Genomic DNA, 55,662 nt, shown 5'->3' on the forward strand with positions numbered 1-55,662 from the left:
CGGCGCGAGCGGCGCGCGTCATGAGTGGTGGTTACAAACGGTGCGCCCCTGTTGGGGGGACGGGGGCGGAGCCCGGGAGGTGGCCCTACCCCCGCCACGGGCGCCGGCCCGGACAGGCGGGTCGGCAGCGTGTCGATGCGCAGGGACCGGCGCAGGCTCCGGGAGAGGGCGTCCACTGCCACCGTCGCCGAGGCGGTGGCGGCGATCAGCACCACGGCCACGTCGAGGCGCAGCTCGGAGATCGCGGCGTCGACGTAGAAGCCCAGCGTCGTGACGCCGAGGATGCCGAAGATCGCGCTCTCGCGCAGGATGAGCTCCCAGCGGTAGAGCAGGTAGGCCAGGAACTGGCCGTAGAGGCGCGGCACCGTCTCGTAGGCGTACAGGTTCAGGCCCCTTGGCGCGTCGGGTCGGTAGGGGATCGCGTCGGCGTGCCGGCCCATCAGGTAGGCGACGATCCCGGCATTGTGCAGCGCCAGCGCGAAGATCGCCGGCAGCATCGAGGGGCCCAGCAGCTGCAGGCAGACGTAAGCCAGCATGTATTCCGGGGTCGAGCGCACCACCACGAGGAGCACGCGGCCGAGCGGCCGTCCGAGCGGCCCGGCGAAGCGCCGCGCGGTGAGCGGGAACAGGACCAGCGCCCCCAGCGCGGTCGCCGCCAGGGCGATCTGCGCCAGGATCAGGGTCTGGATCGTGCCCGGCAGGATCTGGTCCGTGAGGATCGGGCGCAGCCACGACCAGAGCCGCGTCCAGGTCTCGGGATCGGCCAGCGCCGCGCCGCGCAGGGGCGCCGGCACGATGTCGTGGCCGAGAAAGCGCGCGAGGCTCGCCCCGACCGCGGCGTTGCCGATCGCCGGGGGCAGGGCCAGGGGGGCGGCGATGAGCAGGAGCGGCACGGTCCAGCCGCGGATCCAGAGCCGGCGGGTGCCGATCAGCGCGTAGAACACCAGGAGCAGCGCCCCGGCCTCGGCGTAGCGGCCCTGGCGGAAGGCGGATTCGAGATAGAACCCCATGGTCGGCAGGCCGATGAAGCCGAGGACCAGGCTGGAGCGCAGGCCGCATTCGAGCCGGTAGAGCGTGTAGTCGCGCATCCGCCCGGCGACCTCGGGCAGGCGGGCATACAGGAAGGCCGAGACCGTGCGCGTGCCTATGGGCAGCACCCGGAGCGCCGCGAGGTCGGCCTCCTCGATGATCTCGGCATAGACCTTGGCGCAGATGCCCGCGTAGGGCAGCGCGATGGCGAGCACGCCGGTGGTGGCCGAGAGCCCGAAGACCTGCATCAGCAGCAGCGCCCAGAACAGCTCGTGCACGGCGCGCAGGCCCGCGCAGGCGAGCCGGATTGTGCGGGAGCGGGCGAACGGGATCGCCAGCAGCAGGCCGCTCCCGGCCCCGAGCCCGACGCCCAGCACCGCGAAGGCCACCGTGTAGACGACGCTCCAGCCCTCGACCGACAGGAAGTCCGGCCGGACCAGGCCCTCGAGCAGGCGCGCGAGGTCGGCGAACGGGTGCAGGGTGGTGACGTGCAGGTCCGCGACGAGCAGGCCGGCCAGCGCGGCTGCCAGGAACCAGCGGCTCACCGCCGCGTAGCCGGGCCGCGGGCGGGCGAGCCGCATCACGCGGCCTCGTAATAGGGGCTCAGCCGTGCCGGATCGAGGCTTTGAGCTGGCGCGTCGAGGGCGATCCGGCCGGCCTCCAGCACCACGATCCGGTCGGTGTGGGCGAGCGCCAGCGTCACGTCGTGGAGCGCCAGGATCAGGGTCTCGTGGCTCTGCGCCATCTCGGTGAGGATCCGGGCGCCCTGCTGTCGGTCCAGCGCCGAGACCGGCTCGTCGCCCACCAGGATCGGGCGGCCGTTATAGAGGGCCCGGGCCACCGAGACGCGCTGCTGCTGGCCGCCGGACAGTGCGCCGGCCTTCGCCCAGAGTTTTTCTGCCAAGCCGACCCGGTCGAGGATGCGTTCCACGCCGGCGATATCGGCTTTCGCCGGGCTGACCAGGGTGCGCAAGTTGTGCACGGTCGAGCGCCGGTCGAGCCGGCCCATATAGACGTTGTGGAACACCGAGAGCGTCCGAACCAGGGCCGCGGCCTGGGGCACCAGCGCGACCCGCTCGGGCGCCTGCGCCTGGATCAGCCCGATCAGGGTCGATTTGCCGGCGCCCGAGCGGCCCATCAGGGCGACCCGCTCGCCGGCCCGCACGGTCAGGTCGATGCCCGACAGGACCGGGTGGCCGCCATAGGAGGCCGCGGCGTTCTCCAGGACGATCTCCGGGACGATCTTCGCCTGGGCCTCGGCCGCCACCGTCTCAGTCCAGCAGGCCGGTAGAGCGGCCGACCTCGACCAGGGGCTCGTAGGCGGCGTTGGTCACCGGGATGAACTTCGAGCGCCCGAACGGCTCCAGGATCGCCGGGTCGGTGATGCCGACGAGGGCGCCCTTGAGCTTCTCGGTGAAGCCGGCGCCGTAGGTCCGGTCCACGTCGCCGCGCACGGTCCATTGATAGTCCGGGAAGGTCGGGCTCTCCCAGATCACCGAGACGGCCTTCGGGTCGACCTTGCCGGCCTTCGTGTCGAGGTCCCAGACCGCGTAGTCGACGGCGCCGACCGCGAAGGCGCCGGACTGGACCAGCTGGATCGTGCGGCTGTGGTCGCCCGAGAACCCGACCCGGGAAAACACCTGTTCCGGATTCTTGCCCGGGAAGGCCTGGCGGATGAAGTATTCCGGCATCAGACGCCCCGAGGTCGAGGCCCGGGCGCCGAACGTGAAGGTCTTGCCTGCGATCGCCTTGGGGAAGTCCTTGGTCGGCTCCAGCCCGGCCCCGGCATGAGCGATCAGGTAGGTCTTGAACGCCGCGTCCTCGGCCCCCTGCGCGATCGCCTGGGAGCCCGGCACGGCCCGGCGCGCCTGGACCCCGGTAAAGCCGCCGAACCAGGCGAGCTGCACCTGACCGTTGGTGAAGGCGGTGACCGCCGCCGGGTAACTCTTCACCGGGATGTAGCGCACCGGCACGCCGAGCTTGCCTTCGAGATACGTTGCGACCTTGCCGAAGCGCTCGACGAGGCGGCTCTCGTCCTGGTCTGGGATGCCGGTGAAGACCAGGGGCGGGACCGGCTTCTCTTGAGCCTGCGCGGCCGTGCCGAGCGCGAGGGCAAGGCATCCCAGGGCGAACCGCCCGACCCGTCCCAACCCCGGCATGGATCCTCCCTCGCATCACGCCTGACTTGGGCGCGCCGAATCTGGATTCTCCCTAGCGCATCGTCCTGAATACCGGAACCGGGGCAATGCTCCAGCTGTCGCGCCCGACACCTGCGGGCCCCAGCCGCCCGGCCCCGTGCCTGCACGCAGGTCGCGCAGGCACGGGATCCCCAAAAACTCAGCGATAATGGCGGCGCATCATGGGGTGGCGATGGTGCCGGCGCATCATGTGATGGCGGCTCCTCATCACGCCCCGGGAGGACATCCGGGCGCCGCGGTGCATGCCGCCGAAGTTGCTGTTGCCGGTGGCGGCGGCGTTCCGGTCGAGGCCGTCGCCCGGGGCGGCGAGGCTGGGACTGGCCGCGCCGAGGACGAGGCCGAGGGCGAGCGTCGCGCCGAGGAGGATCTTGTTCATGGGGGGATAGGACTTTCCGCGACCCTGCGCCGCTCCGACCGAACGAACCGGTTCCGCGCATGTTCCGGGAGAATCCCGCCCTTCAGGCGGCCGACGTCTCCACGATCGCGAACAGGGCCGGCTGGGCGGCGTTGGCGTCCGGCACTGGAACCGCCTGGATGCGGGGCGGCAGCGGCCCCCCGAGCAGATCCAGAAACTCCCCCGAGGCGCCGATCTCGATCTCGGCCGCCTTGGCCCGAGCCTCCAGGCGCGACAGGGCGTTCATCGCGGGGCCGAGCACGGTGTATTCGGCCCGCACCCCGTCGTCGAACACCCCGACCAGGAGGTCGCCCGCATGCAGGGCGACCACCACCCGCAGGGTGAACAGCCCCTCCCCGGCCCGCGCCGCGTTGAGGGTGGCGATCCGGTCGTGGATCGACAGGGCGCAGGTGAGCGCCGCCCGGGCCTGGGCGCGAGGGCGGCCGACCACGAACTGCACCAGCACCGCGTCGCCGACATACTTGTCCACCAGGCCGCCCTGCTCCGCCACCGCGGCCTGGGCGGCGGCCCGGACGGCCAGCAGGGCCGTCACCATCGCCTCGGGCGGGTGCTCCCGGCTCAGCCGCGAGAAGCCGCGGATGTCGAGCACCATCAGGCAGGCGTGGCGCCGGTGGATGCCCATGGCGCCGTCGGCATCCTCGGCGGCGAGGTCGAGGGCGACCGTGTCGGGCACGAACCGGGCGAGCTGGGCGCGCTCGTGCTCCATGCGCAGCGCCCGGGTCACCGCCTCCCGCAGCCGGGTCATGCCGTCGATCACCAGGAGGCCGGCCGCCACGAAGGTGGCGAGCCCGGTGATCTGCGCGGTCGGGAAAGAATCCGGCCCCGGGAACAGCTCCGGCCAGGCCAGCCCGACCAGGAACGCCGCGGTCCAGCAGGCCGTCACCACCGCGCAGAACAGCAGGGTCTGGGCCACCCGCATGCTCAGGCCGGTCTGGAGCAGGAGCAGGAAGGCGGGCAGGCGGCTCACCGCGTCGGCGCCGAGACCGGCCCCGCCGCCGGCCAGCATGTGCTCGATGATCACGTAGACGGCGAGCCCGGCATTGAGCAGGGTCCCGGCCCAGCTGTAGACGGCCGCCACCGGGCCGCCGCCCCGCTCCCCCAGGCCGAACCAGACCGTGCCGACGCCGTAGAGGCCGAGGATGAACCAGTGGCTGAGGGCGTGCAGCGAGCCGTCATAGGCCTGGGCCGCCATCAGCAGCACCAGCACGATCACGATCCGCAGCCCGAGCAGGCGCAGACCGCCACCCGCCTGCATGGCGCGCAGCACGGCGGGGTCGTCCTGGCCCGCCTCCGCCTTGCACACGGCGCGACTCCCGGCGGTCCGGGAGGCGGGGAGCGACGGTGTCCGGGCGCCGCCCGAGGCCATCACGCGCTGCGCTAGAGGCGCCGGGCCGCGCTGAAGCGATTGAGGAAGCGCGGCTCCTTTTCGGGGGCGATCCGGATCGCCAGGTGCAGGGTGCCGTCGGCCTCCGCGCGCCGGTCTAGGATCTCGGCGTTCTCGTAGAGCCAGTTGAGCGCGGCCCCGTCCTCGGGGGGCAGCGACACCGCGAAGCTCGCCCGGTGGCGGCCGATCCGTGCCTCGATCCGGGCGGTGAGCGCAGCGAGCCCCTCCCCGGTCAGCGCCGAGACCAGCACCGGCGCGTCGCTGTCGCGGTCGTTGCGGGCCTTGGCCTGGCCGCTGAGGTTCATCAGCCGGGTGCGCTCGTCGTCATCCAGGAGGTCGGCCTTGTTCCAGACCTCGATGATCCGCTCGGCCGTGGTCTCGATGCCGAGCTCGCGCAGCACGTCGCCGACATCCTCGGCCTGGGCCTCGGAGTCGACATGGCTGACGTCGCGCACATGCAGGAGCACGTCGGCCTCGATCGCGTCCTCCAGGGTCGCCCGGAACGCGGCGATCAGGGCGGTCGGCAGGTCGGAGATGAAGCCCACTGTGTCCGAGAGGATCACATTCTCGCCATGCGGCAGCTTGGTCGCCCGGGCGGTCGGGTCGAGGGTGGCGAACAGCATGTCCTTGGCGGTGACCTCGGCCCGGGTCAGGGTGTTGAATAGGCTGGACTTTCCGGCATTGGTGTAGCCCACCAGGGCGACGATCGGGTACGGCACCCGGGCCCGGCTCTGCCGGTGCAGGCCGCGGGTCCGCACCACCGCGTCGAGGTCGCGCTCGATCCGGGTCATGCGCTCCTGGATCATGCGCCGGTCGGCCTCGATCTGGGTCTCGCCGGGGCCGCCCAGGAAGCCGAAGCCGCCGCGCTGCCGCTCCAGGTGGGTCCAGGACCGGACCAGCCGCGACTTCTGGTAGGCGAGGTGCGCGTGCTCGACCTGGAGCGTGCCCTCCCGGGTCGAGGCGCGCCGACCGAAGATCTCCAGGATCAGGCCGGTGCGGTCGATGACCTTGGCGCCCCATTCCTTCTCGAGGTTGCGCTGCTGCACCGGCGAGAGGGCGCAATCCATCACCACCAGGCCGATCTCGCGGGCGCGGATGAGCCCTGCGATCTCCTCGACCCGGCCCTTGCCGAGATAGGTGGAGGGGCGGATCCGCGGCAGGCTGATGGCGAGGCTCTCAACCACGTCGAGCTCGATCGCGGCGGCGAGGCCGGTGGCCTCGTCGAGGCGCGCCTCCACCGAGCGGGTCGGCTGAACAGGCCCGTGGCCCGGCCCCCCGGGTCCGGGAGCGCCGCGCGCCAGATAGGGCCCGATCACCAAGGTGTGGGTCGCCGCGGCGATCTCGCCCTCGGGCGCGGCCTGTGCCTGGAGCCGGGCCTCGCCGGACGTCAGCGTCTCGCTCATGCAACCTTTAACGCCGCCGGAGGCTCGGCGGCTTCGTTCGAGAAGTCGGATTCGTCAGAATGGGGATGCGGGCGACGTCAGCCAAGATGCCGGACTGGCGGGGCGGCAGATATCCATGACGGCAGCGCGGGCACGCCCGGCGGTCGCCTCGACATCGGGGCCCGCTCGGCCCGATGCCTCGGCCTTACGCCGGGCGCACCGTGTTCAGAGCGTTCCGCCGAAGCTGAGCATCCCGCCGACGGCGGTGGTGCCCAAAGCCGTCGATCTCGCGGAGGCGATCGCAGAGACCGTGAGATTGTTGCCCAGCTTGTACTTCAGGCCGGTCTTGGCCTCGCCCCGCGCCTGAGTCAGGACAGCGCCATATTGGAAATCGCCGATGTCGTCCGCGTGGGCCGTGGAGGTCATCGTCGGCTTGCGCACCGCCCGCTCGATCTCGATGCCGGAGACCCATTGCAGATCCGGGGTCAGCGGCACCGCAACATCCACGCCGGCATAGGCGAAGGTGCTCCGATAGGCCACGTCGCCATACTGGATGGGGAAGCTGACATTGGCTTCCGTGTAGCCCTGGCGGGTGACGCGGCTGATCCGGACGCCGCCATGCCAGCCCACCACCAGATCCGAGAACAGGGGAAGGTCCTGGCCGACTTCGATCGCCCCCGCCACCCCGGCGATCTGCGCGCCGCCGATGCCCGCCTCGGTGCCGGACAACTGCCCGCGGTGGATGTCGGCGTGATAGCGGCTGAAGGCGAAGGCGGAGCGCACGAACACCCCACCGCCGGCGTAGGGCTGATGGCAGTTCAGGAAGGCACCGGCCCCGAAGGAACTCCGGTTGTCGTTGAAGGCCGGCGACGGCAGGGCTCGGTAGGGTGCGTAGCTGAGGGTGCCTCCGACCGTCAGGGTGTCGGTCAGGCCGTAACCCAGGGGCAAGGTGGACAGCGTATCCGTGTTCCTGCCGTCGGCGACGAATCCGGTGCTGGCGCCCCAGCCGATCTGACCCTTGGGCACGACGAAGTTCTGCTGCAGGTAGGTGAGCGATTGCCGCTGCAGCTCCAGAGCGGAAAAGGTCTCGTACCGCAGACGCGCGATCGTCCGCCGGGTGTTGGTCACGTCGACGATCTGGGCTTGGACCTCTGACGCGGCTGCGGGTGTGGCGGGATTGGCGTTCATCGCTTGCGCGGTGGCTTGTGTCGTCGATGGCGCGGCCTGGAAAGACGCTTGAGCTGGGGTCGCATTCTGGGCCGCTTGGGTGGTCGGGCTCTGAGCCGTCGATGTCGGCGTCGCGGGCTGGGTTGCCGCGGCCGGGCTCTGTGCGGCTTGTGTCGATGTCGCGTTCCGGCCTGTGGCGGCTGCGGACGGGCTCTGTATCGCGGAGGCCGGCACCGAACGCTGAGTCGGCGAGGGCGGGGTTTGACTTTGGAGCGTGGATGTCAGCGTCGCGGTCTGGGTGACGGCCGCCGGGGTCGGATACGTGATCTTCCACAGGACGGCATGGGGATCGCCCGAATCCGTTTCCGAGTAACCGGCGGCGATCCGGCCGTCGGCCGACAGGGCCCGCACCCAGGACGTCCCGCTGTTGTCGGACCGGAGGGTGCCGAGATCGCGCTTGTCGGACCAGCCCGATCCCGACCACAGGGCCGCATGCGTGTAGCCGGAATCCGTGCTGCTGCTGCCCGCCGCGACCGTGCCGTCCGCCGACAGCGCCCGGACGACCGAGGTCCCCCGGTTGTCCGTCCGCAGCGTCCCCAGATCCGTCTTGATGGCCCAGTTCGCCCCGGACCAGAGCGTGGCGTGGGGGTAGACGTCCACCTTTCTGTCGGTCGCAGAATAGCCTCCGACCACGGACCCGTCGGATGAGAGCGCGTAGGCCCACGAGGTCCCGGAATTGTCCGACCTCAGGGTGCCGAGATCGGTCTTCGTGATCCAGCTCCGGCCCGACCAGATGGCGGCGTGGGTCGTCCCGGAATCGACGCTCGATTCGCCGGCCGCGACGGCGCCGTCGCTGGACAGCGCATAGATGCCGGACGTGCCCGACTTGTCGGTCGGCAGGGTGCCGAGATCGGTCTTGGTCGCCCAGTTCGTGCCCGACCAGAGGGTCGCGTGCAGGGTCTCGTCGGCGTTCTCGGCGATGCCGCCGATGACGCTTCCGTCTTTGGAGATGGCGTAGGCCTTGGCCGCCCCGGTGTTGTCGGACCTCAGCGTGCCGAGATCCCGCTTGACCGACAGGTCGGTCCCCGACCATGCGGCGGCACGCATGTTGACACCGTTGGCGTCCGTATAGGCATCGCCGACCGCGACGCTGCCGTCGCCCGAGAGCGCCCAGATCTCCGACGCCCAGCTGTTGTCGGCCTTGAGCGTGCCGAGATCCTTCCGGCTGACCCCGGCGTCGGAGGCCGGGGATGCGGCGACCGTCGTGCCGGAGGCCAGGGACGGGGATGTCGAGGACGAGGCTTTCGCGGCGTCCTGAACGGTGATGCTGGTGTCTTTGTCGAGGACGCGATGCAGTTCGTCGGAGGTGAGGGAAACGACGCCGCCGTGCCGCGGGGAAAGAGTGTTGATGTCGGCGTTCTGGACGGGGGTGAAGGTCTTGAAATCCGTCGTCTTGACCAGATCGAAGGTTCCTCTCTTCCAGTCATGCATGTACTTGTCGTATATGATGATGTAGCCGCTGCCGTCGTTCAGCCTGAAGGCTTGCGGGCCTTCGACAGCTTCGGTGGTCTTCTGCACATTGCCCTTGGACGGTATGAGGTATCCCCAGGTCAGGTGATCGGATACCGCGTGCTTGATGACCCTGAGCTGGGCTGTGCTGCCCTGAAGTCTCGTCTCCGCCTTCATCAAGAGATGGTATTTGCCATCCTGCTCGGTGATGTCGGAATTGATGTAGCCCACGCCGTCGCGGGCATAGAAGAGTTGCCTCGGCTTCTCGACCAATCCCGTGAAGTCACGATTGGCGTGGGCGTAATACGGTTTGTAGGGGGCGTCCGTGCCAATCGTCAGATAGACCATGTTCTGCTCGGTCAGGGGATTGTAGGCCACCTGTGGCGCTCAGATCGCATGGACACCGGAGAACATTCCGGGGAACTGTGTCTCGAAATTGATGTTCGAAGATTTCCAATGGATGAGGTCGGACGACTGCATCAGGACGATGCTACGATTGCTGCCCCGCCCCTTGCTGCTCCGCATATCGGTCGCGGTGATGTAGAAGTTTCCGTCCTGATTGCGGGTGATATAGGGATTCCGCAAGCCGCCAGACTCGGTCAGGTCTCCGTTGATGACAGGATTGCCGTTGTTCAACTTATTGAAACGCCGCCCATCCAGGCTGTAGGCAAATGAGATTTTTCCTGAGACGCGCTGTTGCCGGTGAAATACGCGAGCAGATATCCGTCGTAGGGTGGATATTCGCCGGCCGCAAAGCCGGGACGGAGCGTCGATTGATAGATAAAAACAGTCGTTACGACTTTCGTCATGAAACAGCTCATGTTCCCCCCAATTGTGTTTGTTATTTTTGTTTGTTTGTTGTCGACTTATGATTCAATGCCGGTTTGGGTTCAGATCCCCTCCATTCCGACTCCGCGAAGCAATGCTTCGACTGTCGCGCAGCAAGCCGAAGGTCATAACGGCAGAGCTCCGCGCACACTTCAGTAAAATTTGTTGATCTCAGGTCATGGCGTGACCTTGAGCGAAGAGTGATGGTCTGCCTCTCGAAAGTGGATGCGCGCTATTTTTCTTTTTCTATGCAACGACGGTGGTCGCGGTCGAACTATATTTTCGTGCCGATGGGGCTGACAACGGCGCGATGATATGTCTGACAAATTATGTAATTAGCAATCGAGCCGAGGAGATAAAAATTAAACTTTGCAATCTGTTCGATCGAGAATTTGATTTAGCGAATTATTTGCAAAATATTTTGTGCATAAAATTGATATGGCCGATGGGATGTCGTTCCCGCGCGTCCGGGCGGACCTGCGGTGGCAGTCCAACGCTTCGTCCGCGTAGGTCCGTGCGCGATCGCGGGGTTCAGCTGCGAAACCGCTCTGGCGCTCGGCCGTCCCGCAGCCCCCGGGGTGTCGGGCACAGACCGGCCGTGCGCCGGCCACGCTGCCAGAGACGTTGTGCCGCCCGGGAGGAATGGTTCTGTAAAGGAGCCAGAGGCTCAGGCAGCGTTCCTGCCGGCGCGGGCGGAGCGAAGCTGTCCGCAGCGCCAGCGGCCTGTCCGCCTGTTCGGGAGGCGGCACAGGCTTAGCAGGGGCATAACGGCATCGCCGCTGTGCGCGCGCACCCACGCGACGATCCCGCTATCCTGCGGGACCGGGCCGGGGGGGGCGGACCGGGCGGCACTCGGGCGTGCCCCGTCTGCCGGATCGCGGCATGCGGCCTACGCCCTCTTGCCGTCGCGATTCCGCGAGCCTCTCACGCCTTCTCGGCGGTCTCGTCCGGCTCGAACAGCTGGACCGGGTGGCCCGGCATGATTGTCGAGATCGCGTGCTTGTAGACGAGCTGCGAGTGCCCGTCCCGGCGCAGCAGCACGCAGAAATTGTCGAACCACGTGACCACGCCCTGCAGCTTGACGCCGTTGACGAGGAAGATGGTCAGCGGGATCTTGTTCTTGCGGACATGATTGAGGAACGTGTCCTGAAGGTTCTGTGCGCGTTCGCCCGCCATCTTCTTTGCCTTCTTGTTGTCCCGGCGCGAAAGGCCCGGGTTGGGTATACGCAACGGTGGGTCGTCACGTGCGGGATTGTCCGATCATCCCGCCCGGCTCGAGTCTACACCATGACGGGGTGAAAACCCCGGGGCAAGCAAGGCTCGTTCCGGCTGATCCGTGACGGATCGGCGCCAGTCTCACGGTGCTCCGCCGCCCAGAGGCCGGCTTCCTGCAGCCGAAACCCCTTCCGAATCCCTACGGACCGATGCCCAGGGACTTCAGCTTGCGGTGGAGCGCCGAGCGTTCCATGCCGATGAACTCGGCCGTGCGCGAGATGTTGCCCGAGAACCGTGCGATCTGCGCCACGAGATACTCGCGTTCGAAGATCTCGCGGGCCTCGCGCAAAGCCAGGCTCATCAGCTTCTCCCCGCCCGCGCCCCCCGGGGTGGTCGGCACCAGGGCGCCGATCTCGGAGGGCAGCATCTCGGAGGTGACCTCCTGCTCGGGGTCGGCCTGGGTCAGGATCATCAGCCGCTCGACGTTGTTCTTGAGCTGGCGGACGTTGCCCGGCCAATTGTGCGACTGGAGCACCGCCATCGCGTCCTCGGCGATCACGCGCTTGGGCAGGCCGGTCTGGGACGAGATGTTGTCCATGAAGAACTGGATCAGCTCGGGCACGTCCTCCCGGCGCTCGGACAGGGCCGGCACCCGGATCGGCACCACCGAGAGCCGGTGGAACAGGTCCTCGCGGAAGCGGCCCGCGGCGATTTCCTCTTGGAGATCCCGGGAGGACGAGGAGATGATCCGGACATCCACGTGGACCCGCGTCGTGCCGCCGACCCGCTGGAAGTTCTGGTCGACGAGGACGCGCAGAATCCGGTTCTGGGTCTCGCGGGGCATGTCGGCAACCTCGTCGAGGTAGAGGGTGCCGCCATGGGCCTCCTCCAGGGCGCCGACCCGCCGGCCGGATTCGCCCTCGACCCCGAACAGCTCCGACTCCATCGTCTCGGGCAGGATCGCGGCCGCGTTGAGCAGCACGAACGGCCCGTTCGATCGCGCCGAGGCCTTGTGCAGGCTGCGCGCGGCGAGTTCCTTGCCGGAGCCGAGCGCCCCGGTGATCATCACCCGGGCGTTGGTCGGCGCGACCCGGTCGATGGTCTGGCGCAGCTGGTTGATCGCGAGCGAGCCGCCGACGATGCGGTTGGGATTGCCCGAGCGCGCCGTCAGGTCGCGGACCTCGCGCCGGAGCCGGGAGGCTTCCAGCGCCCGCTCGGCCACCAGGATCAGCCGGTCGGCCTTGAACGGCTTCTCGATGAAGTCGTAGGCCCCCGCCTTGATGGCCGAGACCGCGGTCTCGATGTTGCCGTGGCCGGAGATCATCACCACCGGCAGGTCGGGATTAGCCGCCTTGATCAGGTCGAGCACCTGCAGGACGTCGAGGCGCGAGCCCTGCAGCCAGATGTCCAGGAACACCAGGTGGGGCCGGCGCGCCTCGATGGCGGCGAGCGCCTCGTCGGAGCCGCCGGCCGTGCGGCAGCGGTGGCCCTCGTCGTCGAGGATGCCCGCCACGAGGTCGCGGATGTCGGCCTCGTCGTCGACAATCAGGATATCGGCGCTCATGCGTGCATCTCCGCGGTCCGGGGGGCCGTCGGTGCGGCGCCCTTCTCCTCTGTCGGGGTGGAACGGGTCTCGGGGCCGGACGGCTCGGGCCCGTGCTCGCGCGGGACCCGCATCTGAACCTGCCCGCCCCGGCCGGCGGGGTTGTCGTTCAACGCGATCCCGCCGCCGTGCTCCTCAAGCACCTTGCTGACGATAGCAAGCCCCAGCCCCGTGCCACCTTCGCGTGTGGTCATGTAGGGCTCGAGCAGCCGCTGGCGCCCCTCGACCGGAAAACCCTTGCCGTTGTCGGTCACCGTGATCACCGCGAAGCCGTCCTCGACCGCCAGGCTCAGGGCGATCTTGCCCTTGCCGAGCTCGGCCGGCGGCACCTCGGCCACCGCCTCGACGGCGTTCTTCAAGATGTTGGTGATCACCTGGCTGAGCAGCCGGATGTCGAAGGCCGCCACGATCTTCTCCGCGCTGCCCGCGCCGCCTTGCGCCGAGAACGCGAAGTCGATGTCCGGGTGCGCCACGCGCATCATGAACAAATTCTGCTTGGCGATCTCGGTGAGGTCGTTGGGCGCGATGGCCGGTTTGGGCATCCGCGCGAAAGCCGAGAACTCGTCGACCATGCGCTTGATCTCGTCCACCTGGCGCACGATCGTGGCCGTGCACTGGTCGAACACCTCCTTGTCGGCGGTGATGACCTTGCCGTACTTGCGCCGGATGCGCTCGGCCGAGAGCTGGATCGGGGTCAGGGGGTTCTTGATCTCGTGGGCTATGCGGCGGGCGACGTCGCCCCAGGCGGAGCTGCGCTGCGCCTGGACGAGGTCGGTGATGTCGTCAAGGGTCACCACCGAGCCGCGGGAGGCCGCTTGCGCCTGCTCGCTCGTGACCCGCACGGTCACGGTGCGCTCGCCGCGGGAGCGGGTGAGCTGGAGCTGCTGCTGCTGGAGGGCGCGCGGGCGGCTCTCGCTCTCGGCGAGCACCGGGGCGAGTTCCGGCACCGCCCGGGCCAGCGGCTGGCCGATCAGGGCGTTGCTCTCCACGTCGAGCATCCGCTCGGCGGCCGGGTTGGCGATGGTGACGAAGCCCGCCGCGTCGAGGCCGATCACCCCGGGCGAGACTCCCGACAGCACGGCCTCCGTGAACCGGCGGCGGGTGTCGATCAGGTCGTTGGCGGCGATCAGCCCGGTATGCTGGCGGCGCAGCTCCTGCGTCATCTTGTTGAACGCCTCGCCGAGATGGGCCAGGTCGCCGCTGGTCTTCTTGGTCGGGACCTGGGCGTAGAAATTGCCGGCCGCGACCTGGTCGGCGGCGTTGATCAGCCGACGGATCGGCGCCACGAACCGGTTGGCGAAGTTCATCCCGAACCACACCGCCGACAAGAGCGCGATCAGGGCGATCAGCAGGAACACCGACGCGAAGGTGATCTGGATCGAGCGCCGGAGCGAATCGTAGGTCAGGTACTCGGCCGCCGCCGCCCGCGACACGCCGGGGAAGTCGATGGCGAGCTGGCTGACCTCCCGCTGCACCATCAGCACGGCGTCGTCATAGGCCGGCATCCGCAGGAGCGCGGCGAAGACCCGGCCCTCGGAGGGCAGCAGGCAGATCGGGTCGGTCGAGGTCGCCGCCTCCTCGAAGGCCGCCGCCGAGGGCAGGCGCACCTGCTTGAGCACGTCGATCTTGGCCCGGGCGACCACGTCGGTCGGCCCGCGCATGATCTGCGCCACCGGCAGCCCGAGATTGGTCGCCCGCGTGGTCAGGAAGTTCTCGAACCAGGCCCGGTCCCGGTCGAAGTTCGGGCGCGCCCGGGTGAGGTCGTCCACCAGGATGCGGATCTCGCGGGCGAGCGACTGGCACTGGTTCTCCTGGTAGGCGTCGGCCACCTCGACGGATTTGAGCACCACGTCGCGGACCCGGTCGGTGAAGCCGAGCGACAGGCCCCGGTCGATGGTCACCGATGCCACCACGGCCAGCAGCACGGTGGGCAGGATCGCGATCAGCGAGAACAGGCCGACGATGCGCGAGTGCAGCCGGGCCACCGCCGCGTTGGCCTTGCGGGCATGCAGGAAGACCCGCGCCTCCCAGGCGATCACGAAGGCGAGGCCGAGCACCAGGGCGGCGTTGATGCCAAGCAGCGTCACGCCGTAGGCCGGCGTCGGCGTCACTCGGATCACCCCGGCCAGGATCAGGAAGGTCGCGAGCGCCGAGATCAGCGCGGTGACCACCACGGCGGCGCCGATCCAGCCCGGCCCGCGCGGCCCGGGTTTCAGCGAGTCCGCGAGCGGCGTGCTGGGCTCCGGAGGCGTTTCCGACGGGGATGCGTCCTGAGGGACGTCCTGCGGGGCTTCCGGGTTGGCGTCCGCGCTCGCCTGGGCCGCCCCCGCGCTTGCCGTCTCGGCAGGCGGCTTTGCAGCCCCTTCGGGATCCGGCGCAGGGCCTTCGACAGGCGATGAGCGTCGCAGAAACGGCATGACTGGTGCAGGGCCACAACAGTGTGGCGGAATTAATACGAGTCGCGGCGCCGGAGGGGCGGCCGGTGATCCATTCGGCGCCGGTGTCTTGTGCCGGCTCAGCGTGAGCGGGGCTTCCGCTCAAGCGGCTCCGGATGATTGTTCGTTACCGGCACCGCGAACCAGGGGGGCTGCCCTGCAAGCTCAGCCTTAAGATGCCGCGGGTTGGCAATCGCGTCGCATAGGTTCGGACGTAAACGAGGCCGCAAGGACGGGCGCATCAAGATTACGGCGACGTTGGTCACGGGTGCGGCCGTCGCCGCTTCGGCGGTGGGCTGCTTCGCGCCGATCGTTGCCTTCGTCACGTCGACCTGTAGCCGTCATAACCCCGCTGATGCCCGCGGCGGCTGCGGGCTTCGTCTCCTGGTTCACCCATCGGCAGGATCGGCGCGACGCTTCGGAGCGCGGGCGCTAGGATTTCGGCACGGCCCTCAAGGCGGGTGCTTCAGATCAGCGCATCGTCGGCCAAACTTCGGTCGGACGAGACTGGTTTTCGAGCCGTCGCGACGGTGACGACGATCCTCATCCCTTGACCCCTCGGTCAGGGCCTCGTACCCCCGGTGGTGGAGGCGAACGGGGTCTGGTGGCCCCCCTGGTCTTCAAAACCAGTGGTACGCCAACAGCGTACGGTGGGTTCGATTCCCATCCGCTTCCGCCATACCCCGCTGCCGACCGGACCCCGCTGCCGACCGGCGCGGTGGCCGGCTCGCTCCGGCCGACGATCCACAATCCTCCGCTCCGCCCCCGATTGCACAGACAGCGGATGTCACGTCCGCCACGTCCGAGCGCGCATCACCATCGCGGAGAAGGGACACGGCTGATGCCGGCGCGTCGCAGGGCGCGTTGACACCGGGCCGGCTTGCGCGCGTCGCGCCCGAGTGGTCCGATCCGGTTTGAGGCGCTCGCAGAAGTTCGCCCGCCGATCCGGAGGAGACCCGCCATGCTGTCACGCCGGCAAACGCTCGCCCTGGCCCTTGCCAACGGCTTCGCCCTGACCGACCGGGCGGTCCTGGCAGCGGAACAGACCACCGCGCCGACCGTCAGGAGTCCGGTCTCGTTCGCGGTCCCACCGGGAGCGTGCGACTGCCACGTCCACGTCATTCCCGATCCGGCCCGGTTTCCCTTCTGGGCGGGGCGCGGCTACACCCCGCCGGTGGATCCGCCCGAGCGTCTGCTCGCCCTCCAGCACGCGCTCAAGCTCGATCGGGTGGTGATCGTGACGCCCAGCGTCTACGGCACCGACAACGCGGCCACCCTCGACGGAATGCGCCTGCTCGGCCCCCAGCGCGCCCGCGGCGTTGCGGTGATCGGCCCCGGGACCGGCCCGGCCGAGCTCGACGCGCTGGCCCTGGCCGGCATCCGCGGCATCCGGGTCAACCTGGAGCAGGCCGGCGTGTTCGATCCGGCAGCCTCGGCCAAGGCGCTGGAGAGCGCCGTCCAGCAGATCGGGCCGCGGCCCTGGCACCTCCAGGTCTATGCCCGCCTGTCGGTGATCGGTCCGCTGAAGCCGCAGCTGGCCGCCCTGCCGGTGCCGGTGGTGTTCGACCACTTCGCGGGCGCGCAGGCGGCCCTCGGCCCCGACCAGCCGGGCTTCGGCGCGGTCCTCGACCTCGTGCGCGGCGGCCAGGCCTGGGTGAAGCTGTCGGGCGCCTATCGCGCCTCGACTCAAGCGCCCGACTATCCCGACGTGGCGCCGCTCGCCCGGGCCCTGGTGGCGGCGAACCCGGAGCGGCTGGTCTGGGGCAGCGACTGGCCGCACCCGGACAGCACGCCGAAGCCGGGCCGCAAGCCCACGGATCTCGCGCCCGCGCAGGCTATCGATGACGGCCGCCTGCTCGACCTGCTCGCCACCTGGGTGCCCGAGCGCGCCACCCGTGACAGGATCCTTGTCGAGAATCCCAGGCGGTTGTACGACTTCTAAGCGAAATATCTGCGCTGCGGGCTCGCCCGGGCGCTGGCGGCGATCCCGAACGGGATCGCCCGCCGCGCCGCGTTCCCCCGGGAGATCGTCCATGCAGGGTCTGGCACGTCTCGGCCTGCCGGCCGCCGCGGACCGCGCGCCCGGCCGATCACGCCCCGCCCGCGGGGTGCTCTGCCTGCTGACGGCCGCGGCGATCCTGGGGGCCGGTATTGCCGCGGCGCGGCCCCCCGGCACCGCCGTCGATCCCGATCTGGTGCGGGTGATCCGCTTCATGGCGCTGATGAAGGGCGGGTTCGCGCTTGCGGCCTTCGCCGGCTGCGTCTGGCGTCTCGCCCGGCCGGCCGGTCCGTGGCGCACGCCGATCTACGTCGTCGCGCCGCCGCTCATGGCCGCGGGTGCGATCGGGCTCTGGTCCCTCCAGAGCCTCCCGATCGCGGCGGCTGGCCTACATCTCGGCCTGCTCGCGGTGTTGGCGGCCGCGCTGACCGACCCGGATTTTTTCCCCGACCTAGCGCGCCTCGGCCGGAGGCGCCGATGATCCGTCGGCCGATCATCGGCGAAAATCCCGCCCGGCGCCGGGGCGGAACGGCCGATCGCCCGGCCCGTTTCCCCGGGACCCGCTCGATGCGCCGGGCGCTGCCGCGTCGAACCGCCCAGACCCGTTCGCCATGATCGACACGTTGCTTCCGTTCCTCCCGTCCGGCGCACAGGCGGCCCTGCGCAGGCTGGCCGCCCGCTGGCCGTCGCGCCCCGCCCGCGCGGAGCCGGTGATCCGGCTCGACCACGATCCGCGCCCCGGCCCCATGACGCCGCTGCTTCCGCCGGCCGCGCTCAACGACAACCCGCTGCAGGCCGTCCACGAGGCGGTAGAGCGGGACCTGCGCGCCAGCGGCCATCTGCGCTGAGACCGTCTTGGGGTTTGAACGCCATCAACGCGAGCATTTGAGGAGCTGCTTGCGATCCATCGCAGCCGTGCCGTTTACCCTGAGAGCGCCTCAGAAGCAGCCATTCGTAGTCTGTCTACCAAACAGTCGTTGATGTAGCTACGTGATCCCTGCATAGGGCATGTAACTCAATTCATCAGTTGATATTCCGCTCAAACGAATGGTTAATATGGGCAATGTTCGCGTTAGCTGCAGGCGCCGGAAGATCTGCATCAGTATTGATTGTATTTTGACAAATGATTTCGTTCGGAGTTACCGCACATCTATGCTGAATTTTATGAATGATATTTAAGGTTGTTTGGGCATCATTAAAGGCCAAATAGGGGTGTGGGCGGCCAGCGATTATAACTTCGATGCGGCCCTGCTCTTGCGCAGACCGGCTGAAGCCTACCCAACTCGGAAATCCCTGACCCAACCCAGGCGCCTAGTTCGGCATGGGCGCTTCCCACAAGCGGCCATTCGTCGGTGCTCCGGCAACCTCGGTGACAGGTTGATAGCGGGCGTTGAGCGGACAGGCGTTCTTCGTGCGCCTACTTCTCTGTTTCTCCAAGGACTTCGCCAGTTTTTGGATCGAGATCAAATTCCGTTAATTTGCCATTCTTGATGCCCTCGCCGTCCCAGTGACCATCGTCGGCGTCAATTCTGATAATCGATGTATATCCCGATGACATGAGCTTTTCCTTGACCTTTTCTACCGGCATCCAGTCAGATCCCGGTTGCCCGGCGAGGGCTATACTGTGCTGGCCTATGCCAGTGGCCAAAGCGCAGGCAAATATCAAGGCTTTGAACATCAGCTTGACCCCCAAATTTGCGTATGAGTCGCGATCTACGTAGTCGATTATTGATTCAGATAGCACTAAAATGGACATTTTTGATCTTGTATATCTGCGGCTACTCGCCGCCACGCAGGAAGGATGATTTGTGATTGTAAAACGTAGCGACCATTCAACAGTCGTATATCAAGCTGTTCGCCGGGCGAGCGCGCACAAGTGACTTTGCATTAGGGTTTAAGAAGTCCGCTAAGGGTTGTGCACGGGCGCGACAACAGTGTCTGCGGTTGCTGACTACCATCCGAAAGCGGACCGACCGAAATCCACCCAAAGCAGCCCGTCAAACGGCCAAGCTGGTCGAGTTCAGACCCAAGGCGCGCTGCGCGGTCCTCAGCGCTTGGCGGCGCCCGCCGGGGCGGGCCGCGCGGCCGCCCCGGCCTCAACCCAGCGACAGGCCGTGGTCGTTGGGAGACCGGCGCATTCGTAGCTCCGGTCGCCCAGCGTCACCCGGTCGACCAGGCCGGTGATCTCGCTGCGGGTCACCAGGGTGCAGCCGAGATGGTCCGCCTTGGGATCGGCCAGCAGGGCGGCCGCCGCGGCGGCGCCGTCGTGCAGCAGCATCCGGTAATTGGCCAGGGACAGGCAGCCGATCACCTGCCCGGGGGCCTTCCGGTCCGGGCCGGAGGCCTTGTCGGGGCCGGGGCGGGCCGGCGCCTTGGCGGTCGGCTGGCCCAGCGCGGGCGCGGCGCAGAGGCCGAGGGCGAGAACGGCGACGCGAAGTGGCATGCGTGTCATCGGCCGCCCCTCGGGCAAGATGCGGCACGGGGAAATCCGGCTCTGCGGATTCGCCGTGCGGGAAACGGGCGCCGGACCGGCGGATCGGCCGGCCAATCTAGCACGCGGACCGGGCGGTGTCGTACCCGCGCCGTCGCCGCGCCCGTGCTGCGCGCACGCGGTTGCGGCCGGCCGCGAAACCGACGATGAAGCCCGCGATGGAATCGCCGGCGCCGGACATCCGGGGCGCCGCGGCGGGACGTGAGGAGAGGTCATGGCGACGGCGATCGATAGCGACCAGAAGCTCCACCTGGTCTTCGGTGGTGAGTTGCAGGACCTCGACGGCGTCCGGTTCCGGGACATCAAGGGCCTCGACATCGTCGGCATCTTCCCGGACTACGCGTCCGCACAGGCCGCCTGGCGGGCCAAGGCGCAGGCCACCGTCGACAGCGCGCAGACCCGCTATTTCGTGGTCCACCTGCACCGGCTGCTGGAGCCGCCGGTCGCCTGAGGCCGGCAAGAACCTGCCGTTCCGGGCGCGCGCCTGTGCGGTGCGCGCGTGAAGGCATTGTGACACCTTCGGCCCGCTGCTAAGAGCCTCGCCCGTCATCAGATCCATCCGGCCCGCGTGGGGCCGGTATTCGGAGCGCGGCGCGAAGCTCGGCCGCGAGTGGGCGGACGTCATGAAATCCTCGATCAAGATCATCGCCGGCAACGCGAGCCGGCCCTTGGCCGAGGCGATTGCCGCCTATCTCGAATTGCCGCTGGCCAAGTGCATGGTCCGGCGCTTCGCCGACATGGAGATCTTCGTCGAGCTCCAGGAGAACGTGCGCGGCGAGGACGTGTTCATCGTCCAGTCGACCTCGTTCCCGGCCAACGACCACCTGATGGAATTGCTGATCATGATCGACGCCGCGCGTCGGTCCTCGGCCCGGCGCATCACGGCGGTGATCCCTTATTTCGGCTACGCACGGCAGGACCGGCGCACCTCGGGCCGGACCCCGATCTCGGCCAAGCTGGTGGCGAACCTGATCACCGAGGCCGGGGCCGACCGCGTCCTGACCCTCGACCTCCATGCCGGACAGATCCAGGGCTTCTTCGACATCCCCACCGACAACCTGTTCGCCGCCCCCGTGATGGTGCGCGACATCAAGGAGCGGCTGCCGAGCGCCGACCGCATGGTGGTCTCCCCCGATGTCGGCGGCGTCGTGCGCGCCCGCGCCATCGCCAAGCGGATCGACTGCCCGCTCGCCATCGTCGACAAGCGCCGCGAGCGGCCGGGCGAATCCGAGGTGATGAACATCATCGGCGAGGTCGAGGGCCGCTCCTGCATCCTGGTGGACGACATCGTGGATTCCGGCGGCACCCTGGTCAACGCCGCCGAGGCGCTGCTCAAGGCCGGCGCCAAGGACGTCTCCGCCTACATCACCCACGGCGTGCTCTCGGGGGGCGCGGTCTCGCGCATCGCCGCCTCGCGGATGAAGGAGCTGGTGATCACCGATTCGATCCAGCCGACCCAGGCCGTCAAGCTCGCCCGCAACATCCGGGTGGCGACCATCGCGCCGCTGCTGGGCGAGGCGATCGGCCGAACCGCCACGGAATCCAGCGTCTCCAGCCTGTTCGACTGACCGCGGCGGGTGAAGAATTCGCCGCAGTGCCTGCCGCGCAGTCGGCGCTATCTCGCCCGCGCGGACGCATCGCCGATCCGGGAGGGGCGGGCACTGGGCCGGACGACACTCATCGGCATCCACGGGCTCGCCAACAAGCCGCCCCGGGATGAGAAGGCGGCCTGGTGGCGGGCGGCGATCCTGGAGGGCTTCGCCCGCAATCTCGGAGGCTCGGCGCCCGAGGTGCCGTTCAGTTTCGTCTACTGGGCGGATCTGCGTTACCCGGAACCGCTGGCCGGCGGGCTCAACCGCGAACCCTACAGCACCGATCCCGGCACCGGCCCGTTCCCGTCCCCGGCGGACGATCCCGATCGCGCCGCGCCGACCCTCACCGACCGGATCTATCGCGGCCTCGCGCATCTCGAGGAGGCCACCGGGCTCACCCCGGTCGACGGCCTGATCCTGGAATACCGCCTCGACGACCTCTGGGGCTATCACGCGGACGCCGCGTTCCGCGATGCCGCCCGCGCGCGCCTGCGCGAGACCCTGGCCGAGGCGGCGGATCGCGCCGTGCTGATCGCCGCGCATTCGATGGGTGGTCTGATCGCCTACGACGTGCTCCGGGCCGCCGAGCGGGACGGCACCCCCCTGCCCCGCTGCACCCTGGTCACCCTCGGCTCCCCGCTGGGGCTCGCCGAACTGAAGCTGAGGCTGAAAGCCGAGCACGGCGACCTGTGCGTGCCGGAAGCCGTCACGGCCTGGACCAACCTGATGGACCGCCAGGACATCGCCACGGTGGGCGACGACCTGGCCGAGGTCTACCCGCCGAACGCCGCAGGGGTGCGGATCCGGGACGTGCCAGTGATCAACGCCTACCGCCGGCCGGACGGCACCGAGAACCGGCACAAATCCTACGGCTACCTGCGCACTCCGGAATTTTCCAAGGTCGTGGCGGATTTCCTGGCGGCCGAGGCCTGAAAGTCCAGGTTTCAAAAGGTCGAGACCTTTTGCGGGTCCAGGGCGGAGCCCTGGTTTAGTATCCATCGGGGCTCCGCCCCCTGCCCCGCCAAAGGGCCGAGCCCTTTGGGAACCCGATCTTCGCGTCGCTCAAGCGGCCTTCACCTCGCTCGCGACCACCGCGAAGCCGCGCCCTGCCTCGCCGGCGCGGGCCGCCTCGATGGTGTCGTTCAAGGCCAGCAGGTTGGTCTGCGCGGCGATGCCCGAGATGAGGGCGACCACGTTGCCGATCCGCTCGGTGCCGTCGGCGAGCGCCCGCACAGTCGCCTTGCTCCGGCGGGTGGTCTCGGCCGCACGCCAAGCCGCGCTCCACAGGATCGCGGCGGTGTCGTCGGCATAGATGCCGGTGCCGATCACCCAGCCCCAGGGCGCGAAGCCGCGCACGGAGGAGCGTTTCGGGACCGGCGCCTCGGACCCGGCCTTGGGCCAGGAATAGTCGACGAAGCCCTGACCCTGCTTGTTGGCGAGGTCGACGAAGTCCCGGAACAGGTACTTGCCGGTGGGATCCTGCACCCCGGAGAGGTCCTTGCCCTCGAGGTCCGGCTTCATCGGGTGGGCGACCATGCGGGGCTGCATGTCGTTGATCCAGAAGTATTCCTGGCCGTCGTAGCGCAGGGTCTTCACGGCCCGGATCGCCGCGCCCTGGGCATCGGCCCGCGACAGCCGCCCGGCCCGCGCCTTGCCCTCGAATTAGGCCGCGACGCCGTAGGCCACGTCCGTCAGGTGGCGAGTCTTGGCCATGCGGTCCTGCTCGACCTGGGATTTCGGGTTGAGCAGGCCGATGCCCGAGACCACGGCGACGCCGACCAGCGCGGTGGCCGTGATGGTGTGGAGCGTCGCCCCAATGCCGATTTTCTTGACACCGCCCCCCGGCGGACATTTTCGAGAGAGGCCAGGTGCAACGTTACCGTTACCGCGCCGTGAAGACGGCGTCGGGCCTTGCGCTTGTTGGCTCGAGGCTGTCCACTTCCCGTCAATAGAGCTCGGATCCGGACACGAAGCCGGCGGGCCAAGGGAGGAACGACATGGTGCGAGCGTCGCGGGCGGTTGCGAGTCCGGGGATCTGCCGCCGCCTCGTCCGGGCGGGACCGGCCGCCCTGCTGCTGGCCGGGCTGGCGCTCGCCGCCCCGTTCTCCGCCCCGGCCCGGGCGGACGACGCCAATGTCCGGATCAGCCGGCAGCCCGGCTTCGTCTACCTGCCGGCGGTGCTGGCCGAGCAGCACAAGCTGATCGAGAAGCAGGCCAAGGCGGCCGGCCTGGGCGACGTCACGGTCGAGTGGGTCAACCTGACCAGCGGGGCGGCCGGCAACGACGCGCTCCTGTCGGGCAACATCGACATCGTCGACAGCGGCTCCACCAACATGCTGCTGCTCAACGACCGGACCCGCGGCGACGTGAAGGGCCTGTGCGGCGTCGGCAGCACGCCGATGCTGCTGCTCACCCGCAATCCGGCCGTTAAGACGCTCAGTGACTTCTCCGGCAAGGACAAGATCGCCCTGCCCTCCGTGAAGGTCTCGACCCAGGCGGTGCTCCTGCAGATCGCCGCCAAGAAGGCGTTCGGGCCGGACGGGGCGTCCCGGCTCGACCCGCTCACCGTCCAGCTCGGCCATCCCGACGCGGTGGCGGCGCTCGCCAGCCCGCAGAACGAGGTCAACAGCCATTTCTCGCTGCCGCCGTTCCAGCAGCGCGAGCTGCAGGACCCGGCGATCCACGCGGTGCTCAACTCCTACGAACTGGTCGGCGAGCCGGTGAGCAACGCGATCTTCTACGCCCGCACCGGCTGGTTCACCCGCAACCCGAAGCTTTCCGCCGCCATCGTGGCCGCCATCGACGAGGCGAATGCCGAGATCGCCAAGGACCCGCTCCAGGCGGCCAAGGACTACATCGCGGCCACCAACGACAAGACGCCCCCCGAGACGCTGGTGGCGATCATGAAGGAGCCGGGGACCACCTTCTCCACCACCCCGTACGGGATCATGCTCCAGGCCCGGCACTTCTACGCGATGAAGACCATCAAGGCCGAGCCGAAGGACTGGAAGGACACGTTCTTCCCGATCGTGCACGGGCTGCCGGGGAAGTAAGCGCTGTCGGTCTCCCCGCGCGGCCGTTGTTCCCTGCTTGAGGCCACGATATATCGGGAAGTGGGATCAGCGGGAGCCACCGCCGATCCCTGGCAATTACCCGTTAGGGTTTAGCCAACTCCAGAACAGCGGGTGGACGGCGAGTCGGAGTTGGAAGCTCCACTCGCCGTTTGCTTGTCTGGAGACTGCCAGAGAGAGGACCATTCTCTGCACTCCCGGCCGCAACCGGCCGCGTGCGGCCTTCGCGGGTGAGTCGGTCACGCTCACATCGTGTTTGTAGCTGGGCTCTTGGCGCCGGTTAATCGGCACCGGGGCCTCTGAACCGCCGAACCCGCGATTGCGCCCCACCCCGGGCGGCCCTATAGTGAGCCATCCCCATTCGACAGCGTGAGACGGGACTTCCGGATCTGCATCCGGAGCCCGCGGCCCGGTGCCCGGCCCCCGTCCCGCCAGGCCGGAGCACGAGAGCACATGTCCCAGGGTCCGCTGATGCCGAAGGCCTTCGCCGTCTGGCTGGTCGAGAACACCTCCCTGGCCTTCGAGCAGATCGCCGACTTCTGCAAGCTGCACCCGCTCGAGGTGAAGGGCATCGCCGACGGCGAGGTCGCGGCCGGCATCAAGGGGCTCGATCCGGTCTCCACCGGCCAGCTCACCCGCGACGAGATCGAGAAGGCCCAGAAGGCGCCGCACTACAAGCTCAAGCCGGCCGTCTCGAAGGTCAAGCTGCCGGAGGTGAAGCGCACCACCAAGGGCCCGCGCTACACCCCCCTCTCCCGCCGCCAGGACCGGCCCAACGCCATCCTGTGGCTGCTGCGCAACCACCCCGAGCTGAAGGATGCGCAGATCATCCGCCTAGTGGGCACCACCAAGTCGACGATTCAGCAGATCCGCGAGCGCACCCATTGGAATTCCGGATCGCTCCAGCCGATGGACCCGGTGACCCTGGGCCTGACCACCCAGATCAACCTGGATTTCGAGGTCCAGCGCGCCGCGGCCGCCCGCCCGGCTGCCCTGGCCGCCGAGTCCGGCGCCTCGCTCCTGCCCACCGAGGTCTCGACGGCGCCCGAGCCCGAGGAGACGGCTGAGCATGGCGGCCGCGAGGAGCGGATCGACGCCGATTCGGTCTTCGCCAAGCTCAAGGGCCGGCATCAGGACGAGGACGACGAGGACTAGGTCCGCCGGTTCTCACGGCGCGCCGCGTCCCGGCTCAGCGCGCCGCGTCGAAGGCCGCCAGGAAGGCCGTCAGGTTCTCCGGCAGGGCGGGGCACAGGTAGCCACCCTCCTGGACGATCACGGTGGGCAGCCCGGCCCGTGCGATCCGCTGCGCCGCCGCGGCGAAGCCCGCCCGGGTCACCGTGAGCACGCCGATCGGGTCGTCCGCGGCGGCGTCGAGGCCCAGGGCCACCACCAGCCCCCGCGGCTTGAATGCCGCGATCGTCGCCAGCCCGGCCTCGATGGCGGCGAGCCACGGTGCGTCGCCGGAGCCCGGCGGCAGCGGCAGGTTGCGGTTGAGGCCGGTGCCCGCCCCCGTCCCGGTCTCGTCGGCATAGCCGGCGTAGAACGGGAAGTAGTCCGACGGGTCGGCGTGGACCGAGACCGTGAGCACGTCGCCGCTTGCGTAGAAGATGCCCTGCGTGCCGTTGCCGTGGTGGACGTCGATGTCGAGGATCGCCACCGGACCGCCTCCGGCCGCGAGCATCCGCTGCGCCGCGATCCCGCTGTTGTTGAGGAAGCAGAAGCCGCCGGCGGACTCCGCGTAGGCGTGGTGGCCGGGTGGGCGGCACAGGGCGTAGGCGTGGCCCGTCTCCAAGGCCGCGTCCGCAGCCGCGACGGCGCATTGCGCCGCGCCGTAGACCGCCGCCCAGGTCCCGGCCCGGATCGGCGTCGAGGTGTCGGCGGTGTAGAGGCCGACCGGCCCGAGCAGGCCGGTGGGCGTCCGGTGCATCTGTGGCCGGGCGAAGCTGCCGGTGAGGATCTCGTCGGCGATGCCCGGAATCTCCGCCCGGCGCGCCCAGGCGTCGGCCAGGAACGCGACGTAGCCGGCATCATGCACGGCCCGGATCGGGTCGAGGCCGTGGTCGGCGGGCTCCGCGAGGGCATGCCCGCCGTCCCGGGCCGCCGCGTGCAGGATGGCGTAGCGCGAGGCCTGCTCGGGATGCGGGATCGGGGTGCCGCGCCGCAGGTAGCGTTCGGGATCGTGCCGGGCGGAGTCGGCGGTGTGGAAGACGCGCATGGGCGCAAGTTAGGCGTGCTGGCGCCGCGCGTCACCCGCCTGTGGGGCGAGGCTGAAAGGTCGGGTTTCCAAAGGGCTCAGCCCTTTGGCGGGGTTCGGGGGCGGAGCCCCTGAGAAACCTTCATGACACCAGGGCTCTGCCCTGGACCCGCAAAAGGTCATGGACCTTTTGAAACCGGGATTTTCACCGCTGAGCCGTGATCCGCGCCCGCTCCCGCGGCGTCATCCGTGGCGCCTGCGGGCGGGGACTTCGTCCACGAACCGGCCCGCCAGGACGGGCGTCTCGGCGGCGATCTCGCGCAGCAGGGTCGGCACCCGGGCCCAGGGTTCGGTGACGGTGTGCGAGCCCGGCCTGACGGCGCCCCGCTCCTGCCCGCCAGCCACGCGGATATCCGACCAGCGCGCGCAGAACGCCTCCACGCAGGCCGGGTCGAAATGGCGGCCGCTCTCGGCCTGGATGCACGCCAGGGCCGCCTCGAAGGGCATCGCCTCCTTGTAGGGCCGCTGCGTGGTCAGGGCGTCGAATACGTCCGCCACCGCGACGATCCGGGCCGCCAGGGGGATTCCGGTTCCGGAGAGCCCCTTCGGATAGCCGCTGCCGTCCCATTTCTCGTGATGCGCCTCGGCGATCTCGGCGGCCAGCCGGATCAGCTCCGAGGTGCTGCCGCCCAGGATGCGCTGGCCGATGGTCGCGTGCGTCTTGATCAGGGCGAACTCGTCCGGGTCGAGCCGGCCCGGCTTCAGCAGGATGCCGTCCGGGATCGCCACCTTGCCGACATCGTGCAGCGGCGCGGCGAGGTACAGGTTGCGGCAGAACTCCGCCGGCAGGCCGAGCGCCTCGGCCACGATCTGGCTGTAGCGGGCCACCCGCCAGGTGTGGTCGCCGGTGTCGTTGTCCCGGTATTCGACGGCCAGCGACAGGCGGAAGATGATCTCCTCCTCCCGCTCGCGCATGTGCCGCAGGGCGGCCTCGACCTCGCCGTCGAGCCAGGCGGCCTGCTCGGCCAGCCGGCGTACCGCCTTGGCGAGGCGAACCAGGTTGCGCAGCCGCACGGTCTGCTCGACGCCCCGCATGGACTTGTCGAGGAAATCGGTCGCCCCCGCCTCCAGGGCCGCGAGCCGCACCGCGTCGGAGATGTCGCTGGTGACCATCGCGATGGGCACCTGGGCGTAGTGCGGGATGGTGCGCATCCGCTGGATGAACGCGATCCCGTCCATCGTGGGCATGTGGTAATCGACCAGCACCAGATCGAAGGCGTGCATCTGCGCCTCGACCAGGGCGGCGGCCGGGTCGGCGTAGTCGGTCACGCTGACGTCGGGCTTGGCCTCCAGGATCTGGCGCAGCCGCCGACGCATGGTCGCGCTGTCGTCGACCAGAAGCACGTCCATCATGGCGTTTCGCCTTGCTCCGCGGGTGCGGGCCCGGGGCGGGAAGGGCGGGGCATCGGTGCCGCGATCACGGCGGCCGGGCGGCGTCGAGGGCCGCGGGTTTCCGAAGCCGGATCCAGGGGGGTGAACGCGGTCATGATCCGATCCGGTGACGATCGCGGGTGACGGTGCCGTGTTCGATATGAAGGTCTCATCGGCGGTATGATTCGTTTGGAGTATTGCACGTTAAAGGAGAGTAAATAATATCAAGATCGCGTGGAACGATATTTGGAAACGGAACGATAGATCTTACCGTAATTGCTTGGATTTTGGACCGAATTGTTCCTCGATCGATGGCGGGTATAGAGATTGATTTGTTTCAAATACAAATGGAGGCGGTATCGCGCTATATCCATACGGAATTCGTCGCGACAGATTTGAGCCTGTTCTGGTCGCCCGCCCCCTCGATCCGTCAGGGCGGCTCCGGTCGGGACAGTCCTCCGGCGGCGCTGACACGCAAGCGGGGCGGCGATACCGTCCCGCGCCGCCGTCACGGGACGGATGGGCCGGGCCGTGCTGCTTCCGGGAGGGACCTTCGGCGATGATGCGGTTCGATCTCACCGATCTCGGCCTGTTCCGGCACGTGGTCGAGGCCGGCTCGATCACCCACGGGGCGGCGCGGGCGAACCTGGCCCTGGCGGCCGCCTCGACGCGGATCCGGCTGATGGAGGAATCCCTCGGCGCCGCGCTGCTGACCCGGGGGCGGCAGGGGGTCAGCCCGACCCCGGCCGGGCGCACGCTCCTGGCCCATGCCCGGGAGATCCTGGCCGGCGTGGAGCGCCTGCGCGAGGAGATGTCGGTGTTCTCCGGCGGCGCGGTCGGGCAGATCCGGGTTCTGGCGAACACCAACGCGCTCACCGAGTTCCTGCCCGACGCGCTCTCGGCCTTCCTGGCCGGCCATCCCGGGATCGGGGTCGAGATCGAAGAGCGCACCTCCGAGGAGATCGTCGGGCTGGTGGCCGAAGGCGCGGCCGATCTCGGCATCCTGTCCGGCACGGTCGATACCGGCTCGCTCCAGACCTTCCCGTTCCGGGAGGACCGGTTCGTGCTGGTGGCGGCCCGGGACCACCTCCTGGCGGCGCGCGCCGACATCGCCTTCGTGGAGGTGCTCGGACACGACCTCGTCGGCCTCGACCGGCGCAGCGCCATCAGCCGGTTCCTCGTCGCCCAGGCGGTGCGGGAGGGGCGGCCGATGCGCCTGCGGGTGCAATTGCGCGGCTTCGATGCCGTCTGCCGCCTGGTCGAGGCCCGGGTCGGGCTCGCGGTGCTCCCCGAAAGCGCGCCCGCCCGGGCCGCCCAGGGCCTCGCCATCGCGGTGGTGCCGCTCTCGGATGCGTGGGCGCGGCGCGACCTGACCCTGTGCCTGCGCGACCTCGGTGGCCTGCCGCCGTTCATGCGGGCCTTCGTGGCGCAGCTGCGCGCGTGAGCGCGACCCAGATCCGGGCCGGATCGGGGTTCGGAGACGTTGCGGCAATTCAATCAGAAGATGAGATTGTCGAAGGGCTTCGATGTCGCCGCGTAAATGAATGTTTCCTGGCTCTGAAAATACTACGTACGTCCTTTACAGGTGGCGTCGCCGCTGCGATCTGCATGGTTTGGTCTGATTAGATTCTGATACCGGGGACGGGACGACTTTGCGATGACAGCGATGGGTGGCGAGGTGGACAGCTGCGACGTGGCCGTGGTCGGGGCCGGCCTGGCCGGGAGCTGCCTGGCCGGCGCGCTGGCCCGCGCCGGGGCGCGGGTCGCGCTGATCGACGCCCAGGCCGAGCGCGGTGAGGCGCGCCGCGACTTCCGGGCGGAGAAGTTCGGGGCTGAGCAGATGGCCCTGTTCGAGGGGCTCGGCTTCGGCCAGGCGCTCGCCGCCTGCACGACGCGGACCGACGAGGTCGCGGTGGTCCGCTACGGCCGCCTCGCCTACCGGGAGGCCGCCCGCGAATGGGGGGCGCATTATCCCGTGCTGGTCGGGGCGGCCCGGGCCGCCCTGCCCGATGGGCTGCTGATTCCCGGCCGGGTCGCCGATCTGGATCTCGGGCCGGATCGCCAGGCGCTCACCTTAAGTGACGGCCGCCTGATCGAGGCGCGGCTCGTCGTGCTCGCCACCGGGTTGGGCCAGGCGCTGCTCGCCAAGGCCGGCATCACCAAGCGAGCGCTGAGCCCGCGCCACTCCCTGGCGGTCGGCTTCGACATGGCGGCGGCGCGGACCGCCTTCCCGTTCCCCGCGATGACTTACTTCGCCGAGGGGTTCGGTGGGCGCGACGCCTACCTGACCCTGTTCCCGATCGGGGATGGGATGCGCGCCAACCTGTTCTGCTACCGCGATCCCGGCGAGCCCTGGGTCGCGGCCTTGCGCCGGGACCCGGAGGCGACCCTGCGGGCGATGATGCCTCGGCTGGCGCAGCATTGCCCGGACCTGTCCGTGGCCGGGCCCCTCGAGGTCCGGCCGATCGACCTCGCCCGGGCCGACGGGGTGGAGCGCGACGGGCTGGTGCTGATCGGCGACGCCTTCCAGACCGCCTGCCCGATCCCCGGCACCGGAATCGGCAAGCTGCTGACCGATGCCGACCGGCTCGCCCGGGTCCACGTGCCGGCCTGGCTCGCCACCCCCGGCATGGGCCGCGAGAAGATCGCGGCCTTCTATGCCGACCCGGTCAAGCAGGCCTGCGACGCGCGCAGCCTGCGCGCCAGCGTCTATGCCCGCGGCCTCGCCGTGGAGACGGGGGCGCTCTGGCGGGCCCGGCGCCTGCGCAACCGGCTCGCCCGCACGGCGATCCGCATGGCGAAGGACGGGCCGCGGGCCGCCGCGGCTCTGGCGCCCGGCCTCCTGCCGATCGGACTCTAGCGTTCGGCTTCGTCAGGGCTCCGCCCTGACAACAAGCCAAAGGGCTCGCCCTTTGGAAATCCGAACCCGCACCTCGGGTCTTCGTCGCGGCGCGCCCATGGGCTAGCCTCGCGCTGATTCCGCCGGGGGGCGGAGGAGGGTTGGGTATGTCGATCGAGACCGTGGATGCTGCCGGCCGCCGCCGGGGCGCCGATCTGCTGCTGGAGGTGCTGCGCTCGGAGGGGGTGCGCTACATCTTCGGCAATCCCGGCACGACCGAATTGCCGCTGATCGACGCGCTCACAGAAACGCAGGACATCGCCTACATCCTCGCCCTGCAGGAGGCGACCGCGGTGGCGATGGCGGACGGCTATGCGCAGGGCGCGCGCCGGCCGGCCTTCCTCAACCTGCACACCGCCGGCGGCCTCGGCCACGGCATGGGCGCGCTGTGGAATTCCCAGGTCAGCGGCACGCCGCTCGTGGTCACGGCCGGCCAGCAGGACCTGCGCCACGCCCTCTCCGACCCGCTGCTGATGGGCGACCTCGTCGCCATCGCCGACCCGGTGGTGAAATGGGCGCGCGAGGTCACCAGCCCGGACCAGATCCCGGTGCTCCTGCGCCGCGCCTTCCACGATTGCGGGGCCGCCCCGTCCGGCCCGGTCTTCCTGTCCCTGCCGATGGACGTGATGGAGGCGATGACCGCGACCCCGGCGGGCGAGACCTCGACCATCGACCAGCGCGCGGTGGCGGGCTCCCTCGACAAGCTGGCCGAGAAGCTTGCCGCCATCGCGCCCGGCCGCCTGGCCCTGATCGCCGGCGACGAGATCGACGCCTCGGACGCCTCCGCCCAGGCGGTGGCGCTCGCCGACCTGCTGGCGGCGCCGGTCTACGGCTCGTCCTGGCCGGCCCACATCCCCTTCCCCACCGCCCACCCGCTCTGGGCCGGCAACCTGCCAACCCGGGCCGACGCGATCGCCGACATCCTCGGGCGCTACGACGCGGTCTTCGCGCTGGGCGGCAAGTCGCTGATCACCGTGCTCTACTCGGAGGTCTCGGCGGTGCCGCCGGGGACGCAGGTGTTCCAGCTCTCGGCGGATGTCCGCGACCTCGGGCGCACCTACGCCACCAGCCTGTCGACGGTGGGCGACATCCGCGCCTCCCTGGACGCGCTGCTGCCATTGCTCGCCCCGCGCGTAGCCGACCGCGCCGCCGCCTACGCGGAGCTGCGGGCGCAGGCGGAGACGGCGCGGATCGAGCGTCGGGCCAAGCTCGCCGCCGCGGCCGATGCCGCCTTCGACGATCCGGTGATCGCGCCGCTCGTCGCCGCCCGCGAGGTGGCCCGGGCCGTGGGGGCGCAGACCACGATCATTGATGAGGCGCCCGCGACGCTGACACATCTGCGGACCTTCCTCGACAGCGCCTCCACCCACCAATACGCGGCGATGCGCGGCGGCGTGCTCGGCTGGGGCATGCCGGCCGCGGTCGGTTTCTCGCTCGGCATCGACCGGGCGCCCGTGGTCTGCGTCGTTGGCGACGGGGCGGCGATGTACTCGCCTCAGGCGCTCTGGACCGCCGCGCACGAGAAGCTGCCGGTCACCTTCGTGGTAATCAACAACGCCGAGTACAACATCCTCAAGAACTTCATGAAGGGCCAGTCGCACTACGCCTCGGTGCGGGCCAACCGCTTCATCGCCATGGATCTCACCGACCCGCGCGTCGACTACCTGGCGCTCGCCACCTCCATGGGGGTGCCGTCCCGGCGGGTGACCCGGGCCGCCGACATCGCCCCGGCGATCGAGGCCGGGATCCGGTCCGGCGGCGCCAACCTCGTGGAGGTGGTGGTCCGGGCGAGCTGAGTGGGGGCGGACGGGGCGTCGCCGAACGGCCTGGAAGAGCTTCGAGGGAGCCGGCGGACGATTGGAATCGGTCGCCGGGCCTCCAATGTCTGTATGTAGCGACATGCGAGGTTCAGCATGACCGTGCCGACGTTCACCAGCCGCGAATTCAATCGCGAACCCGATCGCATCAAGCGCGACGCGGCGGATGGCCCCGTGATCATCACCGAGCGCGGCCGGCCGATCATGGCCGTCCTTCCCTACGACGCATACGAACGCCTGAAGGCTTCCCCCGGCAACATTCTGGATGCCCTCGACATGGAGGGTGTCGGCGATATCGACATCGACTTCACCCGGCCGGCTACGTTCCCGCGTCCGGCCACCTTCGACTGATGTACCTCCTCGACACCAACGTCCTGTCCGAGCTTCGCAAGCGGAGCAGCGGCAGGATCAATCCTCAGGTCGAGAGATGGGCTACGGAGGTCGATCCCAGCAGCCTGCATGTGTCCGTCATCACGGTCATGGAACTCGATTCGGTATCGCTCAACTTGAGTGCCGCGATCCCTGACAAGCCTCCGCTTTGCGGCTCTGGTTGCATAATCGCGTCTTGCCAGCCTTCGCCGGACGCATCCTGCCGATCGACGCCGCCATCGCGGTGCGCTGCGCCCATCTTCACGTTCCTGATCCCAAGAGCGGGCGCGACGCTTGGATCGCGGCGACCGGCTCGCTCACGACCTGACGATCGTTACCCGCAACAGCGCCGATTTCGCCGCGACTGGCGCGACGCTGCTCAACCCCTGGCGTGAGGGCAGCTCCCTCTGACGGGACGGGTAAGGAGGGGGGGCGGCTCTACTCCAGTCCCGGGACCGGCAGCCCGAAGGCGGCGGCCAGAAGCACCATGTTGAGGCCGAGCACCACGGCCGCCCCGGCGATCGCCAGCGCCTGGGTCAGCGGGCCGTTGGCGAAGGCCCCCATCACGCTGCGGCGGCGGGTGAACACCACCAGGCCCACCATCGGCACCGGCAGGGCGAGCGACAGCACCACTTGGGACAGGACCAGCGCCCGGGTCGGATCGACGCCGATCGCGACCACGACGAAGGCCGGCAGCATGGTCACCAGCCGGCGGACGAGGAGCGGGATATGCCAGCCGGTGAAGCCCTGCATCACCATCTGGCCGGCGAGCGTCCCCACCACCGAGGAGGAGATCCCGGAGGCGAGCAGCGACACCAGGAACGCGGCCCCGGCCGCCGGACCGAGCAGCGGGGTCAGGGTGCGGTAGGCCTGGTCGATCTCGGCGACCGCGCTGTGGCCGGCATGGAAGGCCGCCGCCGCCATGATCACCATCGCGATATTGACGAGGCCGGCCAGCAGCAGCGCGACCACCACCTCGCGGTTCGAGTAGCGCACCAGCAGGCGCCGGTCGGAATCGGTCCGGGGGCTGCCCCGCCCCTGGGTCAGTCCCGAATGCAGGAACAGCGCGTGCGGCATCACGGTGGCGCCGATGATCCCGACCGCGATGGTCAGCGCCTGCGCGTCCGGGATTTTCGGGGTGACGAGGCCTTTGGCGGCCTCCGCCCAGGCCACCGGCGCGATGGCCGGCTCGACCGCGTAGCAGAGGCCGATCGTGCCGACCATGACGCCGATCGCGATCTCCAGCGGCCGGAAGCCTTCGTTCTCCAGCAGCAGGATCGCGTAGGTGACGATCGCGGTGATCGCCATGCCGGCCATCAGCGGCATGCCGGTGAGCAGCGACAGCCCGATCGCGCCGCCCAAAAACTCCGCGAGGTCGGTGGCCATGGCGGCGACCTCGCTGATGCCCCAGGCCGCGAACCGACCGCTCCGGGGAACGGTATCGCGAAAATGCTCGGCGAGGTTCTTGCCGGTGACGATCCCGAGCTTGGCCGAGAGCGCCTGGAACAGCATCGCCGTGAGATTGGCGAGCAGCACCACCCAGAGCAGGCCGTAGCCGTAGCGGGCACCGGCCTGGATGTTGGTGGCGAAATTGCCGGGGTCCATGTAGGCGATCGACGCCGTCACGGCAGGCCCGGCAAACAGCAGGAACCGGAATCGGCCTCCCGGCCGGCCGTCGAGGGTGTCGCGGATCGCCTGTTCGGTGCGCCGGCTCATCCGCCCTGGCGCAGACCCTTTGGGGGTCGATCCGTCGGGCATCCGCTCCCCGGGGATCGTCGCCGCATCCGGCGTTGCCATGCCTCACCCTTTTCTCAAAGATATAGCTTGGGCTATATTCAGAGCAACGGCCACGGGTTTCAAGAGGGCATTTCAGGGGGGGCGCACGTGCGTCGCGGGACTCCCCATGCCGGGGCGGATCTTGCTAGACAGGTCCGGGCGGCGCCGGGGGGCGGCGAAAGAGAGAGCCGATGCAGGAACCGTCCGAGCCGAGCGCCCCCGAGACCGTGCTGGTCGATCCCGAGCGGCATGTGGAGAGCTTCCGTCAGGCCCGCGAGGCACGGCGCTCTGAGCTCGTCGAGGACTATGTCGAGCTTATCGACGACCTGATCGGCGACGGCGGCGAGGCCCGCCAGGTCGACATCGCCGCGCGCCTCGGCGTGGCCCAGCCCACCGTCGCCAAGATGCTCAAGCGCCTGTGCGAGGACGGCTTCGTCCAGCAGCGGCCCTATCGCGGCGTGTTCCTGACCGAGGCCGGCCGCCGGCTCGCCACCCAGGCGCGCGAGCGCCACCGCATCGTCGAGCGCTTCCTGTGCACCCTGGGCGTCAGCCCCGAGACCGCCCGGCGGGATGCCGAGGGGATCGAGCACCATGTCAGCGCCGAGACCCTGGCGGCGTTCCGCGCCTTCGTGGACAGCCGGCAGGAGACGTGATCGGCGACCGGGCGCATTGCGTCCGGGGGACGGAGAATCATCGGATGCGCCATGCGGGCTCGGCCTCCGAAGTCGCACGTGCCGCGGGCGATCGGGGCAGGGTGGGATGAGCCGATCGCGCTTAGCAGGATCGATGAGGGGTGACTGAGGGCACCTGATGCGACGCCCTGTGGCCAGATCCGCCCACGCGAAACGCCTGACGCTTGCCGGCGTGCTGGCCGTGGCCAAGTCGGGCCTCGGCCCCGACATACGCTGTGAAATCATCGCGAGCGTAGCGCGATCAGCGTTCACGGAAACCTGGCTCGCACACCCGGGCCGACCGGTGGATTGGGACTGGGCCGCGCTGTCGGCCGGTTTCCAGAACAACCATCCGAAGTGCTTCAATGCTGCGATCTGGTACGACGAGACGTTGTGTGGGTTGGCGATCGGTGCGGTGAACCAAGACAGGTTCGTTGCCTTGGATTTCCTTGAAGGCAATCCGGATCCGACGCATCCGCTCAAAGGGCGGGTGATTGAGATCGTCCTGACTATGGCGGAAGCCTACCGGCAGCTGATCGTTGTGCCGGAGCTTCGGCTTCATCACGTCGACCCGGACCTTATCCCCTTGTACAAAAGGCAAGGCTTTGCGCTTGCGCCCGATCTGGCAGGCTCTCATCATATGGTCCGGAGGTGATCTCAGTGCCGAAAGCCGCGCCTGTGACGGAACCGCCGGTGACCAGCCGCGAAGTGACCCACGGCCGTCCTCTCAGGCAGGCGCATCGTCGCCTGCCTGACATCGAGCAGGCAGCGGCTGCCTTCATGGCGGCCGATCTCCCCTGGTTGGCCCCAGCGGCGAGGGACGTGCTTGCGGGGACGCCAGAAGTTCACGGTCGGCCGGACGGTCAAGTACCCCCGCCGCCCGCGAAGCGAGTCCGGCGCTGACATTTCGACCGACCGTCCGTCGAGCGCGTCACACGGTCGGCGCCGCCACCTTCTGGCGCAGCCCCAAAATCACCGCGCGCAGCATCTCCGCCCCCGCCTCGCCGGGATCCGGCAGGGTGCCGGAGCGGGAGGCGTAGATTCGCTCGTGCACGAAGGCGAGCTTGGCGATCACCGTCGGGGTCAGCTTGAACGGGTAGAGCGCCGGCTGGCCCATGCTGTGGGACAGGGAGTTGATCGCATAGGTGAGCGGCAGCCACGCCTCGATCAGCCGGTCGAGATCCTGGGTGTCGTAGGGGTCGAAGTCGATCACCGTGGGCGCCGACATCGCGTTGCGCAGGCGCGGGCGCACGTGCAGCTCGAAGGTCGAGGCGGTCTCCACCGTATCGACGATGTGCAGGTAGTGCGCGAAGGTCTCGGCGAAATCCTCCCACGGATGGGCGGTGGCGTAGGCCGAGACGTAGGAATCCTCCCAGTCGGCCGGGGCGCCGTGGGCGTAGTGATCCTGCAGGGCCCGGACGTAGTTCAGGCTCTCGTCGCCGAACAGCGACCGGAACGCGCCCATGGTCGGCCCGTTCATCACCAGCAGGTACCAGAAGTAATGCCCGATCTCGTGCCGGAAATGGCCGAGCAGGGTCCGGTAATGCTCGCCGAACAGGATCCGGCGCCGCTCGCGCTCGACATCGTCGGCCTCGGCGATGTTCATGGTGATCAGGCCGTTGATGTGGCCCGTGAGCACCGGCGTCCCGTACGAAAAGCTCTCCGACGGATCGACCAGGAAATCGAAGGCCAGCCCGTCGGTGTACTGAGCCCGGGTCGCCAGGGGCAGTTCGAGGCGCAGCAGCGAGTAGAACAGCCGGCGCTTGGCCGCCTCGATCTGGCGCCAGCGGGTGAGGTTCCAGGCTTGCGACAGGTCCGGCACCACCCGGTTGTGCCGGCAGGCGGTACAGAAGATGTCGGGACTGTCCTCCGCCACCAGCCAGTTGCAGGCCCCCGAGAGGGCGTTGTTGCAATAGCGGTAGCGCCGGCCGGAATCCGCGTAGGCGTGGAACGTCTGGGCCCCGCCCATCGCCGGATGGGTCGACAGGCCCACGGGCTCCAGGGCCGAGACCTCATGCGCCGCGCAGACATAGCCCAACCGGCGCGCGCAGCTCTCGCAGGCGGTCGCCTCGAAGGTGACCGGCTGGTCGCAGGCTTGGCACTGGAAGAGCTTCATCGCGCGGTCCCGGGTCGGCAACCGACCCACCTCTCGATCAAATAAGCGCGACCGGCAAAGTTCCGGCCAAGGTCGGCGGCGAACCACGGAGGCAGCGGGTGCCGCACGGAAATTGCTTGTGACCCCATCCTTGGCACATAACCATGCTGGGACCCGGGACGATCGACCCGTTGCAGCGCCCAGCATCGGCTACGAGACCGCATTCGATCTTCAGACGGAGCCATCGTGTCGATCAAAGCCGCCCTGCACCATGTCACGCATTACCGCTACGACCGGCCGATCAGCCTCGGTCCCCAGGTGGTGCGCCTGCGCCCGGCCCCGCACGCGCGCACAAAGGTGCCGGCCTACGCGCTGACGGTGACGCCCGCCAACCACTTCCTGAACTGGCAGCAGGATCCGAGCGGCAACTGGCTCGCCCGCCTGGTCTTCCCGGAGAAGACCGACGAGCTGAAGATCGAGGTCGACCTCACCGCCGAGATGGCGGTGATCAACCCGTTCGACTTCTTCGTGGAGGATTACGCCCAGGTCCGGACCTTCGCGTACGAGCCCGACCTGTCGGAGGAACTGGCCCCCTATCTGGTGCCCGTGGACGCGGACGGGCCGGAGATCGAGGCGCTGCTCGCCCGGCTGCCCGAGGAGCCGAGCACGGTCCTGTTCCTGGTGGCGCTCAACGGCATGATCGCACGCGAGATCGCCTACGGCGTGCGCATGGAGCCGGGGGTTCAGACGCCGGCCGAGACGCTGCGGCTCAAGAGCGGCTCCTGCCGGGATTCGGCCTGGCTGCTCGTGCAGGTGCTGCGCCGGATCGGCCTCGCCGCCCGCTTCGTCTCCGGCTACCTGATCCAGTTGGTGCCCGACACCACCGCGGTCGACGGCCCGGCCGGCGCGTCGGCGGACTTCACCGACCTGCACGCCTGGGCCGAGGTCTACCTGCCGGGCGCCGGCTGGATCGGCATGGACGCGACCTCCGGGCTGCTCACCGGCGAGGGCCACATCCCGCTCGCCGCGACCCCGCATTACCGTTCGGCCGCGCCGATCTCGGGGGCCGCCGAGCCGCGCCAGCCCGAGTTCGGCTTCGAGATGCGGATCACCCGGGTCGCCGAGACGCCGCGGATCACCAAGCCGTATTCCGAGGAGGTCTGGTCGGCCATGGATGCGCTGGGCGAGCGGGTCGATGCCGACCTCGTGGCCCAGGACGTCCGGCTGACCATGGGCGGCGAGCCGACCTTCGTGTCGGTGGACGATTTCGAGGCGCCGGAATGGAACATCGCCGCGGTCGGCCCGACCAAGCGGCGGCTCGCCGACACGCTGATCCGGCGCCTGCGCGACCGGTTCGGCCCGGGCGGCCTGCTGCATTACGGCCAGGGCAAGTGGTACCCGGGCGAGAGCCTACCGCGCTGGGCCTTCGCCCTGTACTGGCGCAAGGACGGCAAGCCGATCTGGAAGGATTCCGGCCTCATCGCCCCGGAGGTGGGTGAAGGGGCCGGCGGTACCGCCACCATCGCCCAGGCTCAGGCGCTGGCCGACGCGCTGGCCCGCCGGCTCGGCCTGTCCGACTACGTCTTCCCGGCCTTCGAGGACGGCGAGCTCTGGGAGAAGAAGGCCGCGGACCTGCCGGTCAACGTCACGCCGGCCGCCGCCAAGTCCGGCTCGGTGGAGTTCGACGCCCGGATCCGGCGCGTCTACGCCCGCGGTCTCGGCGAGCCGGCGGGCTACGTCCTGCCGCTGGCGAGCCTGCCCACCGGCAAGGACGGCGATGCCGACCGGGTCTGGATCTCGGAGAAGTGGGCGTTCCGCCGGGGCCAGGCCTTCCTGGTGCCGGGCGATTCGCCCCTCGGCTTCCGGCTGCCCCTGTCGTCCCTGCCCTACGTGCCGCCGGAGCACTATCCCTATTACCAGCCGCAGGACCCGCTGGAATCCCGCGGGCCTCTTCCCGACGACCCGATGGCCAAGACCGTCGTCAACGGCGCCGGCATCACCGGCGTCGCGGTGCGCACCGCGCTCGCCATCGAGCCCCGGGACGGGATCGTGCGGGTGTTCATGCCCCCGACCCAGCGCGCCGACGAGTATCTCGAACTCGCCGCCCATCTCGAGGCGGCGGCCGCCGAGCTGAAGCTGCCGATCCATATCGAGGGCTACGAGCCGCCCTACGATGCGCGCATCGGCCTGATCAAGGTCACTCCCGATCCCGGCGTGATCGAGGTCAACGTCCACCCGGCCGCCTCCTGGCGCGAGGCGGTGGCGATCACCACCGACCTCTACGGCGAGGCCCGGCAGACCCGGCTCGGCGCGGAAAAGTTCATGGTCGACGGGCGCCATACCGGCACCGGCGGCGGCAACCACGTGGTCATGGGCGGCGTCACGCCGGACGATTCGCCGTTCCTGCGCCGGCCCGACCTGCTCAAGAGCCTGGTGCTCTACTGGCAGCGCCACCCGGCGCTCTCGTACCTGTTCTCCGGCCTCTATATCGGCCCGACCAGCCAGGCCCCGCGCATGGACGAGGCCCGCCATGACGGGCTCTACGAGCTGGAGATCGCGCTCGCCCAGATCCCGGCCGCCGACGCCCCCAACATCCCGCGCTGGCTGGTCGACCGGGTGTTCCGCAACATCCTGGTGGACGTCACCGGCAACACCCACCGGGCCGAGATCTGCATCGACAAGCTGTATTCGCCGGACGGGCCGACCGGGCGGCTCGGCCTCCTGGAATTCCGCGCCTTCGAGATGCCGCCGGATGCCCGCATGAGCCTCGCGCAGCAATTGCTGCTGCGGGCCCTGGTGGCGTGGCTGTGGCGCGAGCCGCAGACCGGCGGTTGTGTCCGCTGGGGCACGACGCTCCACGATCGCTTCATGCTGCCGCATTTCCTCTGGGCCGACTTCCTCGGGGTGCTGGAGGATCTCGGGGCGGCAGGCTACGCCTTCGACCCGGTCGCCTTCGAGGCGCAGGCCCAGTTCCGCTTCCCGGTCTTCGGCGTGGTCGAGCAGGGCGGGGTCCGGATGGAACTGCGCCAGGCGCTGGAGCCCTGGCACGTGATGGGCGAGGAAGGGACGAGCGGGGGCACCGTGCGCTTCGTCGACAGCTCGGTCGAGCGGCTTCAGGTCAAGGTCGAGGGCTTCGTGCCCGAGCGGCACGTCATCGCCTGCAACGGCCGCCGGCTGCCCATGACCGGCACCGGCCGCGCCGCCGGGCCCGTGGCCGGCCTGCGCTTCAAGGCGTGGCAGCCGGCCTCGTCGCTGCACCCGACGATTCCCGCCCACTCGCCGCTGACCTTCGACATCCTCGATGTCTGGAACGGGCGCTCGCTCGGCGGCTGCCGCTACCACGTCGCCCATCCGGGCGGCCGGAACTACGAGACCCACCCGGTCAACGCCTACGAGGCGGAGGGGCGCCGCCTCGCCCGCTTCGAGCCCCTGGGCCACACGCCGGGCCGGATCGAGATGCCCCGCGCGGAGACGAGCGCCGAGTTCCCGCTGACCCTCGACCTGCGCACGCCGGCTCCGACATGACCGGGGCCTGGTAATGGAGGCGGCGCTCGCATCCGGCGCCGCCCGGGCCGAGGCGGTCGAGAGCCCGCGGGAGCGCGTCGCGCGCTGGACCGCGGGCTATCGCGCCGCCTCCGGCCGGCCGGACGAGTTCCTGGGACCCGACGGCGCCCCGCGGGGGGCGTGGCCGCGCCTCCTCGACCATCTCGGCGCGCTCACCGAACCGGAGATCCTAGCCCGCTTCGTCTCGGCGGAGCGGCATATCCGCGATGCCGGCATCTCCTTCCGCATCTCGGGCGACCAGCGCGAGCATCCGTGGCCGCTGGGCTGCCTGCCCCTGGTGGTCGAGGGCGCCGAGTGGCGCGATCTCAGCGCGGGCATCATCCAGCGCGCCGAGCTGATGGAGGCGATCCTCGCCGATGCCTACGGCGAGGGCCGGCTGGTCGCGGATGGACTGCTGCCCGCCGCGATCATGGCCGGGACGCCCGAATTCCTCCACCCCCTGCACGGGGTCGCGCCCCCCGGCGGCCACTACCTGAAGCTATACGCCGCCGATCTCGGCCGGGGGCCGGACGGGCGCTGGCAGGTCCTGGCCGACCGGACGCAGGCGCCCTCGGGCCTCGGCTGGGCGCTGGAGAACCGCATGGTCCTGGCTCGGACCTTCCCGGACTTCTTCCAGGACCTCCATGTCGAGCGCCTGCCGGCCTTCTTCCAGGCGTTCCGCGAAGGCCTGGCCCTCGGGGCCGAGCGCTCCGACCCGCGCATCTGCCTGCTGACCTCCGGCCCCTACAGCAGCACCTATGTCGAACAGGCGGCGCTCGCCCGCTATCTCGGCCTGATGCTGGTCGAGGGCGACGACCTGGTCATGCGGGATGGTGCCCTGCACGTGCGCACCGTCTCGGGGCTCAAGCGGGCCGACGCCCTGTGGCGCCGGATCGACGCCGACTATCTCGACCCCCTCGAGCTCAACCCGGCCTCGCGGCTGGGCGTGCCCGGCGTGATCGAGGCCCTGCGCAACGGCTCCCTGGTGATGGCCAACATGCCGGGCTCGGGGCTGGTCGAGTCCGCGGCGCTCGCGCCCTATCTCGACGGCATCGCCCGCCGGCTGCTGGGCGAGCCTCTGCGGCTTGGGCATCCGCGGGCCTGGTGGTGCGGCGATCTCGAAGGCCTGGCCCATGCGCAGGCGAACCTCGACAGCCTGATCCTGCGCCCGGCCGCCACGCCCCAGCGCGGGGCGGGGCGCGACGCGATGCTGGCCCCCCAGGCCCTGGCGGCGGAGCGGGCGCGGGTCGTCGCCGCTCTGCGCGACCGGCCGTTCGACTACGTCGCCCAGGAGGCCGCGCCGCTCTCGACCATGCCCGGCTGGGAGCGCGGCGAGGATGGCGGCCTCGTCCTGGTGCCCCGCCCCTTCGTGGTGCGCGTCTTCGCCGCCCGCACCCCGTCCGGCTGGCAGGTGATGCCGGGCGGCTTCTGCCGGGTCTCGGAGCGCGAGGATGTCGACCCGATCGAGATGCGGCTCGGCATCCGCTCGGCCGATCTGTGGGTGCTGTCCGAGAACCCGGTCGAGGCACCGCTGATCGGCTCCCACGCGGCCCCGCGGGTGCGCCGGGTCGGCGGCCACCTGCCCTCCCGGGCGGCCGACGGCCTGTTCTGGCTCGGCCGCTATCTCGAGCGCACCGAGGCGGTGATCCGCCTGGTCCTGGCTCATCTGCGCAGCGTCGGCGACGCGGTCGGGACCGACATCTCGGGAGCCCTCGACACCCCGGCCGCCCTGGCCCTGCGGGCGATCCTCTACGAATGGGGCGCCATCGGCGCCACCGACCTGCCCACCGCCCGGCTCGCCCAGGAAGCGCTCACCGGGCGCGAGCGCTCGGGCTCGGCCCGCGCCCACATAGTCTCGGCCCGGCGCAACGCCGCCGCGCTGCGCGCCCGCCTCTCCGGCGAGACCTGGCGGGTGCTCGCCGACCTGATCGAGAGCGTGTCCCTCGACACCGAGCGGACCTTCACCGAATCGCAGCTCGCCGGCCGCGCCGAGCGGGCGCTGAGCCAGCTGGCCGCCCTGTCCGGCCTCACCCACGAGAACATGAGCCGGGCGGAGGGCTGGCACTTCGTCGAGCTCGGCCGGCGCGTCGAGCGGGCGATCAACATCTGCACCTTCGCGCTCTCCTTCGCCAACGACGAGGCGACCCCGGGCTGCCTCGGGGTGATGCTGTCGCTGTGCGATTCGCAGATCAGCTACGGCCGGCGCTACATGCAGGGCGCGGCCCTCGACCCCGTGCGCGACATGGTCCTGCTCGATCCCTACAACCCGCGCTCGATCGCCTTCCAGGCAGAGGCGATCGCCCGGCACCTCGACGACCTGCCGGCGCTGTCGGCCGACGGCATCCCGGAGCCGCACCGCCGCATCGCCTCCCGGATCCTGGCGGAGCTGCGCAGCGGCGAGGCCGCCGATTTCGACGCCGTGCGCCTCACCGCCCTGGAGACCGACCTCGAACGCCTCGCCGACGGCATCGCGGTCCGCTACTTCCCGGCCGGGCCGAACGCCCTGCGCCCGGAAAAGCTGACGGGCCTGGCGTGATGATGGGCGCCGCGCAATCCGGCCTGGATTCCTGTTCCTGCGTCAGGATCGCCGCAAAACCGGTGACCCTTTCGGCCTATGATGTGTGCGACAGAGGCAGAATCGCGCGGCCGCCGGGATGATCTACACGCTGCGCCACCGCACCACCTACCGCTACGGCAAGCCGGTGCGCTTCGCCCGCTGCTCGCTGCGGCTCAAGCCGCAGGACGGCGAGGGCCAGAGCGTCCTGGCGAGCGCCGTGACCATCGACCCGAGCCCCACGACCGCGGTGATGCGGCGCGACTATTTCGGGATCGAGGCCGTGGCGATCACCCTGGATACCCCCCACACCACCTTCAGCGTCGAGGCGCTGTCGACCGTGCGGGTTGAGCGCCGCACCCCGCCGGAGGCGGAAGCCGGCCAGTCCTGGGAGCGGGTCCGCGACGCCGTGGTGGCCTCGCGCGATCTCGGCGGCCGGGCGCCGGTCCATTTCCTGTTCCCGAGCGGCCGGGTGCCCCTCGTCCCCGACGTAACCGAGTATGCCCGGGCGAGCTTTTCGCCCGGCCGCAGCGCCTACGGGGCGGCCCACGACCTGATGCTGCGCATCGGCGCCGATTTCCGGTTCGATGCCAAGGCCACGAACGTGCGCACGCCGCTCGCCGAATCCTTCGCGCTGCGGGCCGGGGTCTGCCAGGACTTCGCCCATGTGATGATCGCCGGCCTGCGCGGCATGGGCCTGCCGGCGGCCTATGTCAGCGGCTACCTGAGGACCGTGCCGCCCCCCGGCCGGCCGCGCCTGCGCGGGGCGGATGCGAGCCACGCCTGGGTGGCGGTCTGGTGCGGCGAGGGCTGGCTCGGCCTCGACCCGACCAACGGCGTGCCGGTGCGGGACGACCACATCGTGGTGGCCCGGGGCCGCGATTACGGCGACGTGGCGCCGGTGGACGGCATCGTCAGCGGGTCGGGCAAGCAGCGCCTCAAGGTCGAGGTCGACGTCATCCCCGAGACCGAGACGCAGGATTTTTCCCAGCCCGGCCTCGCCCTGGTGGGGTGAAACCACGCCCGGCCGGGTCCCGTGATGGCGACGTGTCCGGGCTGCCCGCTTCGCCTTGACGTTTCCCGTTCTGTCTCCCAATCTGTTACATGTAACGGATGGGGGCATCGATGGTTACGTCCATCGCCGAGCGCGTTCGGAAGCGTCGGGACGCCTTGCGCGCGGCGGGGCTCCGGCCTGTGCAGATCTGGGTGCCGGACACGAGCCGGCCGGGTTTTGCCGAGGAGTGCCGGCGGCAATCGCTGCTGGTGGCGGCAGCCGATGCCTCCGACCCTGAGCTGAACGCCATCCTCGACACCGCCCTCGCGGATCTCGACGACCCGGACGAGACGTGAGGCGCGGCGATCTCGTTACCGTCGCCATGGCGGGCGATTTCGGGAGACCGCGTCCGGCCCTCGTGATCCAGTCCGACGCATTCGCTGAGACCGGCACTGTGACGGTCCTCCTGCTGTCGGCGACGCTGGTGGACGCACCGCTGATCCAGTTGACCGTGCAGCCCACGCTGGGGAACGGCCTGAACAAGCCGTCTCAGATCCAGATCGACAAGGGCATGTCGGTGCGGCGGGAGAAGGTCGGGCCGCCGATCGGCCGCCTTGATGACGCGACCCTGCTGGCGGTGACGCGCTCCCTCGCGCTGTTTCTCGGTCTGGCGTAGTTTTTGGCGACCGGATCGGCCGCCGGCTCTCACCACATCGTCTTGGCGGCCCGGGCTGGCCATTCCGCGTCGTAGGTCTGGCCGCCGACCTCCCCCGCGGTGAGGGCGGCCAGGATCGCCCCGGGGCTCGGCAGCTCCGCCAGATCGACCCGGGCCTCGGGCTCCCACAGCCGGGACCGGATGATCGCCCGGGCGCATTGGAAATACGCGGCCTCGACCGTGATCACGAGGGCCGTGCGCGGCGCGTGGCCGTCCACCCGGAACGAGTCCAGGAGGTCCGGATCGGCCGAGATCACCGCCGTCCCGTTCACCCGGAAGGTCGTGCCCGAGCCCGGGATCAGGAACAGCAGCGCCACCCGCGGGTCGCGCACGACGTTGCGGAGGGAATCGATCCGGTTGTTGCCGCGCCGGTCGGGCAGGATCAGCCTGCGCGGGTCGGCGACCCGGACGAAGCCCGGCCGGTCGCCCCGCGGGCTGCAATCGAGCCCCTCGGGGCCGGATGTGGCCAGCACCGCGAAGGGCGATGCGGCGATCAGCGCCGCGTAATCCGGCGTGATCACCGCCGTGACCTTGACCACGGAGGCTGGGGCCAGGGACGCGGCGTAGAGCGCCTCCAGCTGCGCTTCGGTCTCGACGATCATCGCGACCTCACGCGACCTTGGCCGCGCCGGCCGTGAAGGCGGCATGCTCGGCCACCAGGGCGCCCGACAGAGCGGCTTCGATCAGCGCCCGGGTCTCCGCCACCCCGTAGAGGGCGACGAAGGAGCCGAAGCGCGGCCCCCGCGCCTCGCCGAACAGCACGTTGTACAGGCTCGTGAACCAGGCCTGCGACACGCCGGGCCGTCCGTCCGGGCTCTTGGCCTTGCCGGACGTATCGGGGAAATGCCGCCGCCCGACCTCGTAGACCGCCGCCTGCAGGGCCTCCGGGTCGGTGGAGCCGGCATGCGCGGCCAGCGTCTCCGACAGGTCCCCGAGGGCCGCCCGCTCCTCGGACGAGGGCTCCCGGTAGGTCTTGGCCGGGCGCACGAAGTCGGAAAAATACTTCAGGGCGTGGACCACCAGCCGGTCGAGGCCCGGATGGGTCTCCGGCCCGGTCTGCGGCGCGTAGCGGCGGATGAAGCCCCACAGCACCGCCGGGTCCTCGGTGTTGGCCACCGCGGCGAGGTTGAGCAGCATCGCGAAGGTCAGGCTCGCGCCCTCGACCCGCTCGGGCTCCGGCGGGTTGCCGGCATGCAGGTGCCAGACCGGGTTGCCGAGGCGCAGCTTCGCGTCCTGGCCGGCATAGCGGTCGAGGAAGCCGATATACTCGTCCACGTGCCGCGGGATCACGTCGAAGAACAGGCGCTTGGCCTCGCGGGGCTTGTTGTACATGAATAGGCCCAGGGATTCCCGCGTGCCGTACTTCAGCCACTCGTCGATGGTCAGGCCGTTGCCCTTCGACTTCGAGATCTTTTGGCCCTTCTCGTCGAGGAACAGCTCGTAGTTGAAGCCCTCCGGCGGCTCGCCGCCGAGCGCCCGGGCGATCTTGCCCGACAGCTTGACCGAATCGATCAGGTCCTTGCCGGCCATCTCGTAATCGACGCCCAGCGCGACCCAGCGCATCGCCCAGTCGGGCTTCCATTGCAGCTTGGCATGGCCGCCGGTCACCGGGGTCTCGTAGCGCTCGCCCGTGGCGGGGTCGCGCCAGATCAGGGTGCCGGTCTCGACCCGCACCTCGTCGATCGGCACCTGCATGACGTGGCCGGTGACCGGGTGGAGCGGCAGGAACGGCGAGTAGGAGGCCGAGCGCTCGGCGCGCAGCGACGGCAGCATGATCTCCATCACGGCGTCGTAGCGCTCCAGCACGCGCAGCAGCGCCGCGTCGAACCGGCCCGACGTGTAGTAGTCGGTGGCGGAGGCGAACTCGTAGTCAAAGCCGAAGCTGTCCAGGAAGGCGCGCAGCCGGGCGTTGTTGGCCGCGCCGAAGGAGGGGTATTCGTTCGAGAACGGATCCGGGATGCGCGAGAGCGGCTTGCCGAGATGGGCGGCCAGCATCTCGCGGTTCGGCACGTTGTCCGGGACCTTGCGCAGCCCGTCCATGTCGTCCGAGAAGGCGAGCAGCCGGGTCGGCACGGCGTCCCGGGTCAGCACCCGAAAGGCGTGGCGGACCATGGAGGTGCGGGCGACCTCCCCGAAGGTGCCGATATGCGGCAGCCCCGACGGCCCGTAGCCGGTCTCGAACAGCACTTCGGTCTTGCCGGATTTCTCCAGCCGCGCGACGAGCTTGCGCGCCTCCTCGAAGGGCCAGGCGGCGGCCGTGGCGGCCGCCTCGATCAGGTCGGGGTCAAGGGTCAGGGCAGGTGCGGCGGGCATGATTTCGTGGGTGACGGAACGCTGGGAGCGCGCACCCTAGAGCGGTTCGAGCCCCAGCGGAACGCCCGTGGGCGCAATCCGGTGTCCCGGGGGCGTTCGGGGCAGGCTGATTGGGTTTAGCGCAGCCTCACGGGCCATATTGGGCCCAGATGGCGCGCACCTCGGCATCGCTCGCGAAATCACCCCGCGCGGCTGCGGCCACGGATTCGTCGAGTTCCGCCTCCTCTTCCGGGGTGAACTGGTAGAGGGGCGCGTCCTCATTGACGAAGGCCAGCATCAGACGGGCGATCTCATCCTGAAGGTCGGGAGCGAGGTCCCGCGCCCTGGCCACCGCCTTGTCGAGAAGGTCCGTCATGCCTCGATCCTGTCGGGGAGACCCGGCGCCGTGCAGGATCCCCGATTCGCTGGCGGGAAGAAAGCCCCTTAGAACGGGCTCACCGGGAAGAACCGCAGGTACAGCTCGGTGTATTTCCCGTCGTCCCAGACCCGCTGGAGCGCGTCGTCCAGCGCCCGGGACAGCGCCGCATCCTCCTGGCGGGTGATCAGCCCGATGCCCTCGCCGAAATAGCGGTTCTCCAGATAGTCGCCGCCGATGAGGGCGCAGCAAGTCTCCGCCTCCTGGCCGCCGACATAGAGGGCAAGGTTGAGGCCGTCGGCGAACAGGTAGTCGATCTCGCCGCGCTTGAGCGCGCCCTCGGCGGCCGCGAGGTCGAGGAATTCCTTCGGGACGGCCTTCGGGAAGAAGGCCTTGAGGTAGGCGGCGTGCGCGCTGCCGCCCATCACCCCGACGCTGCGGCCGGCCAGCGCCGCGGCCGAGGGGACCGGCAGGCCCTTGTCGGTGCGGGCCGCGAAGCGCGCCGGCCAGCGGAAATACGGCCGCGTCGCCAGGAACTTCTCGCGCAGGGGCGCGGTCAGCGGGATCGCGGCCGCGATCACGTCGCCCTGCCGGCTGTCCAGGGCGTCCAGCAGGGTATCGAACCGGCGCGCCTGCACCGTGCAGGTGATCGTCAGCTTCTCGCAGACGGCGCGGGCGAGCTCGACCGCGAAGCCGGTCGGGTTGCCGTCGGGGCCGGCGAAGTGCAGCGGCGGGAACTCGTCATCGGTCAGGAACCGGACCGCCCGGCCGGTCTGGGGCGCCTCGACCCGCTCGCCGCGGCTGCGCGGGTTCCAGAAATCGGGGACCGTCACGGTGGGGGTCGCGGCCTGCGGCCCCACGGGCGCCGCCGCGCAGGCGAGCGATCCGTCCCAGGCGAGGGCGGCGAGCACGGCCCATGCGAGCCACGAGCGTGTTCGATGTCCCCCCGACCTTGACGGTGGGATTGCGGCGATGCTCCTCTCGGAGGGCGGGGACAGGGTCTGGCTCACGCCCCTCTCCTACCACGTCCTGGGGCCACCGGGAGAGCGTCGGCGTGTCGATGCAGCGCCTGCCCACGGCCCCGATCTCCCGGCCGATCTCCCTGCCGCCGGAGATCGCCTTCCTGCGCGCCGAGGGAATCGACCCCCGCCTGCTCGCCCGGGCCGCCCGCGACGCCGCCGGCGCCGGGACCGACGCGGCGACCGCGCTGCTGAATGCCGGGCTGATGGACGAGACGGCCTATTACCGCGCCCTGGCCCGGCGCCTCGGCGCCCCGTTTCTCGACGGGCCGATCCCGTTCGGCCCGGGCCTGCGCTTTCCCGACAGCTTGGTCGCCGGCCTCGCGCCCCTCGCCCTCGGATCCGTCGCGCCCACCGTGCTGGCGCCGCGCGGCCGGCTGATCGCCGAACTCCTCGACGGACCGTCCCATGTCGCGATGCCCGCGATCACCAGCCCGACGCATCTGCGCGAGGCGGTGTTCGCCGCGATCCCCGGGGCGGTTTCGCCGCGATCCCCGGGGCGGTGGCGGATTACGCCGCGCAGGATCTGCGACGGCACATGCCCGAGCGGGCCGTGCCGCACGAGCCCGCGAGCCGGTGGTTGCTGCTCCTAGTGCTCGGATCGATCGCGGCCCTCTGCCTGTTCGCGATGCTGCCGCCGGCCCTCGCCCGTACGCTGACCCTGGCGGGGCAGGTCCTGTTCCTGGTGATGACGACGTTCCGGCTGGTCGCGCCGGTCATCGCAGCCCCGGTGACCGCCGAGCCGGTGGATCTGCTCGCCGAGGCCGAGCTGCCGATCTACACGGTACTGGTCGCCCTGCACCGCGAGGCCGCGGTGGTGCCGCGCCTGATCCAGGGGCTTGCGGCGCTCGACTACCCGGCGGCCAAGCTCGACATCAAGCTCCTGATCGAGGCGGACGACCCGGAGACCGCGGCGGCGCTGGCGCGGATCGCCCTCCCCGCCCGGTTCGCGGTCATCACGGTGCCGCCGGGGATGCCCCGCACCAAGCCGCGGGCGCTCAATGCGGCCCTGCCCCTGGCCCGCGGCGCCCTGCTCACGGTCTACGACGCGGAGGACGTTCCCGATCCCGGGCAGTTGCGGTTGTCCGCCTCCCTCTTCGCGCGCCTGCCCGAGCGCACCGCCTGCCTGCAGGGCCGGCTCGTGATCGACAATGCCGACGATTCCCGTCTGGCCCGGGCCTTCGCGCTGGAATATGCGGGCCTGTTCGACGTGCTAAACCCGGCGCTCGCACGTCTCGACATGCCGGTGCCCCTCGGCGGCCCCTCGATGCACCTGCGCACCCGGATATTGCGTGCGCTCCACGGCTGGGACCCGTGGAACGTCACCGAGGATGCCGATCTCGGGATGCGGCTCGCCCTGGCGGGCTACGCTGTGGGCGACCTGCCGAGCGCGACGATCGAGGAGGCGCCGGCGCGGCTGGGTCCCTGGCTGGCCCAGCGCACCCGCTGGCTGAAGGGCCTGATGCAGACCAGCCTCGCCCATGGGCGCCGCCCTCGCCAATGCCCGTCGCCTCGGCACCCTGGAGGCGCTCTGCGCGATCGCGCTGGTGCCCGGCACGGTGGCTTCGGCGCTGGCCTACCCTGTCTGCCTCACCTACGCCGCCTGGCGCTACCTGGTCCTGGAGATCCCGGTCGCCCCGAACTTCCCGGACAACCTCGCCGCCGGGGTCGCCATCACCCTGTTCGGGGTGGGATTCGCCGCCATGGTCCTGCCGGCCCTGGTCGGCTGCGTCCGGCGCGGCTGGGGCGATCTCGCGCAGGCGGCGCCCTGGGTGCCAGTCTACTTCCTGCTGGTCAGCCTGGCCGCCTGGCTCGCCCTCATCGAGTTGGTCCGCGCCCCGGTGCGCTGGAACAAGACCCCGCACGGTCTGTCGCGCACATCGCGCAGCGGCCGGCTGCACCGGCGGGGGCTCTGAGATGTGGAATCGGACGGCCCGGCCGTTGCGGGCGTGCGGAACTTTGGGAACAGTCGGCCAAGCCGGCTCGTTCGGCCCATGCGGCACGTCGCTTTGGCGAGCCGAAGACGACTAGGACAACTCTATGGCTACCGGTACCGTGAAGTGGTTCAACGAGACCAAGGGCTACGGCTTCATCCAGCCCGATGATGGCGGCAAGGACGTGTTTGTCCACATCTCGGCTGTCGAGCGCGCAGGGATGCGCAACCTGATCGAGGGACAGAAGATCTCCTACGACGTCGAGGCCGATCGGCGCAGCGGCAAGGAGAGCGCGGCCAACCTGAAGGCCGACTGAGCTTTCCCGATCCGGGACCGAAGCGTGGGCGCTGGCTCGCGCTTTGGCTAACCGGAGCCGGCTACCATCGGTCCCGCGAGCCATGTTGCGTATCGGCTCGCGCCGGTGAACTCGACGACCTCCCGCTGGTCCGTAATCGGATCGGGCAGCGGGGGGCGCATCACGTCCGGCGTGTCCCGGAGAGGCCGGGCCCTATGGGTCCGGGCTCATCAGGGTCGCATGGCGGTCATACGCCTTCCAGACCGGCAACGAGCCCTCCCGGACGAACATCGCGAAGGCCTCGATCGCCTCCCAACGCTCGAAGGCCTGCGCGCCGTCCAGCGCTCGACCGACGATGCAGGCGCCCTCGGATGCGCCCGCGCCGGGAGGGCGCCGTTCCAGCCCAAAGACCACGCCGGATCGGTCGGGCCTCAGGGCATCCGGCAGGGCCGCGATGCGGCGCCAGAGACAGTGCCACTGGGCGCAGGCCTCGGGCCGCTCCGGGTAGATCCCGCAGGACCGGCCGGTGCTGTGCCGGCACAGGACGCCCGCCGGCTTGTCGAGCGCCTTGATCTCCAGGATTCGGCAGCAGGCCGTGCAGGATCCGCAGGATCGGCCGGGGACGAGACCGCCGGCGGCGCGAGAGGCCGTCACGCGCGGGAGGCCGCAATCGCGGAGGTCGAAGCCGCAATCGCGGAGGTCATCGCTGATCCTGTGGAGAGCCGACGCGCACGGGGCGCGCGGGCATGCCGGCCCGGGGTGTTACGGTGTTGCAGCTCGTCGCCCGCGGTGAAGAACCCGATCGATGCCCGAGAACGCCACGCTCTGGGACCTCGTATCCGAGGAACGCATCGCGATCGAGGAGGTCAGGTGCGCGGTCGACGCCTATCTCGCCGAACCCACCACGCAGAACCACGCGATCGGGCCGGATCACATCCTCGACCTGGCCGCGGCCGTGGCGGCGCATGCCTTCGCCCCCGCCACGCTGGTCGATGCCGAGGCCGACGCGCCGTCCCGCCGCATGGCCGTGCGATCGGCCCTGCTCATGGCACGCCCCACGGTGCGATGACGCCTCTGGCGGCGTCATCGCGGGCAGGCGTCCTTGGAACACCTCACAGAACGCCCGATCACCGGGCGTCCCCCCTCTGCACGAGACGGCGCAGAGGGCGTTCTGTGAGAGGCTCTTACTCGTCGTCGTCGTCGTTGACTTCCACGAGATCGGCGGTGTTCTCGTCGTCCTCGTCGACCACGAGCGTGTCGTCCTCGACCGTCTCGCCGTCATCCTCGATGTCCAGGGCGTCATCGCCCTCGGTATCGGTATCCTTGTCGGCTTCCTCGGCCTCGACCTCGTCGAGCGACACGAGCTCGGGGCCCTCGGCCTCGTCCTCCTCGTCGGCCGGCGCCTCCTTGCGGGCCACGACGGGCGGGGCCGCCCGGCCGAACGACGCCGCGACGGCGGTCGGGACGACCTCGCCCGAGTAGGGGGAGACGACCGGATCCTTGTTGAGGTCGTAGAACTTCTTCCCCGTCGTCGGGCAGATCCGCTTTGTACCAAGGTCCGGACGCGCCACTGCAACTCTCCTTAGAACGTGTTCGATGCCGGATTGCCGGCGTGGTTTCGACGGTGTGTAGCACAGGACGGCGCCGGGTGGCCTGCCCCTGCCGAAAGGATCGAAAGGGCCCGCCGCCGGGGCAGAGATTGTTCGGACACGCCTGTCCGGATGCCCCGGCCGTGGTGCCGCGCCGGTGCGTCGCCCCCAGCCTATGACAGATTGCGCCGCGGAATGTCCGCAGATGACTGGCATCCGCGCGGCAAGGCTGGCATAGGGCACTTATGTCAGACGTACCACACCCCTACTCCATCGAGGTCTCCCCCATTGCCAAGCCGGAGGGCCATTTCCAATGGGCCATCCGCCGGAGCGGCAAGCTGATCGAGCGATCCGATCGTCCGCACCGCAGCGAGGCGAAGGCGTTCGAGAGCGCCATGGAGGCGATCGAGCGGGCGATGAAGCCCGGCGCCGACGGCGGCCGTCGCTGAATCCGACCTGCGCCGGCGACGTCACGATCCGTGACGCGCCACGCCGAATCAGGAGCGATTTCGGCGCAAGGCTCGACATGCGCGGCCGTCGGATCAGCCATCGGCGGCCGCGGCTAGAACCAACGGCGGTCCCGCTCGTTGTCGAACATGTCGCAGCGGAAAGACCAGCCTGACTGCTCCTGTTCGACGTTGCGCGAACGGCTCGCATTCAACATCCTGTTGGACGAGTTCGCCATCGCGGCGTTGTCCGATGCGCTCGCCCTCCTGCACGCCACCGGCGATCCGGGGGTCACGCAGATCGAGCACACGATCCGCACCCACCGCATCGCCATCCTGAAACAGCGCGTGATCCTCGGCGCCGCGGGCATCGAGCTCGAATGACCGCCCCGCCGCCCTTCGTCGTGCGGGCACGGAAACCGCATGGCACCGCCACGTACAATTGTCCGACGCCGGAATGGGCGCTCAAGAAGCTCGCCGACTTCCAGGCCGCGGGCCATGACAGCATCACCATCACCGGGCCGGACGGGCAATCTCTGACCGAGGCCGACCTCCTGGCTCTGGTGGCGGACCCCGACGGCGCGGCGCGCAAGGCCGCGCGCGTGACGGCCGACCTCAAGTCCTGAGCCGGCGGGCGGTTGCCCTCCCCCCGCTTCGCCAGGCGCGATCCGGCCTCAGCATTCCGGGAGGTTGACCGCGAGCCCGGCCAAGCTCGTCTCCTTGTACTTGGCGCTCATCTCCTCGCCGGTCTGGCGCATCGCCGCGATACAATTGTCCAGCGGCATGAAATGCGAGCCGTCGCCCCGCAACGCGAGCGAGGCCGCCGCCACCGCCTTGGTGGCCCCGATCCCGTTGCGCTCGATGCAGGGCACCTGCACCAGGCCGGCGACGGGGTCGCAGGTCATGCCCAGGTGATGCTCCAGGGCGATCTCGGCGGCGTTCTCGACCTGGGCCGGCGTCCCGCCGAGGACAGCGCAGAGACCGGCGGCCGCCATGGCGCTGGCCGAGCCGACCTCCCCCTGGCAGCCGGCCTCCGCCCCTGAGATCGAGGCGTTGTGCTTGATCAGCCCGCCGATCGCCGCGGCGGTCAGCAGGAATTCCGGGATCCGTGCCGGATCGGCCCCGGTGCAATGGTCGGTGTAGTACCGGATCACCGCCGGGATGACGCCGGCGGCGCCGTTGGTTGGGGCGGTCACGACCTGTCCGCCGGCGGCGTTCTCCTCGTTGACCGCCATGGCGTAGACGCTGAGCCAGTCCGTCATGACGTGCGGCTGGGCGATGTTCGAGCCCTGCTCCCGGTCGAGCTGATCGCGGATGCGCTTGGCCCGGCGCTTGACCCGCAAACCGCCCGGCAATTCGCCTTCCCGGGACAGGCCGCGCTCAATGCAGGCATTCATGGCCTGCCAGATCCGGGTGAGGCCCGCATCGACCTCCGCCTCGGCCCGGCCGACGACCTCGTTGGCGCGCTTCATCGCGGCCACCGGTAGGCCGCTGTCGCGGGCCATGCGCAGCATCGCCGCCGAGGTCTCGAACGGATAGGGCCACAGCCGCAGATCTGCGGCCGCACTGGGCGGCGGCAGGTCGGCCGCGCGCTGGGCCGCCGTCACCACGAAGCCGCCGCCGATCGAGTAGTAGGTCTCGGACAGGACCGGCGTGCCCGCCGCGTCCAGGGCGGTGATCACCAGCCCGTTCGCGTGCCCCGGCAGCGGCGGCCCGTAATCAAACACGATCGCGGTCGCGGGGTCGAAGGCGAGGCTTGGCAGGTCCGCCGCCGCGAGCCGCTTCTGGGCCTGAAGGGCCTCGAGCCGGCGCTCGGCTTCGTCCATGGCGATGTCGGCCGGGCGGAAGCCGAGGAGGCCGAGGGCCACGACGCGATCGATGGCATGGCCCCGGCCGGTGAAGGCCAGCGAGCCGTGCAGGCTCACCCGGAGGGCTGCCGCCGCGGCGCGGGCCTCGTGCCGACGCAGGCAATCCAGGAAGTCGGCGGCCGCCGTCATCGGCCCCATCGTATGGGACGAGGAGGGGCCGATCCCCGGCTTGAACACGTCGAACACGCTGAGAAACATCGGTCTGCCTGTTCCGGCCGCGGGACCCCGTCATGGGCCCCGGTCAGTGTTTCGAGGCCGGCGGGGACCCGATGGAAGAAACGCGCCAAGCCTGGACAGGAGCCCGGCCCGGAGCGGAGCCGGCCCACAGCACCGTCTGTCGCGGTGCTTCCTTGCGCCGGACTGGCGGCGCTGCCGACCGGCCGGGGCGTCGTTCACGGGGTGCCGGATTTGTCGCTCTCGGCCCCGCGGCGCGTGTCGGCCGGGGCCGCCGCCTCCGCCTCGGTGCC

Annotated in this window: 53 protein-coding genes, 1 tRNA gene and 2 pseudogenes (1 of these 56 only partly in view); 28 read left to right on the forward strand and 28 right to left on the reverse strand. The window is 69.9% G+C overall.

Going from position 1 to position 55,662, the window contains the following annotated elements; genetic code table 11:
* The 12 genes from AO398_RS14505 to AO398_RS14555 form a co-directional block, all read right to left on the reverse strand.
* Window positions 1–1,610, reverse strand: a 1,610-nt coding sequence (locus tag AO398_RS14505) for an ABC transporter permease (protein ID WP_244498776.1), incomplete at its 3' end; no start/stop codon positions are given.
* Window positions 1,610–2,296, reverse strand: a complete 687-nt coding sequence (locus tag AO398_RS14510; protein WP_244498777.1) for an ATP-binding cassette domain-containing protein — start codon at window positions 2,294–2,296, stop codon at window positions 1,610–1,612. The genes AO398_RS14510 and AO398_RS14505, both read right to left, overlap by 1 nt.
* A 4-nt stretch (window positions 2,297–2,300) precedes the next feature.
* Window positions 2,301–3,188: a putative selenate ABC transporter substrate-binding protein gene (locus tag AO398_RS14515; protein WP_058192839.1), complete on the reverse strand. Its 888-nt coding sequence runs from the start codon at window positions 3,186–3,188 to the stop codon at window positions 2,301–2,303.
* Between the two features lie 178 nt (window positions 3,189–3,366).
* The gene (locus AO398_RS14520; RefSeq protein ID WP_058192840.1) at window positions 3,367–3,603 is read right to left on the reverse strand and encodes a hypothetical protein; all 237 of its coding nucleotides are present in this window, start codon (window positions 3,601–3,603) and stop codon (window positions 3,367–3,369) included.
* A gap of 82 nt (window positions 3,604–3,685) precedes the next feature.
* Window positions 3,686–4,945 carry an adenylate/guanylate cyclase domain-containing protein gene (locus tag AO398_RS14525; protein WP_244498778.1) on the reverse strand — a complete coding sequence of 420 codons (1,260 nt, stop codon included), beginning with the start codon at window positions 4,943–4,945 and terminating at the stop codon, window positions 3,686–3,688.
* Window positions 4,946–5,019: 74 nt separating this feature from the next.
* Entirely contained in the window at window positions 5,020–6,429 is a 1,410-nt protein-coding gene (gene hflX / locus AO398_RS14530; protein WP_058192842.1) for a GTPase HflX, read from the reverse strand.
* A 204-nt stretch (window positions 6,430–6,633) separates the two neighbouring features.
* Window positions 6,634–9,462, reverse strand: a complete 2,829-nt coding sequence (locus tag AO398_RS14535; protein ID WP_058192843.1) for an HAF repeat-containing protein — start codon at window positions 9,460–9,462, stop codon at window positions 6,634–6,636.
* Window positions 9,463–9,471: 9 nt separating this feature from the next.
* A complete protein-coding gene (locus AO398_RS14540) occupies window positions 9,472–9,720 on the reverse strand; it encodes a hypothetical protein (protein ID WP_058192844.1) in 249 nt (82 codons plus the stop codon).
* Window positions 9,717–9,893: a hypothetical protein gene (locus AO398_RS28820; RefSeq protein WP_160329332.1), complete on the reverse strand. Its 177-nt coding sequence runs from the start codon at window positions 9,891–9,893 to the stop codon at window positions 9,717–9,719. Before AO398_RS28820 ends, AO398_RS14540 begins: the two co-directional genes overlap by 4 nt.
* Window positions 9,894–10,836: 943 nt before the next feature.
* Window positions 10,837–11,088 (reverse strand): RNA chaperone Hfq, encoded by a 252-nt coding sequence (gene hfq / locus AO398_RS14545; protein ID WP_007563033.1) that lies wholly within the window; start codon window positions 11,086–11,088, stop codon window positions 10,837–10,839.
* A 238-nt stretch (window positions 11,089–11,326) separates the two neighbouring features.
* On the reverse strand, window positions 11,327–12,691 hold the full coding sequence (locus AO398_RS14550) for a sigma-54 dependent transcriptional regulator (protein WP_058192845.1): 1,365 nt from the start codon (window positions 12,689–12,691) through the stop codon (window positions 11,327–11,329).
* The gene (locus AO398_RS14555; protein WP_058192846.1) at window positions 12,688–15,147 is read right to left on the reverse strand and encodes a PAS domain-containing sensor histidine kinase; all 2,460 of its coding nucleotides are present in this window, start codon (window positions 15,145–15,147) and stop codon (window positions 12,688–12,690) included. Before AO398_RS14555 ends, AO398_RS14550 begins: the two co-directional genes overlap by 4 nt.
* 604 nt (window positions 15,148–15,751) lie before the next feature.
* Here AO398_RS14555 and AO398_RS14560 point away from each other — a divergent pair.
* The 4 genes from AO398_RS14560 (at window position 15,752) to AO398_RS14575 (ending at window position 18,012) form a co-directional block, all read left to right on the forward strand.
* A tRNA-Sec gene (locus tag AO398_RS14560) sits at window positions 15,752–15,844 on the forward strand.
* 282 nt (window positions 15,845–16,126) lie between these two features.
* Complete coding sequence (locus tag AO398_RS14565) at window positions 16,127–17,107, forward strand: amidohydrolase family protein (protein ID WP_058192847.1); 981 nt, start codon at window positions 16,127–16,129, stop codon at window positions 17,105–17,107.
* Between the two features lie 91 nt (window positions 17,108–17,198).
* Window positions 17,199–17,645: a hypothetical protein gene (locus AO398_RS14570; RefSeq protein ID WP_058192848.1), complete on the forward strand. Its 447-nt coding sequence runs from the start codon at window positions 17,199–17,201 to the stop codon at window positions 17,643–17,645.
* 130 nt (window positions 17,646–17,775) lie between these two features.
* Window positions 17,776–18,012 (forward strand): hypothetical protein, encoded by a 237-nt coding sequence (locus AO398_RS14575; RefSeq protein ID WP_058192849.1) that lies wholly within the window; start codon window positions 17,776–17,778, stop codon window positions 18,010–18,012.
* A 569-nt stretch (window positions 18,013–18,581) separates the two neighbouring features.
* Here AO398_RS14575 and AO398_RS27540 read toward each other — a convergent pair.
* Both AO398_RS27540 and AO398_RS14580 read right to left on the reverse strand, forming a co-directional pair.
* On the reverse strand, window positions 18,582–18,920 hold the full coding sequence (locus AO398_RS27540; protein ID WP_313902026.1) for a PepSY domain-containing protein: 339 nt from the start codon (window positions 18,918–18,920) through the stop codon (window positions 18,582–18,584).
* A gap of 291 nt (window positions 18,921–19,211) precedes the next feature.
* Window positions 19,212–19,607 carry a hypothetical protein gene (locus tag AO398_RS14580; RefSeq protein ID WP_244498779.1) on the reverse strand — a complete coding sequence of 132 codons (396 nt, stop codon included), beginning with the start codon at window positions 19,605–19,607 and terminating at the stop codon, window positions 19,212–19,214.
* A 262-nt stretch (window positions 19,608–19,869) separates the two neighbouring features.
* Here AO398_RS14580 and AO398_RS14585 point away from each other — a divergent pair, with 262 nt between their 5' ends.
* The 3 genes from AO398_RS14585 to AO398_RS14595 all read left to right on the forward strand — a co-directional run bounded on the left by AO398_RS14585 (window position 19,870) and on the right by AO398_RS14595 (window position 22,180).
* Window positions 19,870–20,106, forward strand: coding sequence for a DUF4170 domain-containing protein (locus AO398_RS14585; RefSeq protein ID WP_058192851.1), 237 nt, complete (start codon window positions 19,870–19,872; stop codon window positions 20,104–20,106).
* Window positions 20,107–20,278: 172 nt separating this feature from the next.
* Window positions 20,279–21,223, forward strand: a complete 945-nt coding sequence (locus tag AO398_RS14590) for a ribose-phosphate pyrophosphokinase (RefSeq protein ID WP_058192852.1) — start codon at window positions 20,279–20,281, stop codon at window positions 21,221–21,223.
* Between the two features lie 75 nt (window positions 21,224–21,298).
* On the forward strand, window positions 21,299–22,180 hold the full coding sequence (locus AO398_RS14595; protein ID WP_313902028.1) for a hypothetical protein: 882 nt from the start codon (window positions 21,299–21,301) through the stop codon (window positions 22,178–22,180).
* A 129-nt stretch (window positions 22,181–22,309) separates the two neighbouring features.
* On the opposite strand, the gene AO398_RS29400 is transcribed toward AO398_RS14595, so the two are convergent.
* Both AO398_RS29400 and AO398_RS29405 read right to left on the reverse strand, forming a co-directional pair.
* Window positions 22,310–22,480 carry a methyl-accepting chemotaxis protein gene (locus tag AO398_RS29400; protein ID WP_280139129.1) on the reverse strand — a complete coding sequence of 57 codons (171 nt, stop codon included), beginning with the start codon at window positions 22,478–22,480 and terminating at the stop codon, window positions 22,310–22,312.
* 48 nt (window positions 22,481–22,528) lie between these two features.
* Window positions 22,529–22,888, reverse strand: a pseudogene (locus tag AO398_RS29405) (cache domain-containing protein); the annotation flags it as partial.
* Between the two features lie 356 nt (window positions 22,889–23,244).
* Between AO398_RS29405 and AO398_RS14605 the strand changes: the two are divergent.
* Both AO398_RS14605 and AO398_RS14610 read left to right on the forward strand, forming a co-directional pair.
* The gene (locus tag AO398_RS14605; protein ID WP_058192854.1) at window positions 23,245–24,300 is read left to right on the forward strand and encodes an ABC transporter substrate-binding protein; all 1,056 of its coding nucleotides are present in this window, start codon (window positions 23,245–23,247) and stop codon (window positions 24,298–24,300) included.
* 471 nt (window positions 24,301–24,771) lie between these two features.
* Window positions 24,772–25,473, forward strand: a complete 702-nt coding sequence (locus AO398_RS14610) for a cell cycle transcriptional regulator TrcR (protein WP_058192855.1) — start codon at window positions 24,772–24,774, stop codon at window positions 25,471–25,473.
* Window positions 25,474–25,507: 34 nt separating this feature from the next.
* Here AO398_RS14610 and AO398_RS14615 read toward each other — a convergent pair whose 3' ends face one another.
* Window positions 25,508–26,533: a histone deacetylase family protein gene (locus AO398_RS14615; protein WP_058192856.1), complete on the reverse strand. Its 1,026-nt coding sequence runs from the start codon at window positions 26,531–26,533 to the stop codon at window positions 25,508–25,510.
* A 222-nt stretch (window positions 26,534–26,755) separates the two neighbouring features.
* Window positions 26,756–27,922 (reverse strand): HD domain-containing phosphohydrolase, encoded by a 1,167-nt coding sequence (locus AO398_RS14620; protein WP_058192896.1) that lies wholly within the window; start codon window positions 27,920–27,922, stop codon window positions 26,756–26,758.
* 580 nt (window positions 27,923–28,502) lie between these two features.
* Here AO398_RS14620 and AO398_RS14625 point away from each other — a divergent pair.
* The 5 genes and pseudogenes from AO398_RS14625 to AO398_RS14645 all read left to right on the forward strand — a co-directional run bounded on the left by AO398_RS14625 (window position 28,503) and on the right by AO398_RS14645 (window position 33,439).
* The gene (locus AO398_RS14625) at window positions 28,503–29,387 is read left to right on the forward strand and encodes a LysR substrate-binding domain-containing protein (RefSeq protein ID WP_082643283.1); all 885 of its coding nucleotides are present in this window, start codon (window positions 28,503–28,505) and stop codon (window positions 29,385–29,387) included.
* A gap of 213 nt (window positions 29,388–29,600) precedes the next feature.
* A complete protein-coding gene (locus tag AO398_RS14630; protein ID WP_058192857.1) occupies window positions 29,601–30,803 on the forward strand; it encodes an NAD(P)/FAD-dependent oxidoreductase in 1,203 nt (400 codons plus the stop codon).
* Between the two features lie 146 nt (window positions 30,804–30,949).
* Entirely contained in the window at window positions 30,950–32,638 is a 1,689-nt protein-coding gene (locus AO398_RS14635; protein ID WP_058192858.1) for a thiamine pyrophosphate-binding protein, read from the forward strand.
* A 117-nt stretch (window positions 32,639–32,755) separates the two neighbouring features.
* Entirely contained in the window at window positions 32,756–33,010 is a 255-nt protein-coding gene (locus AO398_RS14640) for a type II toxin-antitoxin system Phd/YefM family antitoxin (RefSeq protein WP_058192859.1), read from the forward strand.
* Window positions 33,007–33,439, forward strand: a pseudogene (locus AO398_RS14645) (type II toxin-antitoxin system VapC family toxin). The gene AO398_RS14640 and the pseudogene AO398_RS14645 overlap by 4 nt, the downstream one beginning before the upstream one ends.
* A 27-nt stretch (window positions 33,440–33,466) precedes the next feature.
* Here AO398_RS14645 and AO398_RS14650 read toward each other — a convergent pair.
* Window positions 33,467–34,825, reverse strand: a complete 1,359-nt coding sequence (locus AO398_RS14650) for an Nramp family divalent metal transporter (RefSeq protein ID WP_058192860.1) — start codon at window positions 34,823–34,825, stop codon at window positions 33,467–33,469.
* Window positions 34,826–34,995: 170 nt separating this feature from the next.
* Here AO398_RS14650 and mntR point away from each other — a divergent pair, with 170 nt between their 5' ends.
* Window positions 34,996–35,457 (forward strand): manganese-binding transcriptional regulator MntR, encoded by a 462-nt coding sequence (mntR, locus tag AO398_RS14655; RefSeq protein ID WP_058192861.1) that lies wholly within the window; start codon window positions 34,996–34,998, stop codon window positions 35,455–35,457.
* 169 nt (window positions 35,458–35,626) lie between these two features.
* Window positions 35,627–36,130: a hypothetical protein gene (locus tag AO398_RS14660; protein ID WP_160329333.1), complete on the forward strand. Its 504-nt coding sequence runs from the start codon at window positions 35,627–35,629 to the stop codon at window positions 36,128–36,130.
* Window positions 36,131–36,406: 276 nt separating this feature from the next.
* On the opposite strand, the gene AO398_RS14665 is transcribed toward AO398_RS14660, so the two are convergent.
* Window positions 36,407–37,591, reverse strand: coding sequence for a putative zinc-binding peptidase (locus AO398_RS14665; protein WP_058192863.1), 1,185 nt, complete (start codon window positions 37,589–37,591; stop codon window positions 36,407–36,409).
* A gap of 225 nt (window positions 37,592–37,816) precedes the next feature.
* Here AO398_RS14665 and AO398_RS14670 point away from each other — a divergent pair, with 225 nt between their 5' ends.
* The 5 genes from AO398_RS14670 (at window position 37,817) to AO398_RS14690 (ending at window position 45,337) form a co-directional block, all read left to right on the forward strand.
* Entirely contained in the window at window positions 37,817–41,095 is a 3,279-nt protein-coding gene (locus AO398_RS14670; RefSeq protein ID WP_058192864.1) for a transglutaminase family protein, read from the forward strand.
* 13 nt (window positions 41,096–41,108) lie between these two features.
* Complete coding sequence (locus AO398_RS14675) at window positions 41,109–43,649, forward strand: circularly permuted type 2 ATP-grasp protein (RefSeq protein ID WP_058192865.1); 2,541 nt, start codon at window positions 41,109–41,111, stop codon at window positions 43,647–43,649.
* 118 nt (window positions 43,650–43,767) lie between these two features.
* Entirely contained in the window at window positions 43,768–44,682 is a 915-nt protein-coding gene (locus AO398_RS14680; protein ID WP_058192866.1) for a transglutaminase family protein, read from the forward strand.
* Between the two features lie 110 nt (window positions 44,683–44,792).
* The gene (locus tag AO398_RS14685) at window positions 44,793–45,017 is read left to right on the forward strand and encodes an antitoxin MazE family protein (RefSeq protein WP_058192867.1); all 225 of its coding nucleotides are present in this window, start codon (window positions 44,793–44,795) and stop codon (window positions 45,015–45,017) included.
* Entirely contained in the window at window positions 45,014–45,337 is a 324-nt protein-coding gene (locus tag AO398_RS14690; protein WP_058192868.1) for a type II toxin-antitoxin system PemK/MazF family toxin, read from the forward strand. The genes AO398_RS14685 and AO398_RS14690 overlap by 4 nt, the downstream gene beginning before the upstream one ends.
* 29 nt (window positions 45,338–45,366) lie before the next feature.
* Here the strand turns inward: AO398_RS14690 and AO398_RS14695 are convergent, their stop codons facing one another.
* The 4 genes from AO398_RS14695 to AO398_RS14710 all read right to left on the reverse strand — a co-directional run bounded on the left by AO398_RS14695 (window position 45,367) and on the right by AO398_RS14710 (window position 48,904).
* Window positions 45,367–45,978 carry a pyridoxamine 5'-phosphate oxidase family protein gene (locus AO398_RS14695; RefSeq protein ID WP_058192869.1) on the reverse strand — a complete coding sequence of 204 codons (612 nt, stop codon included), beginning with the start codon at window positions 45,976–45,978 and terminating at the stop codon, window positions 45,367–45,369.
* A gap of 7 nt (window positions 45,979–45,985) precedes the next feature.
* Window positions 45,986–47,689, reverse strand: a complete 1,704-nt coding sequence (locus tag AO398_RS14700) for a lysine--tRNA ligase (RefSeq protein ID WP_058192870.1) — start codon at window positions 47,687–47,689, stop codon at window positions 45,986–45,988.
* A 127-nt stretch (window positions 47,690–47,816) separates the two neighbouring features.
* Window positions 47,817–48,044 (reverse strand): hypothetical protein, encoded by a 228-nt coding sequence (locus AO398_RS14705; protein ID WP_058192871.1) that lies wholly within the window; start codon window positions 48,042–48,044, stop codon window positions 47,817–47,819.
* A gap of 68 nt (window positions 48,045–48,112) precedes the next feature.
* Window positions 48,113–48,904: a transporter substrate-binding domain-containing protein gene (locus AO398_RS14710; RefSeq protein ID WP_058192898.1), complete on the reverse strand. Its 792-nt coding sequence runs from the start codon at window positions 48,902–48,904 to the stop codon at window positions 48,113–48,115.
* Window positions 48,905–49,098: 194 nt separating this feature from the next.
* Here AO398_RS14710 and AO398_RS29410 point away from each other — a divergent pair, with 194 nt between their 5' ends.
* The 3 genes from AO398_RS29410 to AO398_RS14720 are packed head-to-tail and all read left to right on the forward strand — an operon-like array spanning window position 49,099 to window position 51,313.
* On the forward strand, window positions 49,099–49,656 hold the full coding sequence (locus AO398_RS29410) for a hypothetical protein (protein WP_244498780.1): 558 nt from the start codon (window positions 49,099–49,101) through the stop codon (window positions 49,654–49,656).
* The gene (locus AO398_RS14715) at window positions 49,602–51,122 is read left to right on the forward strand and encodes a glycosyltransferase family 2 protein (protein WP_244498781.1); all 1,521 of its coding nucleotides are present in this window, start codon (window positions 49,602–49,604) and stop codon (window positions 51,120–51,122) included. The genes AO398_RS29410 and AO398_RS14715 overlap by 55 nt, the downstream gene beginning before the upstream one ends.
* Complete coding sequence (locus AO398_RS14720; protein ID WP_007563113.1) at window positions 51,104–51,313, forward strand: cold-shock protein; 210 nt, start codon at window positions 51,104–51,106, stop codon at window positions 51,311–51,313. Before AO398_RS14715 ends, AO398_RS14720 begins: the two co-directional genes overlap by 19 nt.
* Window positions 51,314–51,505: 192 nt before the next feature.
* On the opposite strand, the gene AO398_RS14725 is transcribed toward AO398_RS14720, so the two are convergent.
* Window positions 51,506–51,946 carry a hypothetical protein gene (locus AO398_RS14725; protein ID WP_243956465.1) on the reverse strand — a complete coding sequence of 147 codons (441 nt, stop codon included), beginning with the start codon at window positions 51,944–51,946 and terminating at the stop codon, window positions 51,506–51,508.
* A gap of 151 nt (window positions 51,947–52,097) precedes the next feature.
* Between AO398_RS14725 and AO398_RS14730 the strand changes: the two genes are divergently transcribed.
* Window positions 52,098–52,361 carry a hypothetical protein gene (locus AO398_RS14730; protein WP_058192872.1) on the forward strand — a complete coding sequence of 88 codons (264 nt, stop codon included), beginning with the start codon at window positions 52,098–52,100 and terminating at the stop codon, window positions 52,359–52,361.
* A gap of 115 nt (window positions 52,362–52,476) precedes the next feature.
* On the opposite strand, the gene AO398_RS14735 is transcribed toward AO398_RS14730, so the two are convergent.
* Window positions 52,477–52,863, reverse strand: coding sequence for a TIGR02300 family protein (locus tag AO398_RS14735; protein WP_058192873.1), 387 nt, complete (start codon window positions 52,861–52,863; stop codon window positions 52,477–52,479).
* 263 nt (window positions 52,864–53,126) lie between these two features.
* On the opposite strand from AO398_RS14735, the gene AO398_RS14740 reads away from it, so the two are divergent.
* The 3 genes from AO398_RS14740 to AO398_RS14750 all read left to right on the forward strand — a co-directional run bounded on the left by AO398_RS14740 (window position 53,127) and on the right by AO398_RS14750 (window position 53,953).
* A complete protein-coding gene (locus AO398_RS14740; RefSeq protein ID WP_058192874.1) occupies window positions 53,127–53,330 on the forward strand; it encodes a hypothetical protein in 204 nt (67 codons plus the stop codon).
* Between the two features lie 138 nt (window positions 53,331–53,468).
* Entirely contained in the window at window positions 53,469–53,711 is a 243-nt protein-coding gene (locus AO398_RS14745; RefSeq protein WP_152997529.1) for a hypothetical protein, read from the forward strand.
* A complete protein-coding gene (locus AO398_RS14750) occupies window positions 53,708–53,953 on the forward strand; it encodes a hypothetical protein (RefSeq protein ID WP_058192876.1) in 246 nt (81 codons plus the stop codon). The genes AO398_RS14745 and AO398_RS14750 overlap by 4 nt, the downstream gene beginning before the upstream one ends.
* A 48-nt stretch (window positions 53,954–54,001) precedes the next feature.
* Here AO398_RS14750 and AO398_RS14755 read toward each other — a convergent pair whose 3' ends face one another.
* Together AO398_RS14755 and AO398_RS14760 are read right to left on the reverse strand one after the other, a co-directional pair.
* Window positions 54,002–55,393, reverse strand: a complete 1,392-nt coding sequence (locus AO398_RS14755; RefSeq protein ID WP_058192877.1) for an L-serine ammonia-lyase — start codon at window positions 55,391–55,393, stop codon at window positions 54,002–54,004.
* 194 nt (window positions 55,394–55,587) lie between these two features.
* Window positions 55,588–55,662, reverse strand: the 3' end of a protein-coding gene (locus AO398_RS14760; RefSeq protein WP_058192878.1) for a hypothetical protein. Its footprint extends 135 nt past the window's final position; the window shows 75 of its 210 coding nt (coding positions 136–210); its start codon lies off the right edge, out of view — the gene reads right to left on this strand; its stop codon occupies window positions 55,588–55,590.

The sequence above is a fragment of the Methylobacterium sp. GXS13 genome, from assembly GCF_001455965.1.
GTDB lineage: Bacteria > Pseudomonadota > Alphaproteobacteria > Rhizobiales > Beijerinckiaceae > Methylobacterium.

What these genes read in the sequence shown, in the direction of transcription:
- AO398_RS14580 (WP_244498779.1), bottom strand. Translation starts at nt 19,607, where the DNA reads ATGCCACTTCGCGTCGCCGTTCTCGCCCTCGGCCTCTGCGCCGCGCCC.
- mntR (WP_058192861.1), top strand. Translation starts at nt 34,996, where the DNA reads ATGCAGGAACCGTCCGAGCCGAGCGCCCCCGAGACCGTGCTGGTCGAT.
- hflX (WP_058192842.1), bottom strand. Translation starts at nt 6,429, where the DNA reads ATGAGCGAGACGCTGACGTCCGGCGAGGCCCGGCTCCAGGCACAGGCC.
- AO398_RS14705 (WP_058192871.1), bottom strand. Translation starts at nt 48,044, where the DNA reads ATGACGGACCTTCTCGACAAGGCGGTGGCCAGGGCGCGGGACCTCGCT.
- AO398_RS14730 (WP_058192872.1), top strand. Translation starts at nt 52,098, where the DNA reads ATGCCCGAGAACGCCACGCTCTGGGACCTCGTATCCGAGGAACGCATC.
- AO398_RS14715 (WP_244498781.1), top strand. Translation starts at nt 49,602, where the DNA reads ATGCCCGAGCGGGCCGTGCCGCACGAGCCCGCGAGCCGGTGGTTGCTG.
- AO398_RS14740 (WP_058192874.1), top strand. Translation starts at nt 53,127, where the DNA reads ATGTCAGACGTACCACACCCCTACTCCATCGAGGTCTCCCCCATTGCC.
- AO398_RS28820 (WP_160329332.1), bottom strand. Translation starts at nt 9,893, where the DNA reads ATGACGAAAGTCGTAACGACTGTTTTTATCTATCAATCGACGCTCCGT.
- hfq (WP_007563033.1), bottom strand. Translation starts at nt 11,088, where the DNA reads ATGGCGGGCGAACGCGCACAGAACCTTCAGGACACGTTCCTCAATCAT.
- AO398_RS14570 (WP_058192848.1), top strand. Translation starts at nt 17,199, where the DNA reads ATGCAGGGTCTGGCACGTCTCGGCCTGCCGGCCGCCGCGGACCGCGCG.
- AO398_RS14630 (WP_058192857.1), top strand. Translation starts at nt 29,601, where the DNA reads ATGACAGCGATGGGTGGCGAGGTGGACAGCTGCGACGTGGCCGTGGTC.
- AO398_RS14625 (WP_082643283.1), top strand. Translation starts at nt 28,503, where the DNA reads ATGATGCGGTTCGATCTCACCGATCTCGGCCTGTTCCGGCACGTGGTC.
- AO398_RS14610 (WP_058192855.1), top strand. Translation starts at nt 24,772, where the DNA reads ATGTCCCAGGGTCCGCTGATGCCGAAGGCCTTCGCCGTCTGGCTGGTC.
- AO398_RS14640 (WP_058192859.1), top strand. Translation starts at nt 32,756, where the DNA reads ATGACCGTGCCGACGTTCACCAGCCGCGAATTCAATCGCGAACCCGAT.
- AO398_RS14550 (WP_058192845.1), bottom strand. Translation starts at nt 12,691, where the DNA reads ATGAGCGCCGATATCCTGATTGTCGACGACGAGGCCGACATCCGCGAC.
- AO398_RS14695 (WP_058192869.1), bottom strand. Translation starts at nt 45,978, where the DNA reads ATGATCGTCGAGACCGAAGCGCAGCTGGAGGCGCTCTACGCCGCGTCC.
- AO398_RS14590 (WP_058192852.1), top strand. Translation starts at nt 20,279, where the DNA reads ATGAAATCCTCGATCAAGATCATCGCCGGCAACGCGAGCCGGCCCTTG.
- AO398_RS14700 (WP_058192870.1), bottom strand. Translation starts at nt 47,689, where the DNA reads ATGCCCGCCGCACCTGCCCTGACCCTTGACCCCGACCTGATCGAGGCG.
- AO398_RS14675 (WP_058192865.1), top strand. Translation starts at nt 41,109, where the DNA reads ATGGAGGCGGCGCTCGCATCCGGCGCCGCCCGGGCCGAGGCGGTCGAG.
- AO398_RS14755 (WP_058192877.1), bottom strand. Translation starts at nt 55,393, where the DNA reads ATGTTTCTCAGCGTGTTCGACGTGTTCAAGCCGGGGATCGGCCCCTCC.
- AO398_RS27540 (WP_313902026.1), bottom strand. Translation starts at nt 18,920, where the DNA reads ATGTCCATTTTAGTGCTATCTGAATCAATAATCGACTACGTAGATCGC.
- AO398_RS14565 (WP_058192847.1), top strand. Translation starts at nt 16,127, where the DNA reads ATGCTGTCACGCCGGCAAACGCTCGCCCTGGCCCTTGCCAACGGCTTC.
- AO398_RS14680 (WP_058192866.1), top strand. Translation starts at nt 43,768, where the DNA reads ATGATCTACACGCTGCGCCACCGCACCACCTACCGCTACGGCAAGCCG.
- AO398_RS14720 (WP_007563113.1), top strand. Translation starts at nt 51,104, where the DNA reads ATGGCTACCGGTACCGTGAAGTGGTTCAACGAGACCAAGGGCTACGGC.
- AO398_RS14635 (WP_058192858.1), top strand. Translation starts at nt 30,950, where the DNA reads ATGTCGATCGAGACCGTGGATGCTGCCGGCCGCCGCCGGGGCGCCGAT.
- AO398_RS14685 (WP_058192867.1), top strand. Translation starts at nt 44,793, where the DNA reads ATGGTTACGTCCATCGCCGAGCGCGTTCGGAAGCGTCGGGACGCCTTG.
- AO398_RS14620 (WP_058192896.1), bottom strand. Translation starts at nt 27,922, where the DNA reads ATGGACGTGCTTCTGGTCGACGACAGCGCGACCATGCGTCGGCGGCTG.
- AO398_RS14575 (WP_058192849.1), top strand. Translation starts at nt 17,776, where the DNA reads ATGATCGACACGTTGCTTCCGTTCCTCCCGTCCGGCGCACAGGCGGCC.
- AO398_RS14615 (WP_058192856.1), bottom strand. Translation starts at nt 26,533, where the DNA reads ATGCGCGTCTTCCACACCGCCGACTCCGCCCGGCACGATCCCGAACGC.
- AO398_RS14605 (WP_058192854.1), top strand. Translation starts at nt 23,245, where the DNA reads ATGGTGCGAGCGTCGCGGGCGGTTGCGAGTCCGGGGATCTGCCGCCGC.
- AO398_RS14750 (WP_058192876.1), top strand. Translation starts at nt 53,708, where the DNA reads ATGACCGCCCCGCCGCCCTTCGTCGTGCGGGCACGGAAACCGCATGGC.
- AO398_RS14650 (WP_058192860.1), bottom strand. Translation starts at nt 34,825, where the DNA reads ATGGCAACGCCGGATGCGGCGACGATCCCCGGGGAGCGGATGCCCGAC.
- AO398_RS14585 (WP_058192851.1), top strand. Translation starts at nt 19,870, where the DNA reads ATGGCGACGGCGATCGATAGCGACCAGAAGCTCCACCTGGTCTTCGGT.
- AO398_RS14515 (WP_058192839.1), bottom strand. Translation starts at nt 3,188, where the DNA reads ATGCCGGGGTTGGGACGGGTCGGGCGGTTCGCCCTGGGATGCCTTGCC.
- AO398_RS14520 (WP_058192840.1), bottom strand. Translation starts at nt 3,603, where the DNA reads ATGAACAAGATCCTCCTCGGCGCGACGCTCGCCCTCGGCCTCGTCCTC.
- AO398_RS14665 (WP_058192863.1), bottom strand. Translation starts at nt 37,591, where the DNA reads ATGAAGCTCTTCCAGTGCCAAGCCTGCGACCAGCCGGTCACCTTCGAG.
- AO398_RS14555 (WP_058192846.1), bottom strand. Translation starts at nt 15,147, where the DNA reads ATGCCGTTTCTGCGACGCTCATCGCCTGTCGAAGGCCCTGCGCCGGAT.